Source organism: Pseudomonas sp. P7759 (assembly GCF_013386445.1).
GTDB classification, from domain to species: domain Bacteria; phylum Pseudomonadota; class Gammaproteobacteria; order Pseudomonadales; family Pseudomonadaceae; genus Aquipseudomonas; species Aquipseudomonas azotoformans_A.
The window spans coordinates 1-56862 of the sequence record NZ_JACART010000050.1; the positions used below are offsets into that span (position 1 = coordinate 1).

Here is a 56862-nt window from a genome sequence, read left to right on the forward strand (position 1 = left end):
TAAGGGCGGAACCAATATCAACCGTTACCGCAGCAACGGATATGTACCCCGAAACAATCTCACAAATTCTCATACCGATTCATATCCAACACCCCCTCCTCCACCGGCGTAGTCTCACGAATGTACGCCGACAAATCATGGAAATACTGCCAAAACAACGGATGACTACGCCGCACACCCCAACGATCCACAATCTTCTCAAACCGCTTGGCATCCTTGGCCCGCTCCATTTCAGCCACAAACTCCGGCACTTCCTGGGCCGGAATATTGAACATAAAGTTCGGATAGCTGCTCAACACACCCGGATAGATGGTCACCGTATCCAGGCCCGGCTGATAGCGATAAGCCTCACCCAACAGAAACGCCACATTACTGTGAGCACGATTGCGCAACATGCTATAGACCACACGCTTACCGCTGGCAGTCTCAACCCGCAGCATCGTCGCTTCAGGCAATTGATCGATAACCTTGAGCCCAGCGGCCGGGCGTGACGTCAGGCGGCTCAGCGCCTGCTCCGCATCCTGAATGGCGGGGTCGACACCATCACGGGAACAATAGGCGCCCATGCAACGGTTGATCGGATCCGGGCTCGCATTCAAATCACCGTAACGCGCCAGCAACTGGTTGGCAAAGTCGCGCTTCGGATCGTTTTCGCTCAGGTGCAGGCCGGTAGGCTTATCGTCATCAATCGCCTCATAGTCCAGCCACAGCTTGAGTTTGCCGCTGTTCTGATACCAATCATCCATGAAGTCTTCGCGAGAATCAGCCGGCATCAAGCGCAGGAAGTTTTGCTCGGCGCCATTGCGGATCAGGTCAAAGTACAACCGGGTCTGGGCCTGGTGCGACACATTGCCGAACACATCGAAGTTCACCGCCAACTGATAATAGGTGCGCTCCAGCAGCGGGTAGTCGAACAGCCACATGGTTTGTGGCACCTCGCCAATCAGGCCTTTGGTGACCGAGGCGCTGTCGAAGTGGCGGAAGATGCTCAGCAAGGCATTATCATTGCCCGCCCACAGGTTCGACCAGCTTGGCGGCGGCAAATCGGCGTAGCTGTCGCGGCGCAGCGCCTCGTATGCATTGCGCTTGTCACGATAGGCCAACCACAGGCTGAGCACGCTGCCGACATCATCGTTCTGCCCCGGCATGGCCAGCAACGGCGTGGCCTGGCCGCGATAGCGCGCATCGGTGATGTACAGGTCGTGGTCCGGGTCCTGGAACAACGTCCAGAAGTTGTCGCGGATCACATCCGTGGCGATCTGCCCACGGCACACCGGCCCACGGATAAAGGTGCGCACGAAGTACTCGGCGTTATCCAGCATGAACTGGTAACGCGCCTTGGCCGGAATGGCTTCAAAGGTCTCAAACGGGTTAGCGCGCCGGCCCGGACCATAGCCCGGCAAGGCGTTGACCTGCCAATTGCCGGCGTAGAACAACTCTTTAATACGTGCCATCTTCTCGGCACTGAACGGGTACGTGATGTGGGTTTTATGCACAATCACACCCTGCACCGACCACAGGCGATAGTACACACGGGTGCCTGGGTCATCATTGGGGCGACGGGTGGCGATCAGGTCGATTGGCTGACCGCTTGGCGTACGCGAGCGCACCCACTGGAAGAAATGCCCCGGTTCGCCATTTTCGAAGTAGATGTGCGCGAGAAACAGATGTTCGAACAACCACCGCGCCACCAGGCTTTCCCGGGCGCCCGGCTGGTTGAACAGGTTTTCCCACTGCTGGACCTGCAAGGCTTCCTTGGCGCTGGGCGCCAGGCCTTGTTCATCGATAGGTGCGCCGGACGCGAGCCAACGCTGCAAAGTCTGGTATTGCTGGTCCGTCAGGCCGGTAACCGCCAGCGGCATGCCCTCCTTGGGATGGGCACCGGCATAGGCATTGAACTCGCCAGGCATGGCACACATGTTTTCGCGGTTCAGGCCCAGTACGATGTCTTCGGGCAGCTTGGCATTGGGTTGCAACGGTGCGTTATGGCCCAGTTCCAGCATGCGTGCCATCAGCGCAGCCTGGCTGCCCTGGGCATCCAGCACCGAATAGAAGCCCTTTTGCTGCCAGGCCTGCTTGCCGAAAGCGTCATAGAACAACCGTGTGGTCGGTGTCGCCTGGCTGCGCTCACCATCGTAGACCGGCACTTTGCTGGCGCCACGGGCCGCACCCTCGCCGCTGCCCAGGTTCAGTTGACAGGCAGAGTCGTAGCAGGCGTGGCAGGCCACGCATTTCTCGGTGAAGATAGGTTGAATGTCGCGGGTGTACGAAATCGCCGGGGCGGGTCCGTCGGCCTGTGCAATGCAGGCGACCAGTGCCAGGACGGCGCTGGTGATGAGGCGAAGTGACATGTATCCGGTCCCGATTCAATACGTACGCTGAAAATTTGCTGGTGATTCTACCGGGCCACACCCGACAGCAACATGAACGATATTCATGCAAAACCTGCACATGCTCTAAATCGGCACAGGTTTGCTATGATTCACGCCCTCCGAAATGCCTGACCAGAGTAGTCCCATGTCCGATCGTAGCGTTCGTCTGCAAGCCCTTCATCAAGCCCTCAAGGAACGTATCCTGATCCTCGACGGCGGTATGGGCACGATGATCCAGAGCTACAAGCTTGAGGAAAATGACTACCGTGGCAAACGCTTCGCCGATTGGCCAAGCGACGTCAAGGGTAACAACGACCTGCTGGTGATCACCCGTCCGGACGTGATTGGAGGCATCGAAAAAGCCTACCTGGATGCCGGTGCCGACATCCTCGAAACCAACACCTTCAACGCCACGCGCATCTCCATGGCCGACTACGGCATGGAAGAACTGGCCTACGAGCTAAACGTAGAAGGCGCACGCCTGGCGCGCAAGATCGCCGACGCCAAGACCGCAGAAAACCCGGACAAGCCGCGTTTCGTCGCCGGCGTGCTCGGCCCGACCAGCCGCACCTGCTCGCTGTCGCCCGATGTGAACAACCCCGGCTACCGCAACGTAACCTTCGATGAGCTGGTGGAGAACTACACCGAAGCCACCAAAGGCCTGATCGAAGGCGGCGCCGACCTGATCCTGATCGAGACCATTTTCGACACCCTCAACGCCAAGGCCGCGATCTTTGCCGTGCAGGGCGTGTTCGAGGCATTGAACATCGAACTGCCGATCATGATCTCCGGCACCATCACCGACGCCTCCGGCCGTACCCTGTCGGGCCAGACCACCGAAGCGTTCTGGAACTCCGTGGCCCACGCCAAGCCGATTTCCGTGGGGCTGAACTGCGCCCTGGGTGCCAGCGAGTTGCGTCCGTACCTGGAAGAGTTGTCGAACAAGGCCAACACCCACGTTTCTGCGCACCCGAACGCCGGTCTACCCAACGAATTCGGCGAGTACGACGAGTTGCCGTCACAAACCGCCAAGGTCATCGAAGAATTCGCCCAGAGCGGCTTTCTCAACATTGTCGGCGGTTGCTGCGGCACCACGCCTGGCCACATCGAGGCCATCGCCAAGGCCGTGGCCGGTTACGCGCCGCGCCAGATCCCGGATATCCCGAAGGCTTGCCGCCTGTCGGGCCTGGAACCTTTCACCATCGACCGCAGCTCGTTGTTCGTCAACGTCGGTGAGCGCACCAACATCACCGGCTCGGCCAAGTTCGCCCGCCTGATCCGCGAGGACAACTACACCGAAGCCCTGGAAGTCGCCCTGCAGCAGGTGGAAGCCGGCGCCCAGGTGATCGACATCAACATGGACGAAGGCATGCTGGATTCGAAGAAGGCCATGGTGACCTTCCTCAATCTGATTGCCGGCGAGCCGGACATCTCCCGCGTGCCGATCATGATCGACTCCTCTAAGTGGGAAGTGATCGAGGCTGGCCTCAAGTGCATCCAGGGCAAGGGCATCGTCAACTCCATCAGCATGAAGGAAGGCGTGGAGCAGTTCATCCACCACGCCAAGCTGTGCAAGCGCTACGGCGCCGCCGTGGTGGTGATGGCGTTCGACGAAGCCGGCCAGGCCGACACCGAAGCGCGCAAGAAAGAAATCTGCAAACGCTCCTACGACATCCTGGTCAATGAAGTCGGCTTTCCGCCGGAAGACATCATCTTCGACCCGAACATCTTCGCGGTCGCCACCGGTATCGAAGAGCACAACAACTACGCTGTCGACTTCATCAACGCCTGTGCCTACATTCGTGACGAACTGCCGTACGCGCTGACCTCCGGCGGCGTGTCCAACGTGTCGTTCTCGTTCCGTGGCAACAACCCGGTGCGTGAGGCGATCCACTCGGTGTTCCTGCTGTATGCGATCCGCAACGGCCTGACCATGGGCATCGTCAACGCCGGCCAGCTGGAGATCTACGACCAGATCCCGGCCGAGCTGCGTGACGCCGTGGAAGACGTGGTGCTCAACCGCACGCCGGAAGGCACCGACGCCCTCCTCGCCATCGCTGACAAGTACAAGGGCGACGGCAGCGTCAAGGAAGCCGAGACCGAAGAATGGCGCGGCTGGCCGGTGAACAAGCGCCTGGAACACGCGCTGGTCAAGGGCATCACCACGCATATTGTCGAGGACACCGAAGAGTCGCGACTGTCGTTCGCACGCCCGATCGAAGTGATCGAAGGTCCGCTGATGTCCGGCATGAACATCGTCGGCGACCTGTTTGGCGCGGGCAAAATGTTCCTGCCCCAAGTGGTGAAATCCGCCCGCGTGATGAAGCAGGCCGTGGCGCACTTGATTCCGTTCATCGAGCTGGAAAAAGGCGACAAGCCGGAAGCCAAGGGCAAGATCCTGATGGCCACGGTGAAAGGCGACGTGCACGACATCGGCAAGAACATCGTCGGCGTGGTGCTGGGTTGCAACGGCTATGACATCGTCGACCTGGGCGTGATGGTGCCGGCGGAGAAGATCCTGCAGGTGGCCAAGGAGCAGAAGTGCGACATCATCGGGCTGTCCGGCCTGATCACGCCGTCCCTGGACGAGATGGTGCACGTGGCCCGTGAGATGCAGCGCCAAGACTTCCACTTGCCGCTGATGATCGGTGGCGCCACCACCTCCAAGGCCCACACGGCGGTGAAGATCGAGCCCAAGTACAGCAACGATGCCGTGGTGTATGTCACCGACGCCTCGCGTGCAGTCGGCGTGGCGACTCAGCTGCTGTCCAAGGAGCTGAAAGCCGGCTTCGTGGAGCGGACCCGCGAAGAATACGTGGAAGTGCGCGAGCGCACCGCAAACCGCAGCGCCCGCACCGAACGCCTGAGCTACGCGGCCGCCATCGCCAAGAAGCCGCAGTTCGACTGGAGCACCTACACGCCGGTAGTGCCGACCTTTACCGGCGCCAAGGTGCTGGACAATATCGACCTCAAGGTGCTGGCCGAGTACATCGACTGGACGCCGTTCTTCATTTCCTGGGACCTGGCGGGGAAATTCCCACGCATCCTGACTGATGAAGTTGTCGGTGAAGCGGCGACCGCGCTGTACGCCGATGCCCAGGAAATGCTCAAGAAACTGATCGACGAAAAACTCATCAGCGCCCGTGCCGTGTTCGGTTTCTGGCCGACCAACCAGGTGCAGGACGATGACCTGGAAGTCTACGGTGACGACGGCCAGCCGATTGCCAAGCTGCATCACCTGCGCCAGCAGATCATCAAGACCGACGGCAAGCCGAACTTCTCCCTGGCCGACTTTGTGGCGCCCAAGGACAGCGGCGTGACCGACTACATCGGTGGTTTCATCACCACCGCCGGCATCGGCGCCGAAGAAGTCGCCAAGGCCTACCAGGACGCGGGCGACGACTACAACTCGATCATGGTCAAGGCCCTGGCCGACCGCCTGGCCGAAGCCTGCGCCGAATGGCTGCACCAGCAAGTGCGTAAAGACTACTGGGGTTATGCCAAGGACGAGCAACTGGACAACGAGGCGCTGATCAAGGAGCAGTACAGCGGCATCCGCCCTGCCCCGGGCTACCCGGCGTGCCCGGATCACACCGAGAAAGGCACCTTGTTCCAACTGCTGGACCCGGAGGCACGCGAGATGGAAGCGGGCCGCAGTGGCGTGTTCCTCACCGAGCACTACGCGATGTTCCCGGCTGCTGCCGTCAGTGGCTGGTACTTCGCGCATCCACAGGCGCAGTACTTTGCCGTGGGCAAGATCGACAAGGACCAGGTGGCGAGCTACACCGCGCGTAAAGGCCAGGACCTGAGCGTGACCGAGCGTTGGCTGGCGCCAAACCTGGGTTACGACAACTAAGCCCGGCGGGATTGTCTATGCTGTCCCTCACACACCTTGTGTCGAGGGATGTATGGACGATCCAGTCAACAACAAGCCCCCTACCTTCTGGCAAATGCTGCACAGCGTGATGGCGGCCGCGTTTGGCGTGCAAAGCGGCAAGAACCGCGCCCGCGACTTCACCCACGGCAAGCCCAGCCACTTTGTAGTGCTGGGTATTCTGTTCACGGCGGTGTTTGCCTTGACGCTGTTCGGCATCGTCAAGCTGGTGCTGCTGTTGGCCGGTGTCTAGCGCAGCAGCAATTGCAGGCTGAACGGGTAACGGTAGGACGCCGGCTTGCCGACGGCAGACAGTGCCCGGAAATCAACAGGCGCCATGGGCCCCAGCAAGCGTTGTGCCTGGAGCGTGTCTATCAGCTGGAACAGCGCTTGCTGGCGGTCACGCCCACCATGGGCGCTGATATCCACGCCCTTGGCGTCATCATTGATCAACACCATCGCCCAGCCGCCCAGGGTGAAATGCCCGGCGACCAGCGTACTCAACCGCCCTTCCAGCCGCGCCTGCAAGATCTGCGGCGAGCTGTTCACTGCGCTGAACAACACCTCCTTGCCCGGCACGCGCCCGCTGTCCTGTAACGCCTGCATGGCACCCAGCGCCATCTCGTCGTTGGCCGACCACACCAGCGCGGTTTGCGGATAGCGCTTGAACAGCAGCGTGGCTTGCTCGTACGCACGTTGACGGCTCCATTCGCCGTAGACCAACTGGCGCAGGCGTACTTCTGGGTGCTCGGCCAGGGCGCGGCGCAAGCCCTGTTCGCGCAATTGCGCGGCCGGGGTGGTCTTGGTGCCGGAGAATGCCAATAGGTCGATGGTCTCACCGGCTGCGACCGGACCGTGCTGGCGCAGTAGATCGGTGAGCATCAGGTAGCCGGCCTGTTCGTCGTCGGCAACCATGCTGGCGATCCAGCCTGCACTGTTGCCGAGCAATTGTACCTGATCGGCGGTCAGCGCGTTGTTCACGATCAGCAGCTTCACCCCACTGCCCTGGGCCATGCGCAGGATCTGCGGGGCGACGTACTGCTCGTTCACCAACACCAGATAATCCGGCCGCTCGTTGCCTTGCAGTGCTTCGCGCGCCTGGTTCAGGGTGTTGTGGGCGTCACGCTCGGCATAGCGCACACGCAAATGCAGGCCGAGGTCCTTGGCACCGGCCTGCATGAATTGCGCGTAGCTGACCCAGAAGGTTTCCGTCGACATGCCAGGGTTGAGAAACACCACCGACGTGGCATGGGCCATCGCCCCGTACGCCGATCCCAGCAACCACACACACGCAATCAGCACCTTCGACATGGATGTTCAAGCCTTGAATATTGACCGCCATGATAGTGGCATTGCGACAGTCAATCGAGGCTGTTTACTGGTGGCTTACCCAGAACACGGCAGTTCCCACGACCAGAATGATCAGGAACAGGATGGCCCAGGCATCAACGGTACTGTCGAGTTTACGGGCTTTTGTCGAATTGCTCATCGCATCGCCTCTTGTCGGTTTTATAGGTGATAACGTTCAGACACGCTCACAGTAAAGTCGACGATTGCCCGCATGACAAATGTGGGTATCGCGATAACCGTTCTCATTAGTCATTTTGGTTATTTGCATATACTCAAACATCACTTTTGCGCATAAACGCAAACTGGTATCGTGCGCCGGCTCCGTTGGGAGTGCGCGGCCGTGCGCGCAGATTTGCCGAGAACAGGACCTATATGTACGTATACGACGAATACGATCAGCGCATCATCGAGGACCGCGTCAAGCAGTTCCGTGATCAGACCCGACGCTATCTGGCAGGTGAACTGAGCGAAGAAGAGTTCCGCCCTCTGCGCCTGCAAAATGGCCTTTATGTTCAGCGCTTTGCGCCGATGCTGCGGGTGGCCGTGCCCTATGGCCAACTGACGTCGCGCCAGACGCGCATGATGGCCAAGATTGCCCGCGACTTCGACAAAGGCTATGCCCACATCAGTACCCGCCAGAACGTACAGTTCAACTGGCCGGCGCTGGAAGATGTGCCGGATATCCTGGCTGAACTGGCCACCGTGCAGATGCACGCCATTCAGACCAGCGGTAACTGCCTGCGTAACGTGACCACCGATCAATTCGCCGGTGTTGCCGCCGACGAGCTGATCGACCCACGCCCCTGGTGCGAAATCGTCCGTCAATGGACCACCTTCCACCCCGAATTCGCCTACCTGCCGCGCAAGTTCAAGATCGCCATCAATGGCTCGACCTCGGACCGTGCGGCCATCGAAGTGCACGATATCGGCCTGGAGCCGGTGCACAACGCAGCCGGCGAGCTGGGCTTTCGCGTATTGGTCGGTGGCGGCCTGGGCCGTACCCCGGTGGTCGGTGCCTTCATCAACGAGTTCCTGCCGTGGCAGGACCTGTTGAGCTACCTCGATGCGATCCTGCGGGTCTACAACCGCTACGGCCGTCGTGACAACAAGTACAAGGCCCGGATCAAGATCCTGGTCAAGGCGCTGACCCCTGAGGTGTTCGCCCAGAAAGTCGACGCCGAGATGGAACACCTGCGCGGCGGCCAGACCACCCTGACCGAAGCCGAAGTGCACCGCGTCGCCAAGCACTTCGTCGACCCTGAATACAAGGCCCTGAGCAATCAGGACGCCGAGTTCGCAGCGCTGGACCAAGAACACCCAGGCTTCGCCCGCTGGCGTGGCCGCAACACCCTGGCGCACAAGAAACCAGGTTATGTCGCGGTGACCCTGTCGCTGAAACCGACCGGTGTTGCACCGGGCGATATCACCGACAAGCAGCTGGACGCCGTCGCCGACCTGGCCGAGCGCTACAGCTTCGGTCAACTGCGCACCTCCCACGAGCAGAACATCATCCTCGCGGACGTTGAACAGAGCCAACTGTTCACCCTGTGGGGCGAGCTGCGCGAAGGCGGTTTCGCCACGCCGAACATCGGCCTGCTGACCGACATCATCTGCTGCCCAGGCGGCGATTTCTGCTCCCTGGCCAACGCCAAGTCGATCCCGATTGCCGAATCGATCCAGCGCCGTTTCGACGACCTGGACTACCTGTTCGACATCGGCGAGCTGGACCTGAACATCTCCGGTTGCATGAACGCCTGTGGTCACCACCATGTCGGCCACATCGGCATCCTGGGCGTGGACAAGAAAGGCGAAGAATTCTACCAAGTGTCCCTGGGTGGCAGCGCCAGCCGCGATGCGAGCCTGGGCAAGATCCTCGGCCCATCCTTCGCCCAGGAAGCCATGCCCGAGGTGATCGGCAAACTGATCGATGTGTACATCGAACAGCGCACCGAAGATGAGCGTTTCATCGACACCTACCAGCGCATCGGCATCGACCTGTTCAAGGAGCGCGTCTATGCAGCGAATCATTAAGAACAACGAAGTCCTCGACGAAACCTGGCACCTGCTGCCCAAGGACGCGAGCTTCGACGGCATTTCCAACTGCGACGACCTGATCGTGCCGTTGGCCCTGTGGCGCGAACACGCGCACGCCCTCAAGGCCCGCGACGGCGGCCTGGGCGTATGGCTGGATGCGGAGGAAGAAGCCGAAGAAATCGGTGACGACGTGGAGCACTTCCAGGTCATCGCCCTTAACTTCCCGGCTTTCACCGACGGCCGCAACTACTCCAACGCGCGCCTGCTGCGTGACCGTTATGGTTACAAAGGCGAGTTGCGCGCGATTGGCGATGTGCTGCGCGACCAGCTGTTCTACCTGCGCCGCTGCGGGTTCGATGCCTTCGCCCTGCGCGCCGACAAAGACCCGTACGAAGCGCTGGAAAGCCTCAAGGACTTCTCGGTAACGTACCAGGCCGCCACGGACGAACCACTGCCGTTGTTCCGCCGTCGCTGAGTCTTGGCGCATGAAAAAGCCCTGGCATGCCAGGGCTTTTTTTATGCATTGAGTTTGATCGACGCCAGCACCTGCTTTTGCCCCATGCTGCACGGCACACCGTCGGGCTGCGCGCGCACCGCTTCGATCACCCCCAGCAATTGCGCCTTGCTATGAGCCAGTTGCGCTTGCATCGCTTCGATCTGCGCGACCTTGCGCTCCAGCGCTTCGATCAGCTCTTCACGCTTGTGCTCACCCGGCGCCGGCATCAGCGCCTTGAGTTCCTGCAAGGTAAAACCTGCCTGTTGCGCGCTCTGAATCAGCTGCAACGTCTGCAACGCTTCCGCCGAGTAGCGCCGATAACCATTGGCTTGGCGCCCCACCTGGCTGATCAGCCCCTCGGCTTCATAAAAGCGGATCCGCGACGCCGCCAGCCCACTCTGCTTTGCCAGCTCACCAATATTCATCGCTGCACCTGCTTGACATTAAAGTTAACTTTAAGCTTAGCCTGAGGCCTCCCCCGCTCAGGAGTCAACCCATGTCACCCTTTGAAGCCCTGCAACTGCCCAATGGCCAAGTCCTTTCCAACCGCATCGCCAAGGCCGCGATGGAAGAAAACATGGCCGATGGCAATCAGGCGCCGTCCCCTGAGCTGAAGCAGCTGTACAAGGCTTGGGCACAGGGCGAGCCTGGCTTGTTGATCACCGGCAACGTGATGGTCGACCGCCGCGCCATGACCGGCCCCGGTGGCGTGGCCCTCGAAGACGAGCAGCACCTGGCGAGCTTTCGCGAGTGGGCCGACGTGGCGCGCGGCAACGGCGTGCACTTCTGGGTACAACTCAGCCATCCAGGCCGCCAGACCCCGGCCAACCTGCGCCAGCGAGCCATTGCGCCTTCTGCCGTAGCGCTCGACCTGGGGGCTTTCTCGAAGATGTTTGCCACGCCCAAGGCCATGACCGAGGACGATATCCAGGATGTGATCCAGCGCTTTGCCACCAGCGCACGCCTGGCTGAAAAAGCCGGGTTTACCGGCGTGCAGATCCACGGCGCCCATGGCTACTTGCTCAGCCAGTTCCTGTCGCCTCTGAGCAACCAGCGCACCGACCGCTGGGGCGGTTCCCTGGAAAACCGCGCGCGGCTGTTGCTGGAAGTGATCCGTGCGGTGCGCGCCAGCGTCAGCCCGTCGTTTTGTGTCGCCGTCAAACTCAACTCCGCCGACTTCCAACGGGGCGGTTTTGCAGAAGCCGATGCACGCGCCGTGGTCGAAATGCTCAACCCGCTGCCCATCGACCTGCTGGAATTATCCGGCGGCAGTTACGAAGCACCGGCCATGCAAGGCGAAGCGCGTGACGGCCGCACCCTGGCGCGGGAGGCGTACTTCCTGGAGTTCGCCAGCCAACTGGCGACCATTGCCAAGATGCCGGTGATGGTCACCGGCGGCATCCGTCGCCTGCCCATCGTGCAACAGGTGCTGGACAGCGGCGTCGCCATGGCCGGGATCGCTACCGCCCTGACGCTGGAGCCGCAGCTGATCCAGCACTGGCGCGAAGGTCGCGACCCCAACCCGCAGCTCAAGCCCATCGACTGGAAACGCAAACCGCTGGCCTCCCTCGCCATTCTTGCCGTGGTGCGCTACCAGATGCGCCGCCTCAGCCGCGGCCATTTGCCCAAGGCCAACGTCGCACCGTGCATGGCGCTGGTGCGGGACCAATGGTTTCTGGCGCGGCGCACCCGGCAATACCGGGCGGCCATGACGCAATCTTCACATTAAAGGATGAACATCCGCCGTGATCGAACTGTCCCCTATTGATCAGCAGTTTTTAACCTCACTGACGATTGGAGTTCTTCATGGCGAAAATCAACCTGGCCCAGCAATTGGCGACCACCCTAGAGCAGGCAGGCATCAAGCGTATCTGGGGCCTGACCGGCGATAGCCTCAATGGCCTCACCGACGCCCTGCGTACCATGGACAGTATCGAGTGGATGCATGTGCGTCACGAGGAAGTGGCTGCGTTCGCGGCCGGCGCCGAAGCGGCGGCCACCGGAGAACTGACCGTGTGCGCCGGCAGCTGCGGGCCGGGCAACCTGCATTTGATCAATGGCCTGTTCGACTGCCATCGCAATCATGTGCCGGTGCTGGCAATTGCCGCGCAGATTCCGTCGTCGGAGATCGGCCTGAACTACTTCCAGGAAACCCATCCGCAGGAACTGTTCAAGGAGTGCAGCCACTTTATCGAGCTGGTCACCAACCCCGAACAGATGCCTCACGTGCTGCACCGCGCCATGCGTTCGGCGATCCTCAATCGCGGCGTGGCGGTGGTGGTGATTCCGGGCGATGTGTCGCTGCTGGAAGTCGAAGACAAGCTCAAGCCGTGGCCCGCCTTGCATGCGCCACGCACGCTGCCGGCGGAGCAGGACCTGCAACGCCTCACCGAGATCCTGGAAAGCAGCCAGAAAACCACCCTGCTGTGTGGCAGCGGCTGTGCCGGCGCCCATGACCAGGTGGTGGCCCTGGCCGACGCCCTCGGCGCCCCTGTGGTACACGCCCTGCGCGGTAAAGAACACGTGGAATGGGACAACCCGTTCGACGTGGGCATGACCGGCCTGATCGGCTTCAGCTCTGGCTACCATGCCATGCTCGACTGCGACACCTTGATCATGCTCGGCACCGACTTCCCCTACCGCCAGTTCTACCCAACCGACGCCAAGATCATTCAGGTCGACCGTAACCCGCAGGCCCTCGGCCGCCGCGCCACACTGGACCTGGGCATTGCCGCGGATGTCAGCGAAACCATCGGCGCCCTGCTGCCGCGCCTGACGCGCAAGACCGATCGCAGCTTTCTCGAAACGTCCCTGAAGCATTACGAGAAAGCCCGCCAGGGGCTGGACGACCTCGCTCAACCCTCGAAAGCCAATCGACCGATTCACCCGCAATACGTCGCACGTTTGCTCAGTGAATTGGCGGATGACGATGCAATCTTTACCGCCGATGTCGGATCGCCCACCGTGTGGGCTGCGCGCTATTTGAAGATGAATGGCAAGCGCCGCCTGATCGGTTCGTTCAACCACGGCTCGATGGCCAATGCCATGCCCCAGGCGATAGGTGCGCAAGCAGCCTTTCCGGATCGGCAGGTGATCTCGATGTCGGGTGACGGTGGTTTCGCCATGCTGATGGGGGATTTCATCTCGTTGGCGCAGCTAAAGCTGCCGGTGAAAGTCATCGTTTTCGATAACTCTTCCTTGGGGTTCGTAGCCATGGAAATGAAGGCTGCGGGCTATCTGGATGCCGGTACCGAGCTGAAAAACCCGGACTTCGCCGCCATGTCCAACGCCATGGGCATTCTCGGCATTCGCGTGGAGCAATCCGAAGACCTGGAACCGGCCCTGCGCCGCGCCCTCGCCCATGACGGCCCGGTGCTGGTGGACGTGGTCACCGCGACCCAGGAGTTGGTGATGCCGCCGACCATCAAGCTGGAACAGGCCAAGGGGTTCAGCCTGTATATGCTCAAGGCGGTGATGAGTGGCCGTGGCGATGAGGTGATCGAACTGGCACGGACCAACTGGTTGCGCTAGCGCAAGGAAGCACCGTAGCGGACCACTACTTCGGTGATCACCTCGACCATGCGTGGGTCCGCCTCCGGCGCGCTGAACAGACGGAACTCGGCATCGGGCAATTCGGGCAAACCGTGCTCCGCGCCGAGTATCGTCAAACCTGGCACCAGTTGGCTGCGCGCGATCGGCGCGATGGCGAATCCTGCCAGCGCAGCGGCATGCAGCGCCGCATAGCTGGAGCAAAGCATAGCGGTACGTTGGACGATGCCCACCTGGGCCAAGCGTGAAAGCGCCGCTTCGCGATAAGGGCAAGGCTCGGGAAACAGCGCCAAGGGCAAGGGCGTCGGCAGTGTCGTCAGCGGTTGCGCAGACCAGGCCCATACCAACGGCTCCTGCCACAGCGCCAGGCCAGGCTCGCTGGACTCGCACAATGAACCGACCACAACATCCAGCTCGCCCTGCTTCATCAATGCCAGCAACGAACCGGGAATCCCCACCTGCACAGTGATTTGCAGGCCGGGATATTGCGCGGCAACCTCCTGCAACTCGCGCAACAGACGCGCATCCGCGAACTCTTCCGACACACCAACGCGCAGGTTTCCTTCAAATGCCGAGCGCGTCAGCTCGGCCCAAGCATTGCGATTCAGCGCCAGGATGCCGCGTGCGTAAGCCATCAGGCGTTCGCCGTCCGGCGTCAGTTGCTGGGAGCGCGTGGTGCGGGTGAGCAAGGGCTTGCCCACCTGCTCCTCCAAACGCCGCAGATGCCCGCTGACCGCCGATTGTGTGAGGTGCAAACGGGCAGCGGCGCGGCTGAAGCCTTCTTCATCCACCACGGCGACAAAGGTTTTTAGCAGGACGATATCGAACATATTCTGATAACAGATTAATCAAGCGATAAAACACGATTTATATTTCACTTGGCGCTATGTTGCAATGCTTGGGCCATCTTTCTCCGAGACCCGCCATGACCACCCTCCTGCACATCGAATGCTCACCGCGCAAAAAGCGCTCCGCCTCTTTGGAAATCGCCCGCCAGTTTATCGCGCGGTATCAGCAGAACGCGCCCGACACCCAGGTCAATACCCTGGACCTCTGGGCGCTGGACCTGCCCGAATTCGACGGCCCGATCATGGACGCCAAATACGCCGGGCTCAGTGGAACGCCCATGAGCGAAGAACAAGCCCTCGCCTGGGAAACGCTGAAAAGGCTGGCGGCCCAACTGCATCAGGCTGACGTGCTGGTGTTCTCGGTTCCGCTGTGGAATTTCGCCGTGCCCTACAAGCTCAAGCACTTTATCGACGTGGTGTCGCAGAAGGACGTGTTGTTCGAATTCAGCCCGGAGCACGGGTTGCGCGGGCTGCTGCGCAACAAGAGGGCGGTGAACGTGTATGCGCGGGGTATGGATTTTTCGGCGCCGGACACCCAGGCGATGGATTTCCAGAAGCCTTACATGGAGGCCTGGCTAGGCTTTATCGGGGTGACGGATGTGCACTCGCTCTATGTGGAGAAGACCATCCTGGGGCCGGAGGTCGATCAGGCGTCGCGCCTGAAAAGCACGGAGTTGGCGTTGTTGCTTGCGGATCAGTTGGCCTGACAACACGCAAAAAACCCGGCCGCTTTGGCCGGGCCTACAGCGGTCAACCGTGCTGTTTTTCGACCCACTTGCCATAGGCGTCAATGAACGCCTGCAAGAACGGCTTGGTCTTTTCCGAGACCTTGCCCGCCTCGTCAAACACACTGCCCGCGCCGCCCAGATAGGCCTCCGGCTGCTGCATGCACGGTACATCAAGGAACACCAGGGACTGGCGCAGGTGATGGTTGGCGCCAAATCCACCAATCGCACCCGGCGATACACTGATGATCGCGCCCGGCTTGCCACTCCAGGCGCTCTGCCCGTAAGGCCGCGAACCGACGTCGATGGCGTTCTTCAACGGGGCGGGCACGGAGCGGTTGTATTCCGGGGTCACGAACAACACCGCGTCGGATGAACTCACGTGTTTGCGGAAAGTACTGTAGGCTGCCGGCGGTGTCGCACCGTCAATGTCTTCGTTGTAGAGCGGCAAATCGCCAATTTCCACAATGTTCAACTTCAGGTTGGCCGGGGCCAGTTCGGCCAGTGCCAGTGCGACCTTGCGGTTGATCGAGTCTTTTCTCAAGCTGCCGACCACGACGGCTACGGTGTAGACCTTGCTCATTGGGGTTTCCCGACGTCTGACTAAAGGAGCTTGTAGTTATAGAGTCTTCGCGGCGTGTTCACCAGAAGGTTTTGATATTCCTGCGGGCGTTTGCCTGGCACCGCGACACGTAGGAAGCATCTGAAAATATCAGCGAATAGTATTTTTATTCCGTAAGTAAACTACCCCGCTCCATGACGGTCTACAGAACCGCAAATCGAGTGTTTATCTCCAGAGGTTCTAAACAGATGGCAGCAGTATTAGTCGGACAGTTTCATGCCAGAGACGCAGAAGGACGCGTGTATTCGGTGCATGAGTTCCAGGAATCCAACCCGGCGCAAGGCGACCTGGCTGGCTCGGCACCTACCACCACCTACAAGCTGGCCATTGGCGACCGTGTAGAGAAACTGGAAGGCGACGAATTCAAGTTGATCCAATCGGGCACCATTCTTGTGCGCGAATCGCAAACCACCCTCGCGTCATAAGATTTCGCCCTATCGACCTGCTCAGTCCTGGCCATTGACGGCATTGACTGGGCTGGGGTGATCACGGACGACGGATCTCCGTGACCTCGATGCCCTGCTCTCCCTGCACCTTCTTCAGCGTCACCATCAACCGCCCCCGCTCGCCTTCAACGGCATACATCGAACGCTGGTAGCCCGCCGAGTTGTAGCCGGGATGCGCGACCACCTGCCTGACCAACTCCATACCCAGCACCGAGCCTACCTGCTCGACCACCTGTTCCTGGGAGCGGATAAAGGCTTCAAGTGCCAGATTTTCCGGCGCGGTATCGTTTTGAGTGTCGAGGAGATAAGCAGCCACGCAGCCGACGGTCACCAGGACCAGCAGTTGCTTGGCCGTTACCCCGAGGAAAATCGAGGGTAAAGGCATATGAGACCAGACCTGTTTTTGTTGTTAATGCCGGTAGCCGGCTGTGGTCGTTGATGATCAGCATCGCCATTCTATTGAATACCGGGCCCGCTGCACATAGACTCCGGCGATGCGTTTACGTCATATCGAAGTGATTCAGGCCATCTTGCAGACCGGACACCCAGGCTTGGCCGCCGAGTGGTTGCAACTCTCCGTGGGCGATGTGGACGCGGCGCTCAAGGACGCCGAGCAGCAGTTGGGTTTTATGCTGTTCGCCAGTGTGCGTGGACGTTTGCAGGCCACCCGGGAAACCCTGGAACTGCAAGCCGAAATCGCCCACGTCTATGAAGCGCTGGAGCCGGTGCAACGCTTGGCCAGCCGCTTGAAACATCATCATGCCCCCACCCTGCGCGCCCTGTGTACGCCGCCGCTGGCCAACCAACTGCTACCGCAAAGCATTGCAGTGTTGCGCCGACGTTTTCAGGACACACCGTGCAACCTGTCTAGCCAACCGACCCGAGAGATCGTCAGAAGTTTGCTGCTGCACGAAGCCGATGTGGGCTTGAGCCTGCATGACCCGGAACATCCGCAGATCCACTGCACGGTATTGGCTCAGGGCAAACTGCAATTGCTCGCCCCCCATGGCTGGCTCAAGCCCAAGCAAAAATACATCGCGCTACAGGACCTCGCGGGGCAATCGATAATCGGCCTGGAAGGGCAAGACCCGCTCAGCCGCCTGCTGGATGCCAAGCTGCAAGCCCTGCGCCCGCTGCCGGTGGTGCAGACACGCGTACAGACCTACCAAATGATGCGCAGCATGGTGGAAGCCGGAGAAGGCCTGGCAGTGGTCGACCCCTTCACCGCGTTCGGCGCGCGTGAGGCTGGGCTGGATGCCTGCCCGGTGTCGCCGCCGATCATCGCCAGCCTGTACGCGCTGACCCTCAAGGACGGCGTGACCTCACCCGCGCTTAATGCGCTGCTGGAAATCGTGACGCAAAAGGCCGAGGGCCTGTTGGCAGGTTAAGGCTTGTCGACTTCGCTCTTGAACAGCCGATACCAAAAAATCGCTACTTCACGGGTTTGCGGATCGATGCCGCGATAGCGTAGGTGATCGACCCCGCCCATCACATAACCGCAACGCTCGTACAATCGGCAGGCGCCCAGGTTGTTGTTCTGGGTTTCCAGCATCATGCCCGGCAGGTTCTTCTTGCGACTCCAGAACTGCGCCACATCCAGCAACGCCTTGGCCACCCCATGACGCCGCGCAGGCAAGGCCACCGCCAGTTCGTCGACGTGGGCAAAACCATTCCAGTTGGTGCTGACCACGATATGTCCCACCGGGCGATCATCCAGGTAGGCCATGAAGATCGCGCTGTCGGGCGCATCGCGGAAACTGGCGAACTCTTCAGGGTCTATGCCATAACACTTGCGGTACGGCAGGATGCGCTCCAAGGGCCATTGATCGACCCGCGTGCCCATCTGCGGCTCACCGTAGGCGCTGACTTCAAAGCTGAAGTCATTGCCCCACACGTAGGCATCAAAGCCTTCGTCGGCGACCCGTACACTGAGCCCCGGATACTTCGGGTTCATTACAGCTTGCATAACCATCCTTAACCCTTGATGCAATCGACGGTGTAACAACGACCACTGCCGTCATCTTCGTGTTGCAACCCATGAACATCGGCGACAAAACCGGGGAAACTGCTATCGAACGTCCGGGCAAACGCCAGGTAGTCGATGATCGAGCGCGTCGACTCGGTAAAGCGCTCGCCCGGCATGATCAATGGAATACCGGGCGGGTAAGGCACCAGCATCACTGCTGCGACGCGGCCTTGCAAGGCATCAATAGAGACTGCCTCCACTTCGCCCCTCACCAATTGGTCGTAGGCGTCGGCCGGTTTCATCGCGATTTCCGGCAAGACGGTGTACATGCGCTTGAGGTGTTTGGCCGTGGCATTGCTGCGGTAACAGCCGTGCAATTGGTTGCACAAATCGCTCAACCCCAGCCCTTGGTAACGCGCCGGCCCTTGGGCAAACACCGAAGGCAGGCAACTGGCCAGGCTGACATTCGCGTCGTAACTGCGCTTGAATTCCAGCAACTCGGTGAGCAAGGTACTCCATTTGCCCTTGGTGATGCCCATGGAGAACAACACAAGGAAGGAATACAGCCCGGTTTTTTCCACCACCAGTCCACGCTCCCAGAGGAATTTGCTGACGACCGCTGCGGGAATCCCGCAATCGCTGAGGGCGCCGCCGGCATTGAGGCCGGGCATCACCAGGGTCACTTTGATCGGGTCCAGCAGCACATAGTCTTCGGCCACGTCGCCGAAGCCATGCCAATCATCCTCAGGATGCAACAGCCAATCGGCGGTGACGACGCGGTCGATACCCGCGACCGAGGGCGGCTGCCAGATCGAAAACCACCAATCCTCTTCAGCAATGTGCTGGCGCAAGTTGGCCAGGGCGCGGCGGAAACTCAATGCCTCGTCGAACATTTCCTGTAACAGCGAACGCCCGGCCGGGCCTTCCATCATCGCCGACGCTACATCCAGCGAAGCAATGATGCTGTATTGCGGCGACGTGGAGATGTGCATCATGAAGGCTTCGTTGAACCGATCACGGTCCAGTTGGCGTGCGCCACCGTCCTGCACATGGATCATCGAGGCCTGGCTGAAGGCCGCTAGCAGCTTGTGGGTCGAGTGGGTGGTGAACACCAACGGGCTGTCTGGCGTGCGCGAAGTGCCCATGCCGTAGCGCCCGGCGAAAAACTCGTGAAACGCCGCGTAGGCATACCAGGCTTCGTCAAAATGCAGCACCTCGACACTGTTGCCCAGTTGCTGCTTGATCAGCTCGGCGTTGTAGCAGAGCCCGTCATAGGTGGAATTGGTCACCACCGCCATTTTCACTTTCGGCGGGCGGCCACGGGTCAGCGGGCTGGCGTCGATCTTGGCGCGGATCGATTCGGGGCTGAATTCACTCAGGGGAATCGGGCCGATAATCCCCAGTTCGTTGCGTTCGGGGCACAGGTACAACGGGATGGCGCCGGTCATGATGATCGAATGCAACACCGACTTATGGCAATTGCGGTCTACCAGCACCAGGTCATCGCGGCCGACCATGGAGTGCCAGACGATCTTGTTGGCGGTAGAGGTGCCGTTGATCACGAAGAAGGTGTGGTCGGCGCCAAAGTTGCGCGCGGCGCGGGCTTCGGCTTCGGCCAGTGGGCCGGTGTGGTCCAGCAACGAGCCGAGTTCAGGCACCGATACCGACAGGTCGGAGCGCAGCGTGTTTTCCCCGAAGAACTGATGAAACGCCTGCCCCACCGGGCTCTTGCGGTAGGCCACGCCACCGCCATGGCCGGGGGTGTGCCAGGAGTAATTGGAGTCGGCGGTATGTTGCACCAGCGCCTTGAAGAATGGCGGCAACAGGCCATCCAAATAGGTGCGTGCCGCACGGGCGACTTGCCGCGCAAGAAACGGCACGGTGTCTTCGAATAGATAGAGAATGCCGCGCAGCTGGTTGAGTTCGCTCATGGCGTCGGCGGGCGCATTTTCCAGGGTGACTTGCTCGCCCAGGGCAAAGATCGGCAGGTTCGGCGCCCGCAGCCGCGCCAGGCGGATCAGCTCGACCATGTTTTGCAGCAGGTGGGTATTTTCGCCGGCACCCTCGGCGGCGATCAGCATGCACGCCAAGCCATGATGGGTAGACGCCACCAATCGCCCTTCGGCGTAATCCACTGCGGAAAAAATACTGAAGCCCTCTTGTTCCAGCTCTCGGGCGATGCCTCGAACCCGGTCACCGGCAACGGTGTCGGCCTTGATGTCACGGTGCACGATAAGCACAGGAAACTTCAGGTCTTTGTACATGAGTGCGTTCAGTCCTGAGGGCTATGCACTCAAGGGTAGAAGCTGGGGGGCGATGACGCGAATGAAGATTTCAACGGTTGTACAAATCAAAGGTGGGAGCGGGCTTGCTCGCGAATGCAGTGTGTCAGTCGATAGATAAGTTAACTGAACCACCCTATTCGCGAGCAAGCCCGCTCCCACATGTTTACCACGCTTTTCCAGCCTATTGCTGGGTCAGGGTCGACCACAACGCCGGCGCACCCGCCGACTTGGCAATCGCTTCCAGCCGCGCCGCATGCTCGGCCAGGTCCTGCTCACTGGCGCGGATGATCGTGGTCGGCTTGCGGTCGCCTGGCAGGCGACGGATTTCCGAAGGACGGTTGCCCGAGCCTTCCGCCGAGCCGCTGCCATCGGAAGCGTTACCCGCCAGGGACAGGCTGGTCTGCCCGCCGGTCATGGTCAGGTAGACGTCAGCAAGAATCTCGGAGTCGAGCAAGGCGCCGTGAAGTTCACGGCCGGAGTTGTCGACGCCATAACGCTTGCACAAGGCATCGAGGCTGTTGCGCTGGCCGGGGTGGCGCTCACGGGCCATCATCAAGGTGTCGAGGATCGAGCAGTGCTGGGAGATGTCTGCGCGATCGGTCTGCCCCATCAGGGCAAATTCGTTGTTGATGAAGCCGACGTCGAACGCCGCGTTATGGATGATCAACTGGGCGCCGTTGATGAACTCAAAGAATTCATCGGCGACTTCAGCGAAACGCGGCTTGCCCTTGAGGAACTCGTCGGTGATGCCGTGGACGCCGATCGCGCCTTCGTCACTGTCGCGGTCCGGTTGCAGGTAGACGTGGAAGTGACGCCCGGTGAGGCGGCGACCCATCAGTTCGACACAGCCGATTTCAATGATCCGGTGGCCGTCGGTCACCGGCATGCCGGTGGTTTCGGTATCGAGTACAACAGATCGGATGGCCATCAGGGTTCAGCTCTCAACGGTGTGGTGTATTTCAAGGGGCGCGATATTAACACGTGAGTCGACATCAGCTCTGTTTGTAGCCGCGCACTTCGTCTACGCCACGGTTGGCCAACTGGTCGGCGCGCTCGTTGCCGGGGTGGCCGATGTGGCCGCGTACCCATTTCCAGGTGATGTCATGGCGATTGCATTGTTCATCGAGCAGTTGCCACAGGTCGGCATTCTTCACCGGCTCCTTGGCCGCCGTCTTCCAGCCGCGTTTCTTCCAGTTGACCATCCACTCGTTGATGCCCTTCATCACGTATTGCGAGTCGGTCACCAGCAACACGTTGCAACGGCGCTTGAGTTCTTCCAGGCCGCGAATCGCGCCCATCAGCTCCATGCGGTTGTTGGTGGTATTGGGCTCGCCGCCCCACAACTCTTTCTCTACGCCCTTGCACACCAGCAACGCGCCCCAGCCGCCAGGGCCGGGGTTGCCTTTGCAGGCGCCATCGGTGAAGAGTTCTACGCTATCGGTCATCGGTTGCTCGGTATTCATTCAAAAAGAGGGTCATGCGTCGCTTTGCTTGCGGTTGACCTTGGCCATCGGCATCGGCACCAACTTGCCCATCGGCTCGCGGCGTACCTGTTGCACCGGCCGCAACCCAACCACGATCTTGCGCGCCACCAGCAGATAGAAGCCGCCGCCCGACAACTGCCAGGCGCCTGCGCGGCGTTCCCAGCCGGCCAGGCGGGCTTGCCACTTGGTCGACGCAAGCGGCGGACGATAGCACCCGAAGCGGCGTTTCTCCAGCGCGAAGCCCAGCAGGTTCAGCCAGTCCCCTACCCGTTGCGGCGAGATGCAACGCGCCTGGCGCAAGGCGTCGTGGGCGAACACATGGCGCAAGCCCCAACTGCTCCAGGGGTTGATCCCGACAATCAGCAAATGACCACCCGGACGCACACTGCTCGCCGCTTCGCGCAGCAAGCCGTGGGGCGACAGGCAGAAATCCAGGCCATGCTGTAACACCACCACGTCGGCGGCGTGCTCGCTCAACGGCCAGGCCTGCTCTTCGCAGACAATCTCCACCCCCGGCAACGGTGCACCCAGGCGCACATTGCGCTGCACCTGGGGCGCGCACGGTGGCGTTTCGGCCGAAGGTCCGTAATGCACCAGGTAGCCGCCAAAGAACCGGCCCAACTCGTCTTCGAGCATGCGCCGTTCTTCGTCCAGCAGAAATTGCCCGATCGGACCGGACAGCCATTCACGGGCTGCACTGATCAGGGCCAGCCACTCAGGATCGGCCTGGGCGAACGCTTTATCAGTCATTGCATTCTCCAACTCGCCTAGACGTTCTAAGATGCACCAATGTGTTCCGCTTGGCGAATCGAAGAATGATACAGATCAGTGCCCTGCCCGCCTTCACCGATAACTACATCTGGTTGTTACAAGACCCGAGCACCCAGCGCTGCGCCGTGGTCGACCCCGGCGATGCCGCGCCGGTGCTGGCCTGGCTCAAGCAAAACCCTGAGTGGGTCCTGAGCGACATCCTGATCACCCACCATCACCACGACCATGTCGGCGGCGTCGAACAACTCAAACGGGTGACTGACGCCAAGGTCTACGGCCCGGCCAACGAGAAAATCCCGGCGCGGGACGTCGCCCTGAACGATAACGACCGCATCAGCGTGCTCGGCTGGGACTTCGACATTTATACCGTGCCCGGCCACACCCTGGGCCATATCGCGTTTTATCACCAGGGCGTGCTGTTCTGTGGCGACACCCTGTTCGCCGCCGGTTGCGGGCGCCTGTTCGAAGGCACGCCAGAACAGATGCACACCTCCCTTGAGCGTCTGGCCGCTCTGCCCGCCGATACCTTGGTGTACTGCACCCACGAATACACACAAAGCAACCTCAAGTTTGCCCAGGCCGTGGAACCGGACAATGCCGATATCGCCGAACGGGTGGAAAACGTCCGCCAATTGCGCGAACGTGGCGAGATCACGCTGCCTTCCAACCTGGCCCTGGAAAAGCGCACCAACCCCTTTCTGCGCACCTCTGAAACATCCGTTAAACAAAAAGCGGACGAACGGAATGGCCGCGACAACCGCTCTGGGGCCGAGGTGTTTGCTAGCTTGAGGGCGTGGAAAGATAAGTTCTAACGGGAAGCAATCTGATACGCAATTTCTGAATGGTTGACCGGAACCAAACGGGTTTCTAGAATCGCCCGACATTTTTGCCCGGAACTTACTTCCAGCCAATGTCGTCATCTATTCGTAAATCCAACCATTCAGACGCATTGACCCGCCTGGCTCAAGCTGTGGCGGTGGCTGTGTCCGCCACGCTGGCGGGCTGCCAATCAAGCAATTTCACCGCACAATCCACCGTGCAACCCAAGCCAAACCTCAGCGCCAAGATCAAACAGAAACCCGTCATCTGGCTTTCGCAGAAGCCCGCTCCCGAAGTGCCCCAGGATGTCTGGGAGCGCATGCGAAGGGGCTTTCAACTGCAGGACGGTGTAGGCGTCAACCCACGTATCGAGCAACAGCGACTGTGGTTCGCCAGCAACCCTTCCTTCCTTGAGAACGCCGGCGAACGCGGCAGCCTCTATATTCATTACATCGTCGAACGCCTTGAAGAACGCAACATGCCCCTGGAGCTGGCGCTGCTGCCAGTGATTGAAAGTGCCTACAACCCAATGGCCTATTCGCGCAGCGATGCGGTCGGCTTGTGGCAGTTCATCCCCTCCACCGGGCGCTACTTCAACCTGCGCCAGACCCGCGCCTATGATGGCCGCCGCGACATCACCGCCTCCACCACTGCCGCCCTCGACTACCTGACCCGTCTGCACGACATGTTCAACGGTGACTGGCTGTTGGCCCTGGCCGCCTACAACGCCGGCGAAGGCACGGTGAGCCGGGCAATCGAGCGCAACGAGAAGCTCGGCCTGCCGACCGACTACTGGAACCTGCCCCTGCCCCAGGAAACCAAGGACTACGTGCCCAAGTTCCTGGCGCTGTCCCAGGTGGTGCTGGCGCCCGAGGCCTATGGCGTCAACCTGAACCCGATTGCCAACACGCCGTACTTCGAAGTGGTTGAAGTCAAGCAAAGCATGGACCTGTCACGGGTCGCCGCGCTGGCCGAGATCGACGAAGACGAACTGTTCCAGCTCAACCCCGCGCTGAAACAACGCACCACCCTGGATGGCCCGCAGCATCTGTTGGTGCCAAGTTCCAAGGCACAACTGCTCACCAGCACCCTTTCGACGATGAAGCCTGAAGAATTGCTGGCGATGCGTCCGAAAAAGCAGGTGTTCGACGAAGTCGAGACCGCGCGCGTTGCCGGCCGTACCCGCAACTACAAGGTGCGCAGTGGCGACAACCTGACGCTGATCGCCAAGGCCAACAAGGTCGATGTGCATGACTTGCAGCGCTGGAACAAGCTCAACGGCCAGGCGCTCAAGGTCGGCCAGACCCTGGTGATGCAAGACACGCGCAAAGTCGTGGCCAGCAGCAAGAAGCCGGTGCAGTACAAGGTCAAGAAGGGTGATTCGCTCTACATCGTCGCCAAGCGCTTCAACGTTGAGATGCAACATCTCAAGCGTTGGAACCCGCGTACTGGCCAGGCGCTGAAGCCGGGGCAGATGCTGGTGGTTTCCGGACCACGCTGAGGCCTGAAGCACACCGGGGAGCTAATGTGGGAGCGGGCTTGCTCGCGAATGCGGTGTGTCAGTCACTAGATGCATTAACTGATCCTCCGCATTCGCGAGCAAGCCCGCTCCCACATTGGATCTACATCATCCCAATCGGCTTTTTCCAACCGGAACAAGCTGTTACTGTACCGACCATAAAGCACAAGCCGCCTGGATCGGATCCCTGACTTGAAGCGTCCCCTCCTTCTACTAATAAGTCTGGCCTTGAGCTTTGGTGCGAACGCGGCGATTACCGAGAGCCACGGTTATACGCAGTTCGGCAGGCTCAAGTACCCGGCCAAATTCACCCACTTCGATTGGGTAAACCCTGCAGCGCCAAAAGGCGGGACATTGCGGGTCATGGCCTTTGGCACCTTCGATACCCTCAATCCCTATACCTTCAAGGGCTCCAGCCCGGTTTCCACGCCCAATTTCCTGCAATACGGCGTCAACGAGCTGAACGAGCCGTTGATGGTCGGCACCGGCCTGTACGCGCCTTCCGGCGATGAGCCCACCTCCAGTTATGGGCTGATCGCCCAGTCGGTGGAGTACAGTGAAGACCGCAGCTGGGTGGTGTTCAACCTGCGCCCGGAAGCGCGCTTCCACGATGGCAAGCCGATCACGGCCTATGACGTGGCGTTTTCCTATCGCACCCTGCTGACCGAAGGCCATCCGCAATACCGCACCAACCTGCAGGAAGTGGCGCGGGTGGATATCCTCAACCGGCACCGCATCCGCTTTGTGTTCAAGCGCGCCGGCAACCCGTTGCTGATCCTGCGTCTGGGCGAATTGCCGGTATTGCCCCAGCACTATTGGAAAAACCGCGACTTCAAGGCCACCACCTTCGAACCGCCACTGGGCAGCGGGCCGTACCGTATCAGCAAGGTCACGCCTGGACGGCAACTGGTGTTCGAACGGGTCAAGGACTACTGGGGCAAGGACCTGCCGGTCAACCAGGGGTTCTATAACTACAACAAGGTCGAGGTGGAGTTCTACCGCGACAGCGACGTGGCCTTCGAAGCCTTCAAGGCTGGCGAGTTCGATATCTATATCGAGCATCAGGCCAAAAACTGGGCCAACGGCTACAACTTCCCAGCGGTGAACCGGGGCGACGTGATCAAGGCGCAGATTGCCCACCAGATCCCGACCCAGAGCCAGGGCCTGTTCATGAACAGCCGGCGACCGAACTTCAGCCAGACCAAGGTGCGCGAAGCCCTGGGGCTGATGTTCGACTTCGAATGGACCAACCGCACCCTGTTCAGCAGCGCCTACAAACGCACCTTGAGCTATTACCCCAACAGCGAATTCTCCGCCACCGGCGTGCCCACCGGCCATGAATGGCTGATGCTCTCGCCCTACCGCGAGCAATTGCCGGCCAACCTGTTTACCCAGCCGTTCAGCCTGCCCCAGACCGACGGGCGCGGCATCCCCCGCGAGACCATGCGCCGCGCCCTGGCCCTGCTCGGTGACGCCGGCTGGAAACTCTCCGGCCAACGTCTGCTGAACGAAGACGGCCAACCGCTGCGCTTCGAGATCCTGCTGGTCAACCCGAACCTGGAGCGCATCCTGCAGCCCTATGTCGAGAACCTGATCAGCATCGGCATCGACGCACGCCTGCGCACCGTCGACCGCGCCCAGTACAAGCAACGCCTGGATCAATTCGACTTCGACATGATCCTGATCACCCTCAACCAGACCTTGAGCCCGGGCCTTGAGCAGTGGCAGTACTTCCACTCCAGCCAGGCCGCGATCAAGGGCAGCAAGAACTACGCAGGCATTGCCAACCCGATTGTCGATCACCTGCTGGAACAACTGCTGGCCGCCAAGACCCGCGAAGAGCAACTGGCCGCCGGCCGTGCCCTGGACCGGGTGCTGCTGTGGCAGCACTACAGTATTCCCAACTGGTACCTCAACTATCATCGCTTGGCGTACCGCAACCGGTTCGCCTTTGTCACCACACCGCCCTATAGCCTGGGCCTGAGCGCGTGGTGGCTGAAAGCTTCGGAGAAAGCCCAATGATGTATTTGCGTACTGCACTGCTCGGCGGCCTGCTGCTGTGCACCGCGGCCCACGCCGCCCCGCAACATGCGTTGACGCTCTACAACGAACCGCCCAAATACCCCGCCGACTTCAAGCACTTCGACTACGTCAATCCGGACGCGCCCAAGGGCGGCACGTTCCGCGAGTCGGCCATGGGCGGCTTCGACAGCCTCAACCCCTACATCAGCAAGGGCGTTCCGGCGGATAACCTCGGTTTGATCTACGACACCCTGGCCATGCAAAGCCTGGACGAACCCATCACCGAATACGGCCTGGTCGCCGGCAAGATCGAAAAAGCCCCGGACAACAGCTGGGTGCGCTTCTATTTGCGCCCGGAAGCCCGCTTCCATGACGGTCACCCGATCCGCGCCGAAGACGTGGTGTTCACCTTCCAGGAACTGATCAAGGAAGGCTCGCCGATCTACCGCACCTACTACGCCGACGTCGACGAAGTGATCGCCGAAGACCCGCTGAAGGTGCTGTTCAAGTTCAAGCGCACCAACAACCGCGAATTGCCGCTGATCCTCGGGCAACTGCCGGTATTGCCCAAGCATTGGTGGGCCACCCGCGGTTTCGCCAAGGGCAACCTCGAAGTGCCGCTGGGCAGCGGGCCGTACAAGGTGGCCGAGGTCAAGGCCGGGCGCATGATCCGCTACGAGCGGGTCAAGGATTACTGGGCCAAGGACCTGCCGGTCGCCAAGGGTTTCTACAACTTCGATAACCGCATCACTGACTACTACCGCGACAGCACCGTGTCCCTGGAAGCCCTCAAGGCCGGGCAGTTCGACTATTGGCTGGAATTCAGCGCCAAGAACTGGGCCAACGCCTACAACATCCCGGCGGTGGCCCAGGGCCGCTTGATCAAGGAAGAAATCCCCAACGGCAACCCCACCGGCATGCAAGGCTTTGTGTTCAACATGCGCAAGCCGATGTTCCAGGACGTGCGCGTGCGCAAGGCCATCAGCCTGTTGCTGGATTTCGAGTGGAGCAACAAGCAGCTGTTCAACGGCGCCTATACCCGCACCCGCAGCTACTTTGAAAACTCGGAAATGGCCGCCACCGGCCTGCCCGGCCCGGATGAACTGGCGATCCTCGAACCGCTGCGCGACAAGATCCCGCCTGAAGTCTTCACCCAGGCCTTCGAACCGTCCAAGACCGACGGCAGCGGCATGATCCGCACCCAGCAGCGCGAGGCCTACCAACTGTTGCAGGAAGCCGGCTGGCGTATCGTCGATGACAAGATGGTCGACACCACCGGCAAACCGGTGACCATCGAGTTCCTGCTGGCCCAGACCGAGTTCGAACGCATCCTGCTGCCGTTCAAGCGCAACCTGGCCGACCTGGGCATCGACCTGGTGATCCGTCGGGTTGACGTCTCGCAGTTCATCAACCGCATTCGCTCGCGGGACTTCGACATGCTGGTGGGCAGCTTCCCGCAGTCCACCTCGCCGGGGAACGAACAGCGCGAGTTCTGGAAGTCCTCCAGCGCCGACAAGCCCGGCAGCCGCAACTACATGGGCCTCAAGGACCCGGCCATCGACCAGTTGGTGGAAGAGCTGATCGACGCCGATTCGCGCAAAAGCCTGGTGGCGCATGCCAAGGCCCTGGACCGCGTGTTGCAGTTCGGCTACTACGTGATCCCGAACTGGCACATCAAGACCTTCCGCGTGGCGTATTGGGATCACTTGGGCCACCCCAAAGTCCCGCCGCGCTACGACGTCGGCACCGCCACCTGGTGGGCCAAGCCTGACGTAAAACCCGCCGTCACCTCAGACCCAGACACCAGCGCCGATCCGGCGAGCGGAGGCGATTAAATGCTGGCCTATATCTTTCGCCGCCTGTTACTGATCATCCCCACCCTGTTCGGGATCCTGCTGATCAACTTCGTCATCATCCAGGCCGCCCCCGGTGGCCCGGTGGAGCAGATGATCGCCAAGCTTGAAGGTTTTGAAGGCGCCACCAGCCGCATTGCCGGTGGCGGTGCCGAAGTGTCGGTGGCCGGCTCCAGCAGCTACCGTGGCGCCCAGGGCCTGGACCCGGCGCTGATCAAGGAAATCGAGAAGATGTACGGCTTCGACAAATCGGCGCCGGAACGCTTGTGGATCATGGTCAAGAACTACGCCCAGCTGGACTTTGGCGACAGCTTCTTCCGTGACGCCAAGGTCATCGACTTGATCAAGGAGAAGATGCCGGTGTCCATTTCCCTCGGGTTATGGAGCACGCTGATCATGTACCTGGTGTCGATCCCCCTGGGGATCGCCAAGGCCACGCGGCACGGCAGCCATTTTGATGTGTGGACCAGCTCGGCGATCATCGTCGGCTATGCGATCCCGGCGTTCCTGTTCGCCATCTTGCTGATCGTGGTGTTTGCCGGCGGCAGTTACCTCGACTGGTTCCCCTTGCGCGGGCTCACGTCGAACAACTTCGACGAACTGAGCTGGGGCGGCAAGATCCTCGATTACTTCTGGCACCTGGCGCTACCCATCACGGCCCTGGTGATCGGCAACTTCGCCACCATGACCCTGCTGACCAAAAACAGCTTTCTCGATGAGATCAACAAGCAGTACGTCGTCACCGCTAAGGCCAAGGGCTTGACCAACCACCGCGTGCTGTACGGCCATGTATTTCGCAACGCGATGTTGCTGGTGATCGCCGGTTTCCCTTCGGCGTTCATCGGGATCTTCTTCACCGGCTCCTTGTTGGTGGAGGTAATCTTCTCCCTCGACGGCCTGGGCCTGATGAGCTTTGAAGCGGCGATCAACCGCGACTACCCGGTAGTGTTCGGCACGCTGTTTATCTTCACCCTGCTGGGGCTGATCGTGAAACTGATCGGCGACCTTACCTACACCCTGGTCGATCCACGTATCGACTTTGCCAGCCGGGAGCATTGAGATGAATCTATCCCCCCTCAATCGCCGCCGGTTCGAGCGGTTCAAGGCCAACAAGCGTGGCTGGTGGTCGCTGTGGCTGTTCCTGATCCTGTTCGTGCTGAGCCTGGGCGCAGAGCTGATCGCCAACGACAAGCCGCTGGCCGTGCATTACGACGGTGGCTGGTACTTCCCGGCGCTCAAGCGTTACCCGGAGACTACCTTTGGCGGTGAGTTCCCGCTGGAGGCCAACTACAAGAGCCCGTATATTCAGGAGCTGCTCAAGGCCAAGGACGCATGGACCTTGTGGGCGCCGATTCCGTTCAGCTACCAGAGCATCAACTACGACCTGAAAGTGCCGGCGCCCGCGCCGCCTTCCAGCGTCAACCTGTTGGGCACTGATGACCAAGGCCGCGATGTGCTGGCGCGGGTCATTTATGGCTTCCGTGTGTCGGTGCTGTTTGCCCTGACGCTGACAGTGCTCAGCTCGATCATCGGCGTGATCGCCGGGGCCTTGCAGGGTTTCTACGGCGGTTGGGTGGACTTGGCCGGGCAGCGCTTCCTGGAAATCTGGTCCGGGCTGCCGGTGTTGTACCTGCTGATCATCCTCGCGAGTTTCGTGCAGCCCAACTTCTGGTGGCTGCTGGGGATCATGCTGCTGTTTTCGTGGATGAGCCTGGTGGACGTGGTGCGCGCCGAGTTCCTGCGCGGACGCAACCTGGAATACGTGCGCGCCGCCAGGGCGCTGGGCATGCAGAATGGCGCGATCATGTTCCGGCATATCCTGCCCAATGCGATGGTGTCGACCATGACCTTCATGCCGTTCATTCTCACCGGCGCCATCGGCACCCTCACCGCCCTCGACTTTCTCGGTTTTGGCTTGCCGGCCGGTTCACCCTCCCTGGGTGAACTGGTGGCCCAGGGCAAATCCAACCTGCAAGCGCCGTGGCTGGGCATGAGTGCCTTTGCCGTGCTGGCGATCATGTTGAGTTTGCTGGTGTTTATCGGCGAGTCCGCTCGCGATGCCTTCGACCCGAGGAAATGAGATGAATCAGGACAATCTGATCGAAATCCGCGACCTCTCCGTCGAGTTCGTCACGGGCGACCATCACCACCGCGTGGTGAACAACGTCAGCTTCGACATCAAGCGTGGCGAGACCATTGCCCTGGTGGGCGAAAGTGGCTCGGGCAAATCGGTGACCGCCCACTCGATCCTGCGCCTGCTGCCCTACCCGCTGGCGCGGCACCCATCGGGCACCATCGACTATGCCGGGCAGGACCTGCTCACGCTGAAAGAAAAAACCATCCGCCATATTCGTGGCAACCGCATTGCGATGATCTTCCAGGAGCCGATGACCTCGTTGAACCCGCTGCACTCCATCGAGAAGCAGATCAACGAAGTGCTCGGCCTACACAAGGGGCTGCAAGGCAAAGTCGCCACCCAGCGCACCCTGGAGCTGCTGGACCTGGTGGGCATTCCCGAGCCGCACAAACGCCTCAAGGCCCTGCCCCATGAGCTGTCCGGCGGCCAGCGCCAGCGGGTGATGATCGCCATGGCCCTGGCCAATGAGCCGGAGCTGCTGATCGCCGATGAGCCGACCACGGCGCTGGATGTGACGGTGCAATTGAAGATCCTCGAATTGCTCAAGGAACTGCAGGCGCGGCTGGGCATGGCGCTGCTGCTGATCAGCCATGACTTGAACCTGGTGCGGCGCATCGCCCATCGTGTGTGCGTGATGCAAAAGGGTTGCATCGTCGAGCAGGCCGACTGTGAAACGCTGTTCCAGTCGCCCCAGCATCCGTACACCCAGGAACTGCTCGCGGCGGAGCCCAGCGGTGGACCGGCCAGCAACGACGTCGGGCCCCCTTTGCTGGAAGTCGATGACCTGAAAGTCTGGTTCCCGATCAAGAAGGGCTTCCTGCGCAACACCGTCGATTACGTCAAGGCGGTGGACGGCATCAACTTCAGCCTGCCCCAGGGCCAGACCCTGGGCATCGTCGGCGAAAGCGGCTCGGGCAAATCCACCTTGGGCCTGGCGATTCTACGGTTGATCGCCAGCAAGGGCGGCATCCGCTTTGAAGGCCAGCAACTGGACAAGCTCACCCAGCAGCAGGTACGCCCGCTGCGCCGGGAAATGCAGGTGGTGTTCCAGGACCCGTTCGGCAGCCTGAGCCCGCGCATGTGCGTCAGCGAGATCGTCGGCGAAGGCCTGCGCATCCACAAGATGGGCACGCCGGCCGAGCAGGAAGCCGCGATCATCGCGGCGCTCAAGGAAGTGGGCCTCGACCCCGAATCCCGCCACCGCTACCCCCACGAGTTCTCCGGCGGCCAGCGCCAACGCATCGCCATCGCCCGCGCCTTGGTGCTCAAGCCGCGCCTGATCCTGCTCGACGAACCCACCTCAGCCTTGGACCGCACGGTGCAACGCCAAGTGGTGGAACTGCTGCGTAGCCTACAGGCCAAGTACAACCTGACTTACCTGTTCATCAGCCATGACCTGGCGGTGGTGAAGGCGCTGAGTCACCAGTTGATGGTGGTCAAGCATGGGCAGGTGGTGGAACAAGGCGATGCCAAGGCGATTTTTGCCGACCCGCAGCATGCCTACACCCGGCAACTGCTGGAGGCAGCGTTCCTCGTACCCGCCTGATATACGTAGATCAGAAATGTGGGAGGGGGCTTGCTCGCGAATGCAGTGTGTCAGTCGATGCATCTATGACTGACAAAACGCATTCGCGAGCAAGCCCCCTCCCACATTTGATCGAGTGCACACCTCCCCTTCAATAGCCATTCAATATCATTTGCGCACACGCGCCCCCTTTGCTTTAATCGCGACCAATTCTTATTTACGCCAATCCTTTTGCGTTGGATGGAAATCGTGTCGACCTCTTTCACCCACCTCTACGGCACTCACCACGGCTGGCTGCTCGGCCTGCTGCGCCGTCGGCTGAATGACCGCTGGGATGCCGCCGACCTGGCCCACGACACCTTTATTCGCCTCCTCAACCGCCCGCCGACCGAAACCGACCACGTGCGCCAGCGCTCGTACCTGGCAACCATCGCCCGTGGCTTGTGCATCGACCTCTGGCGGCGGCGCCAACTAGAGAAGGCCTGGCTGGACAGCCTGGCCCTGTGCCCGGAAGCCACCCAGCCGTCACCGGAACAACGCGCAATCATCGTCGAGACCCTCTACGAAGTGGACGCCATGCTTGCGCGTCTGCCAAAGAACGTCCGCGAAGCCTTCCTGCTCGCCCAACTGCACGGCCTGGCCTACAAGCAGATCGCCGAGCAGTTGGGCGTGGGCGAGCGCATGGTCAAGAAGTACATGGCTCAGGCCCTGCTGCACTGCGCGATCCTGGAAGCGGAACTCGACGGCATGCTGGTGCAATGAACACGCCCGGCAAACTCAGCCACGCCAGCCTGGAGCAGGCGGCGCAATGGTACGTGCGCCTGCAGGATCAAGGGGGCGCCCTGGAGCAACTGCACTGGCAGGCCTGGGTCGCGCAGAACCCCGAGCACTTGGCGGCCTGGCAGTATGTGCAGCGAGTGAGCCAGCGGTTTACGCCATTGCAGGAACACGCCCACGGCGCCAGTCGGGCGTTGCGCACCTCGCGCCGTCAAACCCTCAAGACACTGCTGGTGCTGGGCGTCGGTTCGACAGTGGCCTGGGGCACCTGGCGCGAGACCATCTTGCCACGACTGGTCGGCGGCTGGAGCGCGGACTATGCCACCCGCAGCGGTGAAACCCGCGATGCGCTGCTGGCCGATGGCAGTCATGTGTGGCTGAACGCCTTGACGGCTCTGGATGTGCGCTTTGATGGGGTTCAACGTCTGCTGGCGCTGCGTTTTGGCGAAGTGCTGATCGACACGGCCAAGGATGCCAGCCGGCCGTTCCTGGTGGATACCGCACACGGCCGTATGCAGGCGCTGGGTACTCGTTTCAGCGTGGTGCAAAGCGACGACCACACCCAACTCAACGTCTTCGAAGGCCGGGTACAAGTCACCGCTGCCGACCACCCCGTGCGCATCATCGAAGCCGGCCAGCAAGTCTCATTCAGCCGCAACGGCTTCCAGCCAACCGAACCGGCCTCACCGTCGCGCGAGGCCTGGAGCCGCGGCGTATTACTGGCGGACAACCTGCCGCTTGGCCAACTGATCGCCGAGCTCAACCGTTATCGCCCCGGCCACCTGGGCTGCGACCCGGCCGTGGCGCACTTGCCGGTGATGGGTTCATTCCCATTGATGGACAGCGACCACGCGCTGCATCTGCTGCAAGCCGCATTGCCGATACGTGTCGATAAACCAATGACATGGTGGGTCACCGTCGGTCCTCGGTAAACAATCGTCAACCGCCAGTTCCCTTTTTGAAAACTCGTTCGGTTAACCCTGCAGACGCTTCATTTCGCCGATCGATTTGATCCAAAGGGAAACATCCATGTCGCAACCTGCTCGCTTCGCGCTGCGCCCATTGGCGCTGGCTACCTCGCTGTTTTGCCTTGGCGCATCGACGCTGCAAGCCGCCGAATCGCCCTCGACCCAGGAAGCCAGCCGCAGCTATCGCATCGCCGCCGGCTCCCTGGTCAGTGTGCTGAACAGCTTTGCCGAGCAGTCCGGTATCTACATCGCCGGCCACAACCACCTCGCCGCCGGCAAGACCAGCCCCGGACTGAATGGCAGCTACACCCCGGCAGCCGGCTTGCAGCGCCTGTTGCAGGGCAGCGGTTTGCAGGCCCTGCCCCAAGGCAACAACGGCTATGTGCTGGAACAGATCCCGGCCAATACCGGTGCCCTGGAACTGGGCGCCACGACCATTTCTGGCCAGGACCTTGGCGCCACCACTGAAGACACCCATTCCTACACCACAGGCTCCATGGCCTCGGCCACCGGCCTGCCGCTGTCGATGCGCGAGACCCCGCAATCGGTCACCGTGATCACCCGCCAGCAGATGGATGACCAAGGCTCCAACAGCATCGCCGACACCCTGCGCCGCGCCCCCGGCGTGAGCGTGCAGAACTACGACAGTGAGCGCTGGGAGTTCTCCAGCCGTGGCCTGCCGATCATCAATTTCCAGTACGACGGCGTCAACTCCACCTACGACGGCGTGTATGACTACGGCACCACCAGCACCGACATGGCGGTGTATGACCACCTGGAAATCATCAAGGGTTCGGCCGGCCTGTTGAGCGGTTCCGGTGACCCGTCCGCCACAGTCAACCTGATCCGCAAGAAACCTACGGCGGCGTTCAAGGCCTCCGTGACCCAGACCTTCGGCTCCTGGGACAACTACCGCACCGAAGGCGATATCTCCGGCCCGCTGACCGAATCGGGCAATGTGCGTGGACGGTTTGTCGGTGTCTATCAGGACCGCCAGTCGTACCTGGACCATTACCAGAACACCAAGGACATCGCCTACGGCATCCTTGAGGCGGACCTTACGCCCGACACGCTGTTGACCTTCGGCATCGACCAGCAGAACACCCGCTCACGCGGCGCCAGCTGGACCGGTTTCCCGATGTACTTCAGCGACGGCTCGCGCACGAACTTCTCGCGCTCGTTCAACCCGGCGGCCGACTGGAGCCGTCGTGATTTCCAGAACCAGACGCTCTTCGCTTCGGTGCAGCAAAAGCTGGCAAACGACTGGTCGCTCAAGGTCAGCCTCGATCGCAAGCGCAGCCAGCACGACACCCTGCTCGCCTCCGCCAGTGGCGGCAACCCGGACCCGGTCAGCGGCGAGAACATGTACATGTTCATGGGCAAGTACAAGGGCGATCAGGTGCAGAACACCCTGGACGTCAACCTCAGCGGGCCGTTCAGTCTGTTTGGTCGCGAGCACGAGCTGATCATGGGCTTCATGGCCACCCGCTCAAAGCAGGACGTGCCGGTGTATGGCTCGATCTACCCCGCGGTGGGCGGCAGCATCTTCGATTGGCGCGGCGAATATGCCAAGCCCGATATCCCACGCAGCGGCCAGAACGACATCGTGCAACGCCAGACCGGTGCCTACCTGGCCACACGCCTGAAACCCACCGATGACCTGTCGGTGATCCTCGGCACCCGCGTCAGCAATTTCAGTGGCACCGACACCACCGACTTCTACGACCCGACCAAGACCGATAACCGCACCACGTATCATCAGAGCGGCGTGGTCACGCCGTACGCGGGGATTGTCTACGACCTCAACGACACCTGGTCGGTCTACACCAGCTACACGCAAATCTACCGTCCGCAAACCAGCAAGGACGCGGACCGCAAACTGCTCGACCCGATCGAAGGCGAAACCTACGAAGCCGGGATCAAGGCCGCGTTCTACGAGGGCCGCCTGAACGCCAGTTTTGCCGCGTTCCGCATCGAACAGGACAATGTCGCCGAGTATGTCTCGGGCTTCGAGACCGACTCGGTGTACCGCCCTATTGCCGGCGCCACCACCAAGGGCTTCGAAGCAGAGCTGTCGGGTGAAGTGCTGGACGGCTGGAACCTTTCCGCCGGCTACACCTACCAGCACACCCGCGATGCCAATGATGGCTACGTCTACAGTTCGGTGCTGCAAACCACCACGCCACAGCAAGTGGTACGCCTGTTCAGCACCTATCGCCTGCCTGGCGCGCTGGAGAAGGTCACCGTGGGCGGCGGCGTGAATTGGCAGAGCGAGTTCTTCGGCAATGTGTTCCAGCCCGACCCGGCCGATACCGTCAACTTCGGCCACAACTCACGTATCACCCAGGACAGCTACTACCTGGTGGACTTGATGGCGCGCTACCGCTTCAACGAGCACCTGAGCACCACGCTCAACGTGAAGAACCTGTTCGACAAAAAGTACTACACCGGCCTGGGTAACTTCGGTACGGGCTTCTATGGCGAGCCGCGCAGCTTACAACTGGCCACGCGCTGGGATTTCTGACGCCTACAGCCATGGCTGAGACCCGCCACGGCATTCAGCGAGCGGCCTGCTGTCGACGAGCGCCCGAGTGAGCCAATCATACGGGTCACCCTCACAGTAGAAGGCCGCCGCTATGGATGGTTTGTTTGTTCTAGCCTTGTCCCCCGAAGACTTTTCTCCCAATGCTTTGCCGTTGACGCGAGCACACTTCACAACCGCCGAACTCAGTGATCGAGAGGACCTGCGACGCTTGGGTGACCGAGAGCTGATCACCCAACTGCTGAGCCTACTTGACGCACCTGAACTGCCTCCGACAAGCACGCAGGTGAACGTTTCCGAGCTGTCCTTGCTGGGCCAATGGGAAGAGGTTTTACACAAAGCCATCAACCACAGCAACTTCCTCGACTGGGCCGACCGTCGGCAGCTAGACTTCGCCACATTGTAGGTGCGCAATGGTGTATTGACGGGCCAGACACAACCGCGCACCACCCTGCAACACTTTAACCTGGCAGATGACTCCGGCTGGTGGAGAGTCGCCAACCCGATTATCTACATCGCCCAACTGCTGGACCCGGCCGAGCTGGGCGTGCCCTATATCGGCGATCGCGTCGACAACCCGGCGCGTACGTTATCCCTGGATCGTGTCCTGGCGTTCCACGGGTATCCCATGCCCACCAACCGCTTGCAAGCCTGGGTGATCAGTGAAGAGCTGCGCGCCGCCGACGCCTTTCCCTCCATTGATGCCGGGGGCCTGAACCGTTCGTTGCTGCATGGCGAACGCCTCGACCAGCAGTTGGATTTCCAGCAAATGGCCAATGCCTTGCAGGCCCTTGCGCCGTTCGACAGCACAGCGTTGCACAGTACCCGCCTGCACCTCACGTCGGCCTCATGGCTGGCACGCTCGCTCAAAGGCGCGGCGCAGTACCTTAACGGCGTCCTCCAGGACAATGGCAAAGAAGGCGAGGCGGCAGCGGTGGCCGAGCACTATTACGATCGCGCTGCACAGGCCATCCATGTGCAGCCCCGTCCCACTACCGCAAGCGCCAAAGCCTACGCATTACGCCCCGAGTCCCCGGGCTTGCGCTGGCATGCATTGACACGCCTGGCGGATAAAATCGGCCTCGACATTTACCCCGACCACAGCCTGAGCCTGGCCGGCTGCCTGCAGGTCTACGGCATCAAACAGCCCGCTGGCGCAACGGAATGCACGGCGCTGGTGGCACGCCTGCGCCAGCGGCCAATGCCAGCGCCGACGCTTTACGCGGCGGCTCGCAGCCTCGACGAGCGCTACATCTACAGCCGCTTTATCGGCATGCTCAATGATCGCCACAGCCTGCGCGACGCGCTGCATCGCGCGGCCGACAGCGGCACACTCAAAGGCTCCACGGGGCTCGATGCAATTATTGGCATCGACGCCGACGTCCTGCCGCCCAAGTTAATGCCCGCACGCCTGCAACTGCGCCAGCTGGTCGACCAACCTGAGTTTGCGGCGATATTCGCCAAACATAAAATCGACCGCAAAAGCCATGTGCTATTCAGTGTCGAAACGGGCATGGGCGCCTTTGCCACGGACGGCAGTTGGAAATCGTTTGAGACAGAGGTGATGGCCAAGGCTCGACTGGCACCCCTGGTGCAAGCGCTCTTGACCGTGGCCAAACAACTGGGCGGCGAATTGCGTACCAATGAGGCCATCAGCCTGCGCCAGGCCTTACGGCTCTATAACATCCCGCTGCCCAGCACACTGGAGGAAGCGCGACGCACAGCCGATCGCCTAGTGATCACCGTGGTCCACCCGAATTATGAGAGCAACTACTGGCGCGCGCTCATACCCACCAAAGCTGCGCATCCAGCCGGGTGGACGTTGTCTCAGGCGGATCGCCAGCGGCTACTCAGCGTCAGTCGCGCCTTCCTGCCTGACCCGGATCAATCGCTGTTCGGCTATCTCAGTGAACCGCTGCTGACGGATAAGACGCAAATGGACGTCAGGGCTGAAGCCGACTTGCTGATGGGCCGCCTGATCGCGTCGCCCCGCGCGCAGCAACTCGCCAGGCGATTGGACGAGGCCGTGCAATGGCAAGGCAGCGAGGCCAGCGTACCCGGCGGGCGCGCCGGCCGTAGCGCGTTGGTGTGGGCGGCATTGATCCTCAGCGTCGACTCCCATGCCGACGAGCACCCTACCCGTATCAATGGCCTGGACTGGGCGGCCCCTTACTATTGGGGCGAGTCTGTGGCGTTCGTACGTCTGCAAATCGAAAACAGCTTCAGAGGCTTTGACCCCGCTACCGCCGCCCTGGCAGCGCATTTGATGCTGTGCGGCCAGGCGCCCCACCTGCTGGTGCGGGATATTCCTGACTCGCTGTCTTTTCTAAGCACTCAGTCCTGGGTGCTGTTCGAGCAATACGCCACCTATCTGGAGCAACGCATACGTGGCAGCGCCCGCCAGATGAGCCATGACGAAATTCTTTACGTGGCCTACCAGCCGTTGCGCGGTAGCTGGAGCCTGTTCCTGGATTCGCCCGAGGCGACTCCGCCCATCCTCACCTGGGCAGCTACCAACGGCATCGTGCCGCGCCAGGCGCGATACACCATTGAGCAGACAAATCACGCAACCGCGGAACTGAACAGCCTGCGCTCACGCTTGCAGTCAGCCGAGGACACCTTCAACAAACCGGTCCCGACCCGCCGCCAGGTTGCGTTTGAGGCGTTGAAAAAGGTCTACCCGCAGTCATTATTGCTGGAAGACCTGGTATGGGAATGGCAACCGAACGGCCAGTCGCAGAACAACCCTCACACCGGCAAAAAGTACGCCTTGATCGACCTGTACATCGCCAATGAACTGATCGCCTCGTCACGCCGTTGGGCCTCCTCGGACCCAGGTATTCACTTCGCGGAAATGGCGCGGCGCTTTGATCAGCTACCGCCTTTCAACCCAGTGTTCGCCCAGGCCTTTGCCGAGCACCTGAAATGGATGCAAGCCGCCTGCAGTAACTACCTGCTGAGCACTTTGCCTGCACTGTCACTGCCCCGCCGCGAGGCGCTGGAGTTCGGTAAGGTAGAATTTTTTTCCCTGCGCCGCGGCACCGGGCCGGTCGGGACGTTCGGTTTGATTATCTGTGCCAGTTTTTACAGCGACCAACACGTGTACGAATGCTTCCCCAAATACCTGCTGATGCGCCCACGGCGAGACCTGAACTACACCACCCTGCGCAATGCCGCCGCGACGGGGCAAGCCTTGTCAACCCTGGCGTTCGAGTGGCCAGCCTACGCCACAGGCGCCGAACCCTCGAAAGACGTGCCGGTGAAAGTCCTGCCCGGGGTGCATATCAACCAGCTGGACAGCGTTCTGGCCGAAGTCGATCACTTGCCGGAGCCCGACGCCGATGGGCACCGCATCCCGCGCAGCCTCGACTCAACCCGGTCGCAGGCATTGGCCAACATCATTATCGAGCGCCACTACCTGCAACAAGGCGCACAGCTGCACGCCCAAGCCTTGCTGGTGCCCAGCCTGGCGCAACTCAGCCGTGGCGATGATCCGTGGGCCGATTATTTGCTGAGCATGGCACTGGCCGCCAAATGAAGCCTTGAACGTGCGGCGGGAATAGATAAACCTACACAGCGAATGTTTTCGGAGTGCCCTGCCATGTCCTCTTGCGCCAGCGCGACAGCCCCCAGCTTCTGGCGCGACGCCGCCTTGCCGTTCATCGAAGCGCGCACCATTGCCGACGGCCGCAAGGTGACCTACACCCGCCACGCACACGAGCATTTCTCCATCGGCGCGGTGACTACCGGGCGCAGCTATTACCACTACGGCACCGAAACCTTCGAAATCAGCGCAGGCACCGTGGTACTGATGAACCCCGGCGATGTGCATGCCTGCAATCCGATCGCTGATGAGCCCTGGTCCTATCAGATGCTGTACATCGACACGCCCTGGTTAACCGACTTGCAATACCAGTTGGGTTTCAGCACCGACCAGGGTTATCGAGCGTTCACCACCCCGCATACCCGCGACCCACAGCTGTACAGCGGCTTGCTGGAGTTGCACGCCCTATTGGTGGATGAACAGGCCGAACACCTGCAAAAGCAAAGCGCGCTGGTGAGTTACTTCACGCAGGTGCAACAGCGCCTTAACCCTTGCGATGCGCCACTGCGCGAGGTGAACCACAAGCTGGAGCGTGCCGCCGACTACATCCGCGAGCACTGCACGCAGACGCTGAAACTGGAAGATATCTGCGGTGCGGCCGAGCTGTCGCCCTCCTACCTGATCCGTGCGTTCAAGCAGTATTACGGGCTCACGCCCCATGCGTTCCTGGTCAACCAGCGCATCCAGTTTGCCCGTACGCAATTGCGCCAGGGCGAGTTGATCGCCGATGTAGCCCTGGCCGCAGGCTTCGCCGACCAGGCGCATTTCCAGCGCACCTTCAAACAGCACTTCGCTGCCACACCAGGGCAGTACCGCGACCGGCTCACGCCATCAGCAAATAACCCACACTGGCCACCAGCAACGCGGCCATTGAACGGTTGAACACCCGCACGCCCTGGGGATTGCCCAGGTAGCGGCGCAGGAAGGTTCCCGCATAGGCCCAGCAGGCCACCGACAGGTAGCAGATCACCAGGTAAAGCGCCGCAAACAGCCAGACTTGCGCGGCGTCGCCGTCCGCGACGAACAGCCCCATCCCCGCCACACAGGCCAGCCACGCCTTGGGGTTGAGCCATTGCATGATCGCGCCATACAGCATCGACGGTGCGGTGGCAGTGCCCTCGGCATCCAGTCGACCATCGTCCACCGCTAGCTTCCAAGCCATGTACAGCAGGAAGGCCACTCCACCCCACTGGATCAATTGGGTCAGGATCGGCCAGCGCACCAGTACCTCATGCAGGCCCAGGCCGATCAGCACCAGCAACAAGGTGAACCCCACAGCAGCGCCAACCACATGTTTCTGGCTGGCGACAAACCCGAAACGCGCCCCCGAACTCAGCGCCACCACATTCACCGGTCCCGGCGTGATGGAAGTGGCCAACGCGAAGGCGGCCATGGAAATGATCAAGCTCATTGCAGTTCCTTTTTATTCGAACGAGTGACGAAGGCTCTACGGTAGAGAGCAACTGGATCGGGGTATTGAACAAAATGCCCCTCCTTGGGGAATTTTGTATACAGCTGTAGACTTATAGCGATTTCAGCCCTAGAGTCAGCCTGAATTCATTCACACAGGCGGGAGAAAGGTCATGGCGGAAACGGTTCTGGTCACCGGAGGCACGGGCTACATCGCCGGTTGGTGCCTGGCAGGCCTGTTGCAACAGGGTTATGACGTGCGCACCAGCTTGCGCAGCCTGGCCAAGGAACCGGCCCTGCGCGCCGCCTTGAGCAGCCAGGGTATCGACCACACCCGGCTCACCTGTTTTGCCGCCGACCTGACTCGCGATGAGGGGTGGAGCGCGGCCATGGCCGGTTGCGATTACGTGCTGCACGTCGCCTCGCCCCTGGGCCTGGATGCGCCACAACACCTGGAGGACATGGTTGCCCCGGCGCGGGACGGGACCTTGCGTGTCCTGCGTGCAGCAACCCACGCGGGGGTTCGCCGGGTGGTCATGACCAGCGCCGCCACCGTCGCCACCCCACCCTTGCAGAGTCCCGACAGCCTCAGCGACGAGTCCGTGTGGTTCGACCCCAATGAAACCCACGTGACCCCGTATCGCCACGCCAAGCGCCAGGCCGAGCGTGCCGCGTGGGACTTCATGCACAAACAGACCGGCCCGACCACACTGACCACCGTGCTCCCCGGTGCGGTGTTCGGCCCGATCATGAGCGCTGACACCCTCGGGTCCGTGCAAGTCATCGCCCGCCTGTTGCAAGGTCGCGCCAAAGGCAACCCGCGCCTGGGCTTCGAAGTGGTGGATGTACGCGATCTCGCCGCCCTGCATATCCGCGCCATGACCGCATCGGCCGCCGCCGGACAGCGGCTGTTGGGGGTTGGGCAGTTCCTGTGGATGGCAGAAATTTCCCAGATACTGCGCGACCACTTGGGCGACGCCGCCAACAAGGTGCCCAGCCGTAACATCCCGGACTGGCTGCTGCGCCTGCTGGCACGCTTCGATCCGCTGCTGCGCGGCCTCACCCCCAACCTCGGCCGCCGACACCGCCACACCTCAGAAAAAGCCCGCGTGATGCTGGGCTGGCAGCCGCGCCCCAGCAGCGAGACGCTGATCGATTGTGCCAATAGCCTGATCACCCACAAGGTCGTTTAGACGCTTTTATTCCATTGATATAACTGCATTTTTTTCTTTCAAACGGCCGGTTTTGATAGGCAAAAATGCGTATTTCCGCTGCTGGCGCCGGTGCTAGAGTTCAGCCCCTACTCATCGCAAACAAGGAACCGCTATGTCACGTCGCCTGCTGGCAGCTGCCTGCCTGATGCTGTCTTTTTCCGCCGCCCAAGCCGCTGAACGCTGGGAAACCCTGCCGCCAACACCCGCCGCCGTGGCCGGCGCCAAGACCGGCTACGCTGCCGTCAACGGCATCAAGGTCTACTACACCCGCACCGGCCACGGCTCGCCGGTGGTGCTGCTGCACGGCGGCCTGTCCAACTCCGACTATTGGGGCAACCAGGTCAAGGCGCTGTCGGCCAAACACACGGTGATCAGCATCGACAGCCGTGGCCACGGGCGCAGTTCGCGGGATGAAAAACCCTACGGTTACGACCTGATGGCCGACGACGTGGTGGCCGTACTCGACCACCTGAAAATTCCCCGCGCCGACATCGTCGGCTGGAGCGACGGCGCGATCATCGGCATCGACCTGGCCCTGCGTCATCCGGACCGTATCGGCAAAGTGTTCGCCTTCGCCGCCAACACCCAGACCGCTGGCGTAAAAGACGGTGTTGAGAAAAATCCGACCTTCGCCGCCTTTATCGAACGCGCGGGCAAGGAGTACGCCAAGCTATCACCGACGCCAAAAGAGTACGACGCGTTCGTCGAGCAAATCAGCCATATGTGGGCCAGCCAACCGAACTGGACTGACGCGCAACTGCAAAGCATCAAGACGCCGATCCTGATTGCCGACGGCGACCATGACGAAGCGATCAAGCGCGAACACACCGAGTACATGGCCGCAACCATCCCCGGTGCTGGCCTGCTGATCCTGCCGAACACCAGTCATTTTGCCTTCCTGCAAGACCCGGCGTTGTTCAATGCCGCACTGCTGGGCTTCCTCGACAGCAAATAGACCCTGTACCCTGTGGGCGCGCACCGTGTGCGCGCCCACAGTTTCCAGCCACGTCAGGATGCCAATGCCCAACCCCATTCCACGCCGGCGCAATGCCGCCGTCACCCGCGAAGCCATTTTGTTGTCCGCACGCAAGGCGTTTGCCCAGTCGGGCTATGACGGTGCCGGGGTGCGTGAAATCGCCGCCGGCGCGGGCGTGACGGCAATGCTGGTCAACCGCTACTTCGGCTCCAAGGAGCAGCTGTTTGCCGAAGTGATCGCCGACACCATGGCCAGCCCGATCATCCTCACCGAGAACAATCTCAGTTCGGAAAACCTCGGCCGCACGATGGCTACCGCACTGGTCAGCATCACCGAAGCCGGCAGCACGCCGCTGGAAGGTTTCCTGATCATGCTGCATTCGGCGTCCAGCAAACGCGCGGCGATCATCGGCCGCGAGCAAGTGGAAAAGGGCCATCAGGCGACCATGGCCGCCGCGCTCAAGGGCGCCCATCACGAAGAACGCGCGGCGTTGGTGATGGCGCTGGTGTCGGGCTTTCAGGTGATGCGCCAGATGCTGGAATTGTCGGCATTGGCCAAGGCCGATCCGCAGGTGCTGATCGACCTGCTGACGCCGTTGTTCCAACAGTTGGTGGACGGCCAGCCGGGGCCTATTTGACGAACAGTTCGCGGTCCCGCGCCTTCACATGACCGGGGCGATAGTAGGCGTCAAACCAGGCTTTCTCACCCGCAGCCGGAGGTTTGGCCAGACGCAGGGTTTGCAGCGCGCCAGGCTGGCTGGCATTGACGCGAAAGTGGAAATGGTCGAACAGGCGCAACGCCTCGATGGCATACACCACGGCGATCTTGCGGTCTTCGATGCGGATCAGGTGGTCGCCGTTGTTCTTCTCTCCACCGCCGGCCAGGTTGGATGAACCGGTGTACACCGTGGGGTTGGCGCCATTGAAGTCCGTGACCACAAACTTGTTGTGCACCATGTTCCCCGCATTGCCCGACCACTCCGACTTGAACGGCGCCGGGGCGTTGCTCGCCAGGTAGGCGAACGGCAACAGCCCCACCGAACCGTCCGGCTTGCGCACGGCCAGCTTGCCGGTGCGCTGGGCCACGCCGTAGGAGAACAGCGCGCGCTGCATCAGTTCATCCAGTGCTGTGCGTACTTTGCCGTTGATCAGGCTCAGGAACACGATGGAATACAGCACCGAACTGGTGGCTTTTTCGATGCTGGTGGCGATGGGATCGAGGGACAACGCGCTGTCGGCATGCGGCGCAAAACACAGCGACACCTTGGAGCCCGGCTCGTCGCGCACCACCCACCACTGTTGCGAGAGCGGGTGCTTGCGGAACGTCGTGGGTGAGGTCCAATAGGCGTCGAAGACTTCGGCGAACTTGCCCGCGACTGTTTCGTCGTCAAACAACAGCACGTTATTGGCCTGGATATACAAGCCGCGCAAGGCAAAGTTAGTGGAACCACCGAGCACCCGGATCGCCTTGCCGGCGCGGCGCATAATCAACACTTTGTTGTGCTGCTGGCTGGAGAAATGCAGACGCTTGACCTGCGCTCCGGCCGCGCTCAAGCGGGCGGCGCTGATGCTTTCGCAGCTGTCGGCGGCGCCCTGGTCGCCATGATCGTCGATGATTGCACGCAGGCGCGGGCCAAGCTGTTCCAGCCGGCGCAGGATGTCCGGTTCCTTGCTTTCGTAGATCAACGCGTCGAGGGTCAACTCGGGGTCGTTCGCCACTTGGTCGAGCACCTGCAGAATCAACTGCCGTGCCTCAAAACCCAGCCATTGGTAGTTGCGCTCGAAAGGCGCCATGTCCAGTTCCAGGTAGGCATTGGGGGCGGAACGGGCCGGTGGCAGGATACGTGTTTCATTGTCGAAACGGTCGCCGTACGCCTGGGAGGACGCAAAGCCTCGAGTAAAGCCGATATTGACGAAATGGCTGATGGTCTGCGCTTCGAGGCTCACCTGCCCTTCTACCCCGACACCTTTGCTCAATGTGCCATCGGCGCCCATGTAGCAAGCGGTGACGCGGTAGCGGAAAAAGCCTGGCAGGATCTCGCTGGGCACATGGATCCAGCGGAATTTCTGGAATGGCGCCTCGGTGGACGGAAAAGTCCGCGGCCGCTCGGGCGTGGGTGGATAGTCGAAGTGCAGGCGGTTGTGCAGCACACCCCAATGGGTGGCGCCGGGGTAGCGCACTTCGATGCTGAAACCGACAAAGTCAGGGGTGGCCAGGTCCGGCGCCAGGTCGAACGCCAGCAGTGCGGCGCCCTCTCCTCGGTACAGCTTGAAGGTCAACCCCTGGAACGTGGTCTTGCTCTCGAAATCGGCGCTCAAGCGATGTCCCTTCCAATGGGAGACGGTGCTTGGAGTCTAGCGCCTGCGCCGGATCAAGCCAGTGGCGCTTGAGTGACAATATCGTCAATACCCAACACCCGACCGTCCTCGGCGAGGATCTCGACGTTGCGCAGCGGCTTGAGCGAGCGTGCATCCAGTACCTGGGTGCCGACATGTTCCGGCTCGGTGAAGGCTTGGCCCCACTGCGCCAGTGTCACCAGCACCGGCATCAATGCGCGGCCCTTGTCGGTGAGCTGGTATTCGCTGCGCGCGCCGACTTCGCTGGTTTGCAGCAAGCCTTGCTCGACCATGTCCTTGAGGCGGGTGGCAAGAATGTTTTTCGCCACGCCAAGGTGCTTCTGGAAATCACCGAAGCGCGTCACCCCGGCGAATGCATCGCGGATGATCAACAGCGTCCACCAGTCACCCACCACGTCCAGGGCGCGTGCCACTGGGCAGCAATCGCCTTCCAGGCATTTGCGTTTCATCGTCGGCCCTCCAGGCAGCTGTAAAATTAGGTTGCATTATAGGACCAACAGGCACAGGATAAAAACAGTTTCATCATTAAACCTAATTTGTAGCCTGGAGCTGATCATGGATATTCGTGGAAAAGTGGTAGTGGTTACCGGTGCCAATCGCGGCCTGGGCAAAGCGTTCGTCAATGCCTTGCTCGAAGGCGGCGCAGCCAAGGTCTACGCCGGTGCGCGCGACCCCAGCAGCGTGAACATCCCCGGCAGCACGCCGATTGCCCTGGACATCACCGATCAGGCCAGCGTGCAACGCGCCGCCGAGCAGTGCACGGACGTGGATATCGTGATCAACAACGCGGGGTTCCTGAAGTACGGCTCATTGTTGGCGGAGGACAGCGTCGAGAACCTCCAACAGCACTTCGACGTCAACACCTTCGGCACCCTGCGCGTCAGCCGTGCCTTTGCGCCGATCCTGGCCAAGCAAGGCGGCGGTGCGTTGATCAATGTGCTGTCGGTTCTGAGCTGGCTGAGCCCTCCGGGCGCCGGTGGCTACAGCGCCTCCAAGTCCGCCCAGTGGGGCCTCACCAACGGCCTGCGCGGCGAGTTGCGTGAGCAGAACACCCTGGTGATCGGCGTGCACCCGGCCTACATCGACACCGACATGGTGGCCGATGTGCAAGCCCCGAAAAGTACGCCCCAGGAAGTGGTCGCCCTCACCTTGCAGGCCTTGAGCGACGAGCGTGAAGAAGTGCTGATCACCGACATGACCCACGGGGTCAAAGCCTCGTTGTCCACCGACAGTCCGGTCTACCTCAACCATTGATCAACGAAAAGTGCGCGCCCACCCCGGCGCGCACGCCTTCGGCCACGGCCAGCGCGACGGAACCGGCGGCCAGCGACGTATCACCACAGGCAAACACGCCAGGCACGGAGGTCTGGCGCATGTCGTTGGTGTGCAGGTAAGGGCCGGTGGGTCCGTCGGCCAGTTCGCAACCCAGTTGCTCGGCCAGGGGGCTGATGCGGGTGCGGGACATGGTGAAGATGCCGTCGAGGTTGAAGACTCGGCCATCGTCCAGTTCCAGGTTGGCGCGCTCACCGCTGATGCGCCGTACCGCCGCGTTTTCCACGCTGACCCCACGTCGATCCAACTGCGCTTGTTGCTCGGCATCCGGGGTAAACACGCCATTGGTGAACAAGGTGGTGGTGCCCCAATCCGGCAGCATCAGTGCGTGGTGCATGGCCAATGGTGAGGTGGCGAGTACGCCGATACGGCCTTGATCCAGCTCATAGCCGTGGCAGTACGGGCAGTGGAATACATGCTTGCCCCAACGTACTTGCAGGCCTTCGATATTGGGCAACTCGTCGACAACGCCGGTGGCGAGGATCAGGCGCTTGGCCTGGAACGTACCGTTGTATTCGGTACGTACGCTGCAACCTTCGGCCTGAAGCACGCGGTCCTGCACCCACGTGACCGTCGGGTACTCCATCAATTGGCTGCGCCCTTCGGCAGCGATCATCTCCGGCGCCTGGCCGTCCTGACCGAGAAAACCGTGGGAGGTGGCCGCAAAGCGATTGCGCCTCTGCCCCGAGTCGATCACCAGTACCTGGCGCCGCGCCCGCGCCAGTTGCAGGCCGGCAGACAGGCCCGCGTAGCTGCCACCCACGATAATCACGTCGTACATCATGAAAATGACCCCATGTTGTGTGCCCTCGGTTATCCGAGGGCTTTCACGACACACCATAAGTTACGTAAAAATAGTCCGTCAAGCGTCTCGCAACTTTTAGGGTTACGAACGATACTTTCGGCTTGAATGAACCGAGGCCACTTGATGAGAAATGACACCCGCCTTTCGCGCATGCTTCACGTGCTGATCCATATGGGTCGCCATGAAGAGCGCGCCACGTCGGAAACCATCGCGCAGATGCTCGGCACCAACCCGGTGGTAGTGCGGCGCACGCTCGGGCTGCTCAAGGAAAAGGGCTATGTCCGTTCGGAAAAGGGCCATCAAGGTGGCTGGAGCCTGGGCAAGCCGTTGAGTGAAATCACCCTGCTGGAGATTCACAACGCCCTGGGCACGCCGTCGATATTCGCTATCGGTTTGTCCACCGACCACCCGCAATGCCTGGTGGAACAAGCGGTGAACGCCGCGCTGACACAGGCCTTCGAGCAAGCCCAGGCGCTGCTGCTGGAGCGCCTGGGCCAGGTCACCTTGGCGCAATTGGCCGAGGATTTTGATGAGCGCTATCGCCTGGCGATGCAGCCTTAGCGCTGGCTCGGGATACGGATATCACCGTCGCGGCACTGGGTTTTCACACTGCGCGGGCAGCCGGTAAACGCCAGGTCCTTGGTCAGGCACACCCGCACTTCCGAGAACACCTTGCCTTTGCAGATCACCGCCAGCCCATGGTTGCCCATGCGCGGGTTGCTCTCGCGGAACAGCGCCTCGATCTCACGGGCTTGCAGCGATGGCGGCGTGTTGAAGGGTTGCAGTTGCTGCGGAATGCTCACCACGCCCAGCGCCTCATCGGTTTTTTGCAGGTAGGCCAACGGCTCCAGGCCACTGCAAGTGCCATGCTTGGTCCATTCGTGCCTGAGCAGTGAACGGGTCGGGAACAATGCTGCGCCTTTTTCGATTTCTTCGCGGCTCAACTGCGATTGCGGCGAGCACGACGCCGGCCACCCTCCCCGCGCGTACTGCGGCCACAAGCCGTGCAACACAAACCCGTAGCCCTTGCCTGAACACTGTTCGTTGTCCGGGTGCGTCAGGCAAAAGGTCGGCGACCACGACAACGACAACACATAAAAATCAAACTCCCCCGGCGTGCCTTGGCTACGCGGAGCCGCCATTGCACTGGTGGCCAGTAACAACCCGATCGCTAACCAGTATTTCATCCGTCTATTCCTTGGAAAAAAGAAAAACTCTATCGAGCCTAGCCAGGATGATGGGGGTTACGTTGTAGCACCTTGTCCAGGATCCGATCGGTCTTCAGCGCCTCGATGGCCAACGACGGATGTTCGGCTTTGCCGCGAATATGCGCGTTCATCGCCACTACGTGATGCCACTGGATATGCGCGTGGCACGGTACTTCCAGCACCTCCTGCGTCTCGCCTGCAAGACGCAGGGGCTGGTCTTCGAACACCGAGAACTGGATTCGACCACGGCTGCCGATCAGTTCCACCCGGTCCTCACGACGGTCCGCGACAAAGTTCCAGCAGCCCATGCCCAGCGCGCCGGACGCAAAGCGCCAGCTGGCCGTCACGGCATCTTCCGCCGCGTAACGGCCTTCCTGGCGCGAGGTGTAACCGGACACTTCGATGATATCGCCGGCCAGGTACTGGAACAGGTCAAAGCCATGGCTGGCCAGGTCGGCAAAATAACCGCCACCGGCAACGCTTGGGTCTGTGCGCCAGTTGGCGGCATTGGCGTCATGGGCAGCCGGTGGTTTGCACAGGGTCCAGGTCAGGTGGCGCAGCTCACCGATGCGCCCATCCCGTAGCCAGTCGCGCACTTGCTGGAAGCGCGGCAGCGAACGGCGGTAATAGGAAACAAACAGATGCAACCCGGCACGTTCGAACGTGCGCTGCATCAATGCGCTCTGCTCGGCATTCAGCGACATGGGTTTCTCGACGCAGCAATGCTTGCCGGCCGCCGCCACCATCAGGCTGTACTCAAGGTGGCTGTCGGGCGGCGTGGCGATGTAGACGGCGTCCACTTCAGGGTCGTTGATCAGTGCCTGGGCGTCGGTGTAGAAGCGTGCAATACCGTGGCGTGCCGCATAATCACGCACGGCGTCTTCGCGGCGCCCCATCACGGCCACCAACGCAGAACCTGGCGCTTTGTAGAAAGCCGGCCCACTCTTCACTTCAGTGACACTGCCACAGCCGATCATGCCCCAACGTATGGTGCTCATCTGCTCTCCTCGTGCTTTTTGATCAATCGGGCAGTATCCACATCCCTCTGCTTATGCGCCATCCCTCATGATCAACCTGCGGCGAGTCCAGCCCCACGGCCTGCGCCTTACGCCGGCAACGGAATCACCCTCAACGCCCGGACCGATTTATAAGAAAAACTTGAATAAATCTCCTTGACGCAAGGCAACGTCTGCAACACCTCCCGCGCAAACTCCCCAAACGACTCCAGGTCCTTCGCCACCACTTCCAACAAAAAGTCATAACGTCCGGACACGTTATGACACGCCACAATCTCCGGAATCTCCAACAACCGTTGCTCAAACGCCCGAGCAATTTCCTGGGTGTGACTCTCCATCATGATGCTGACAAACGCCGTCACGCCATACCCCAATGCCTTGGGCGAAAGAATCGCCTGATACCCACTGATCACCCCACTCTCTTCCAGGTTGCGCACCCGCCGCCAGCACGGCGAGGTCGTCAAGGAAACGCGGTCGGCCAATTCAGCCACCGTGAGACGGGCATTGCCCTGCAACGCGTTTAAAAGTGCTTTATCGGTACGGTCGAGACTGACAGGCATAACGTGCCTCTATTCTTTATTTTTATGAGGTTTTCATCCCATGACGCGGGAATTAGCAGCAAATATTGCAAAGTTCATCTCTGGTTATGAGCATAGCATTGTAGGAAATAAGGAGCGTCCGACATGAACAATAAACACAATGCATTCGGCTTTTCCACCCGCGCCATCCACCACGGCTATGACCCAAAAGACCACCACGGCGCACTCGTCCCGCCGATTTATTTGTCAGCCACCTTTGCTTTCCCAACCGCTGAATACGGCGCCGCCTGTTTTGCCGGCGAAGCGAGCGGCCACTTCTATACACGTATTTCCAACCCGACCCTGGCGCTGCTGGAATCACGCATGGCCACCTTGGAAAATGGTGAAGCTGCCGTGGCGTTCAGCTCAGGCATGGGCGCGATTGCCGCGACGTTCTGGACCCTGCTGCGCCCCGGTGATGAGGTGATCGTCAGCCAGACCCTGTACGGCTGCACCTTTGCACTGCTGCACCATGGCATCGGTGAATTCGGTATCAAAGTGCGGCATGTCGACCTCACCGACCTCGAAGCGCTGCAAGCCGCTCTCAGCCCCGCAACCCGCATGATCTATTGTGAAACCCCGGCCAATCCCAACCTGCGACTGGTGGACATCGCCGCCGTAGCTGCCCTCGCCCACCAGCAGCCAAATGTCACCCTGGTCGTCGACAACACCTACTGCACACCCTACCTGCAACGCCCCCTCGACCTGGGCGCCGATGTGGTGGTGCACTCGGCCACCAAGTACCTCAGCGGCCATGGCGATATCACCGCGGGCATCGCCGTGAGCAGCCAGGCCCTGGCCCAGCGCATTCGCCTGCAAGGCCTCAAGGACCTGACCGGGGCAGTGATGTCGCCGCAGGACGCCTCACTGTTGATGCGCGGCCTCAAGACCCTGGCCCTGCGCATGGACCGTCATTGCAGCAACGCCCAGGCCGTGGCCGAAGCCTTGCAGGCGCACCCGGCCGTGCAGTGGGTGACATACCCAGGGTTGCGTTCTTTCCCGCAATACGAATTGGCGACACAGCAGATGAAACTGCCCGGCGGCATGATTGCCTTCGAACTCAAGGGCGGCATAGAAACCGGTAGACGCTTCATGAATGCACTCAAGCTGTTTACCCGTGCGGTCAGCCTGGGTGATGCGGAGTCACTCGCCCAGCACCCGGCGAGCATGACCCATTCCACCTACACCCCGCAGGAGCGTGCGGCGCACGGGATCAGCGAAGGGTTGGTGCGCTTGTCGGTGGGGCTTGAAGACGTTGCCGACCTGTTGGCGGATGTGCAACAGGCACTGGCCAAGTGCAACCGTGCTATTACGCGTCCTTCTAAGCTTGTGAGTTTTTAATCCGATTTTTTAAGATTGGATCCCCTTCCCGTCGCCAGGCTGTACTAGCATAGGTTCCGGCGGGAAGGACTATCACGGTAGGTTATTCGCATTGGCTTGTATCTTAATCCCCGTCGCTATAAGGCCGAATACCTGCACGCCTCATGGACGAAATGATGAACTCACAGCTGTTCCCTCATATTGGCAAAGTCATCGCCAGCACCGGCAGCCGCCATTTCCCACGCATGCTGCATGACCTGATCCTCACCCAACTGGCAGTGGACGCCACCCATATCACGCAATTGCAGGTCAGCGCCGACGGGCAAACCCGCCGCAAGATCAGCCCGGTCTACACCGATTCGGTGGAGGCGTTGGGCGAGGAACAACCCGCCGCACAATTGCACCTCACCCGCCGCAAGGATGACGTGCGCTACGTGTTGTCGGTGTATCGCTCGCACCAGTCCGAAAGCTTTTCGCCCCAGGAACGCAGCATGTTGCAGGACTTTTCTACCTTGCTGCTGCCCATGGTGGAAAAACACATCGCCGCGATCCAACCGTGCCGCCAGGACAGCGACGCGGTAGTGCCGGAAAACCAAGGTATCGAAACCCTGCGCAGGCGCATTCAAGAACGACTGGTGCAGTCAGGGTTGACCTTGTCCAACCGTGAACTTGAGGTGTGCGTGGGCCTGCTCGCCGGGCGCACGGCGCCGGAGTTGGCGGAGCAGTTGGCGTTGAAGGTCAACACCATCGAAAGCTACCTGAAACGCGCGTCGATCAAGCTGGGGATCAGCGGGCGGCATTCGTTGTTGCGGTGGATGTATGCCACTGAGGACACGCTCTCGTAAAAAACACTGCAGAAGCCGGCTTGCCGGCTCCTGCAGCGGGTTCCTCAATCTCTGGCAAGCGCCTCGATCGGATCCAGCCGCGCCGCATTCCTGGCCGGCACAAAGCCGAACACAATGCCGATCAACGTCGAACAGGCAAACGCCGTGATGATCGAACCCAGGGAAAACACCATCTCCCATTCCTTTACAAACAACGAAAACAGAAAGCCCAGGGCGTAGGACAGCGAGATCCCGATCAGCCCGCCGATCAAACACACCATCACCGCTTCCACCAGGAACTGCTGGCGGATATCCGACTGCCGCGCCCCCACCGCCATGCGAATGCCGATCTCACGGGTACGCTCGGTGACGGACACCAGCATGATATTCATCACGCCAATGCCCCCCACCAGCAACGAAATCACCGCGATCAACGACAGCAGCAACGCCAGGGAGCGGCTGGTCTTCTGCACCGTCTGCATGATGCTGTCGAGGTTGTTGGTGAAAAAATCCTTGGTGCCGTGGCGTTGCAGCATGAGCTTGTTGACGTTGTCTTCGACCACCTTGCTCGGCTGGCCGTCCTTGATGCGCACGGTGATGCTGTCCAGATGGCGCTGCCCCAGCAAACGCCCCGCCGCTGTTTCGTAGGGCACCCACACGTTCAACGCCTTGCTGGCGGCGAACATGTTCTTATTGTCAGCGGTGACCCCGATCACGGTACACGGCAGGTTGCCCACCAGGATCACCTGCCCGAGCGGATCGACGTTCGGGCCGAACAATCGGTGACGGGTGTTGTGGTCGATCACTACCACCTGGGCCTGGCGCCGTGCATCGCTTTCGCTGAAGGCGATACCGGCTTCGAGCTTGAGTCCCTTCACCTTGAAGTAGCGGTCACTCACCCCATTCACCTGCGCATCCAGGTCGATATTGCCAAAGCGCAGCAACAGGTTGCGGCCCACCACCGGCGTGGCGCTGTCGACGTAATACAGCTGGTTCAACGCGTCCACGTCCGAAGGCATCAAGGTCTCGATGGCCGAGGCGCGACTGTCGCCAAAACTGGTGCCGGAAAAGATGTCGATGGTGTTGCTGCCAATCGCCTGGATGTCCTTGAGCACATAACGCTTGGCGCCTTCGCCGATGGCCGAGATCGACACCACCGAAGTGATACCGATAACGATACCGAGCATGGTCAACAAGGTGCGCATGCGGTGAGACACCAGCGCGACCCAGGCCATGTTGAAGGCCTCCTTGAACAACCCCAGGCTCGCCACCAAGCGCCGGGCGCCGCTGCGTTTTGGTTCTATCGGTGTTTCGCAGGGCAGCTCCAGGCCAGCACGCTCATTGGCCTTGTCGCTGACAATCTCGCCATCGCTCACCTCGACGATGCGCTGCGCATTCGCCGCGACCTTGGGGTCATGGGTGACGATAATCACCGTGTGCCCCGCCGCGTGCAGCTCGGCGAGGATACGCATCACCTCTTTGCCACTGTGGGTGTCGAGGGCGCCGGTGGGTTCGTCGGCGAGGATCACTTCGCCGCCGTTCATCAAGGCACGGGCGATACTCACCCGTTGCTGTTGGCCACCGGAGAGCTGGCTGGGGCGATGGGTGGTGTGACCGGACAGGCCCAGCCGCGCGAGCAACTCCCGTGCGCGGCTGTGACGTTGGGTTTCCGGTGTGCCGGCGTAGATCGCTGGCATTTCCACGTTGTGCAAGGCACTCAGGTGCGCCAGCAAGTGGTAGCGCTGGAAGATAAAGCCGAAGTAATCGCGGCGCAGTTCGGCCAACTGCTCATCCCCCAGGGAACGGGTTTCGATGCCGTTGATCTTGTAGCTGCCGGCCGTGGCGTAATCCAGGCCGCCGAGGATGTTCATCAGGGTCGATTTCCCTGAGCCTGAGGCGCCGATAATCGCGACCATTTCCCCGGCATGGATCGTCAGGTCGATGCCCTTGAGCGCGATGAATTCACGCTCGCCGGCCATGAAGCTGCGGGTGATGCCCTTGAGTTCCAGCAGTGGCTGAGTCATCCGTCAGTTCCCCGCCACAGCCGGCGTGGCGTCGCCGATCACCACGTTGTCGCCTTCGGCCAGGCCTTCGAGGATCTGCACCTTCACATTGTTATTGATCCCGGTCTTCACGTCCCGCGACACCGCCTTGCCCTTGGCGTCCAGCACCCGCACCGAGTAACTGCCGTCGTTGTTGCGCGCCCCCAGCGCCGCCACCGGCACCATCAGCGCGGCCTCGGCAGTGTCGAGCACGATACGTACCTGGGCGGTCATGGCGATGCGCAGGCGGTGGTCGGGGTTGGGTACGTCGAACAGTGCGTTGTAGAACACCGCCGTGTTCTGCTTCGGCGTGCCGGCGGTCTGGGTTTCCAGGAAGTTCTGCGGTGCCGGTTCCGTGCCGCGCAGCTTGGCGTAGTAACGCTTGTCGGCCTCACCGAGGATGGTGAAGTAGACCTGCTGGCCGGGGCTGATGTGAATCACATCCGCCTCGGAGACCTGGGCCTTGACGGTCATGGTGTCCAGGTCCGCCAGCTTGAGTAGTACCGGCGCCAGTTGGTTGGCGATTACGGTCTGGCCTTCCTGGGTGACGATGCCCACCACATCGCCGTCGATGGGCGCGACGATGCGGGTGTAGGCCAGGTTGACCTTGGCGGTGTCGATCTGGATGTGGGCGCTTTTTATCTGCGCGTCCAGGGACAGCAGGTTGGCCTGCTGCACCTGGAAGGTGGATTCGGCGTCTTCGAAGTCCTGGCGGGAGACTGACTCGTCAATCTGCAGGCCTTTGTAGCGTTCGTATACGGACTTGGCCTGCTTGAGCTGCGCCGCTGTGGCGCGGCGTTGGGCCTGGAGGTTTTCTTCGTCGACCTGGGCTTTGCGCAGGGTGTTTTGCAGGATCAATGGGTCGATTTCGGCCAGCCACTGGCCCTTTTTGACCTTGTCGCCGACTTTGACTTTGAGGGATTTCAGTTGGCCGGAGACTTGGGCGCCGACGTCGACCTGTTTGATGCCTTCGAGCAGGCCGGTGGCGAGGACGGCGTTTTCGATGTCGCCGCGTGAGGCGGTGGCGGTGAGGTATTGCGGTGTGTCGGCGGGGGCTTGGACCGTGTAGATGATTAGGCCTATGGCGACTGTGATTACCGTGAGCATTCCTAGTTTGCGTAGCTTTGACTTTTCCATGGGTGGCCTTTGGTCGTGTACATATCCGTTATTTAGGTAACGGCTGATATGGGTT

The 56862-nt window shown here is 61.0% G+C and carries 49 protein-coding genes; 29 read left to right on the plus strand and 20 right to left on the minus strand.

Features of this window, described 5'->3' with window-relative positions; all coding sequences use genetic code 11:
• Positions 1 to 59 precede the first annotated feature (59 nt).
• Positions 60 to 2351, minus strand: a complete 2292-nt coding sequence (locus tag HX823_RS26985; protein ID WP_177077570.1) for a fatty acid cis/trans isomerase — start codon at positions 2349 to 2351, stop codon at positions 60 to 62.
• 166 nt (positions 2352 to 2517) lie between these two features.
• Here HX823_RS26985 and metH point away from each other — a divergent pair, with 166 nt between their 5' ends.
• On the plus strand, positions 2518 to 6228 hold the full coding sequence (gene metH / locus HX823_RS26990; RefSeq protein ID WP_177077572.1) for a methionine synthase: 3711 nt from the start codon (positions 2518 to 2520) through the stop codon (positions 6226 to 6228).
• Between the two features lie 52 nt (positions 6229 to 6280).
• Positions 6281 to 6499 carry a DUF2970 domain-containing protein gene (locus HX823_RS26995; protein WP_033902258.1) on the plus strand — a complete coding sequence of 73 codons (219 nt, stop codon included), beginning with the start codon at positions 6281 to 6283 and terminating at the stop codon, positions 6497 to 6499.
• Here HX823_RS26995 and HX823_RS27000 read toward each other — a convergent pair.
• Positions 6496 to 7557, minus strand: coding sequence for an ABC transporter substrate-binding protein (locus tag HX823_RS27000; RefSeq protein ID WP_177077574.1), 1062 nt, complete (start codon positions 7555 to 7557; stop codon positions 6496 to 6498). The genes HX823_RS26995 and HX823_RS27000 overlap by 4 nt on opposite strands.
• A 411-nt stretch (positions 7558 to 7968) precedes the next feature.
• Between HX823_RS27000 and HX823_RS27005 the strand changes: the two genes are divergently transcribed.
• Complete coding sequence (locus HX823_RS27005) at positions 7969 to 9627, plus strand: nitrite/sulfite reductase (RefSeq protein WP_033902260.1); 1659 nt, start codon at positions 7969 to 7971, stop codon at positions 9625 to 9627.
• Positions 9611 to 10105: a DUF934 domain-containing protein gene (locus tag HX823_RS27010; protein ID WP_033902261.1), complete on the plus strand. Its 495-nt coding sequence runs from the start codon at positions 9611 to 9613 to the stop codon at positions 10103 to 10105. The genes HX823_RS27005 and HX823_RS27010 overlap by 17 nt, the downstream gene beginning before the upstream one ends.
• A gap of 41 nt (positions 10106 to 10146) precedes the next feature.
• Here the strand turns inward: HX823_RS27010 and HX823_RS27015 are convergent, their stop codons facing one another.
• Positions 10147 to 10551, minus strand: coding sequence for a MerR family transcriptional regulator (locus HX823_RS27015; RefSeq protein ID WP_177077576.1), 405 nt, complete (start codon positions 10549 to 10551; stop codon positions 10147 to 10149).
• A 71-nt stretch (positions 10552 to 10622) separates the two neighbouring features.
• On the opposite strand from HX823_RS27015, the gene HX823_RS27020 reads away from it, so the two are divergent.
• Positions 10623 to 11855, plus strand: coding sequence for an NADH:flavin oxidoreductase/NADH oxidase family protein (locus HX823_RS27020; RefSeq protein WP_177077578.1), 1233 nt, complete (start codon positions 10623 to 10625; stop codon positions 11853 to 11855).
• A gap of 77 nt (positions 11856 to 11932) precedes the next feature.
• The gene (gene poxB, locus HX823_RS27025; protein ID WP_033902264.1) at positions 11933 to 13657 is read left to right on the plus strand and encodes a ubiquinone-dependent pyruvate dehydrogenase; all 1725 of its coding nucleotides are present in this window, start codon (positions 11933 to 11935) and stop codon (positions 13655 to 13657) included.
• Here the strand turns inward: poxB and HX823_RS27030 are convergent.
• On the minus strand, positions 13654 to 14505 hold the full coding sequence (locus tag HX823_RS27030; protein WP_177077580.1) for a LysR family transcriptional regulator: 852 nt from the start codon (positions 14503 to 14505) through the stop codon (positions 13654 to 13656). The genes poxB and HX823_RS27030 overlap by 4 nt on opposite strands.
• A gap of 95 nt (positions 14506 to 14600) precedes the next feature.
• Between HX823_RS27030 and HX823_RS27035 the strand changes: the two genes are divergently transcribed.
• On the plus strand, positions 14601 to 15230 hold the full coding sequence (locus tag HX823_RS27035; protein ID WP_177077582.1) for an FMN-dependent NADH-azoreductase: 630 nt from the start codon (positions 14601 to 14603) through the stop codon (positions 15228 to 15230).
• 43 nt (positions 15231 to 15273) lie between these two features.
• Here the strand turns inward: HX823_RS27035 and HX823_RS27040 are convergent, their stop codons facing one another.
• Complete coding sequence (locus HX823_RS27040) at positions 15274 to 15831, minus strand: NADPH-dependent FMN reductase (RefSeq protein ID WP_016979713.1); 558 nt, start codon at positions 15829 to 15831, stop codon at positions 15274 to 15276.
• 227 nt (positions 15832 to 16058) lie between these two features.
• Between HX823_RS27040 and HX823_RS27045 the strand changes: the two genes are divergently transcribed.
• Positions 16059 to 16295, plus strand: a complete 237-nt coding sequence (locus tag HX823_RS27045) for a hypothetical protein (protein ID WP_016979714.1) — start codon at positions 16059 to 16061, stop codon at positions 16293 to 16295.
• A gap of 61 nt (positions 16296 to 16356) precedes the next feature.
• On the opposite strand, the gene HX823_RS27050 is transcribed toward HX823_RS27045, so the two are convergent.
• Positions 16357 to 16701, minus strand: a complete 345-nt coding sequence (locus HX823_RS27050; RefSeq protein ID WP_177077584.1) for a hypothetical protein — start codon at positions 16699 to 16701, stop codon at positions 16357 to 16359.
• A 109-nt stretch (positions 16702 to 16810) separates the two neighbouring features.
• Here HX823_RS27050 and HX823_RS27055 point away from each other — a divergent pair, with 109 nt between their 5' ends.
• Positions 16811 to 17704, plus strand: a complete 894-nt coding sequence (locus tag HX823_RS27055) for a LysR substrate-binding domain-containing protein (protein ID WP_177077586.1) — start codon at positions 16811 to 16813, stop codon at positions 17702 to 17704.
• On the opposite strand, the gene HX823_RS27060 is transcribed toward HX823_RS27055, so the two are convergent.
• The 5 genes from HX823_RS27060 to HX823_RS27080 form a co-directional block, all read right to left on the minus strand.
• Positions 17701 to 18282 carry a GNAT family N-acetyltransferase gene (locus HX823_RS27060; protein WP_177077588.1) on the minus strand — a complete coding sequence of 194 codons (582 nt, stop codon included), beginning with the start codon at positions 18280 to 18282 and terminating at the stop codon, positions 17701 to 17703. The genes HX823_RS27055 and HX823_RS27060 overlap by 4 nt on opposite strands.
• 8 nt (positions 18283 to 18290) lie before the next feature.
• Positions 18291 to 20546 (minus strand): Orn/Lys/Arg decarboxylase N-terminal domain-containing protein, encoded by a 2256-nt coding sequence (locus HX823_RS27065; RefSeq protein WP_038843984.1) that lies wholly within the window; start codon positions 20544 to 20546, stop codon positions 18291 to 18293.
• A 202-nt stretch (positions 20547 to 20748) separates the two neighbouring features.
• Complete coding sequence (gene dnaQ / locus HX823_RS27070; protein ID WP_177053027.1) at positions 20749 to 21489, minus strand: DNA polymerase III subunit epsilon; 741 nt, start codon at positions 21487 to 21489, stop codon at positions 20749 to 20751.
• A 70-nt stretch (positions 21490 to 21559) separates the two neighbouring features.
• Positions 21560 to 22012 carry a ribonuclease HI gene (rnhA, locus tag HX823_RS27075; protein ID WP_010210917.1) on the minus strand — a complete coding sequence of 151 codons (453 nt, stop codon included), beginning with the start codon at positions 22010 to 22012 and terminating at the stop codon, positions 21560 to 21562.
• Between the two features lie 30 nt (positions 22013 to 22042).
• Positions 22043 to 22801, minus strand: a complete 759-nt coding sequence (locus tag HX823_RS27080) for a methyltransferase domain-containing protein (RefSeq protein WP_016979721.1) — start codon at positions 22799 to 22801, stop codon at positions 22043 to 22045.
• Positions 22802 to 22866: 65 nt separating this feature from the next.
• Between HX823_RS27080 and gloB the strand changes: the two genes are divergently transcribed.
• From gloB to HX823_RS27145, 13 genes are all read left to right on the plus strand, one after another.
• Positions 22867 to 23634 (plus strand): hydroxyacylglutathione hydrolase, encoded by a 768-nt coding sequence (gene gloB, locus HX823_RS27085; RefSeq protein ID WP_038849322.1) that lies wholly within the window; start codon positions 22867 to 22869, stop codon positions 23632 to 23634.
• A gap of 98 nt (positions 23635 to 23732) precedes the next feature.
• Complete coding sequence (locus HX823_RS27090; protein ID WP_177077590.1) at positions 23733 to 25142, plus strand: lytic transglycosylase domain-containing protein; 1410 nt, start codon at positions 23733 to 23735, stop codon at positions 25140 to 25142.
• 210 nt (positions 25143 to 25352) lie between these two features.
• Complete coding sequence (locus HX823_RS27095; protein WP_177077592.1) at positions 25353 to 27182, plus strand: extracellular solute-binding protein; 1830 nt, start codon at positions 25353 to 25355, stop codon at positions 27180 to 27182.
• The gene (locus HX823_RS27100) at positions 27179 to 29017 is read left to right on the plus strand and encodes an extracellular solute-binding protein (RefSeq protein ID WP_177077594.1); all 1839 of its coding nucleotides are present in this window, start codon (positions 27179 to 27181) and stop codon (positions 29015 to 29017) included. Before HX823_RS27095 ends, HX823_RS27100 begins: the two co-directional genes overlap by 4 nt.
• Entirely contained in the window at positions 29018 to 30094 is a 1077-nt protein-coding gene (locus HX823_RS27105) for a microcin C ABC transporter permease YejB (RefSeq protein ID WP_033902277.1), read from the plus strand.
• Position 30095: 1 nt separating this feature from the next.
• Entirely contained in the window at positions 30096 to 31115 is a 1020-nt protein-coding gene (locus HX823_RS27110) for an ABC transporter permease (protein ID WP_012723835.1), read from the plus strand.
• Position 31116: 1 nt separating this feature from the next.
• A complete protein-coding gene (locus tag HX823_RS27115) occupies positions 31117 to 32718 on the plus strand; it encodes an ABC transporter ATP-binding protein (RefSeq protein WP_177077596.1) in 1602 nt (533 codons plus the stop codon).
• A 219-nt stretch (positions 32719 to 32937) separates the two neighbouring features.
• On the plus strand, positions 32938 to 33459 hold the full coding sequence (locus tag HX823_RS27120; RefSeq protein WP_038846557.1) for a sigma-70 family RNA polymerase sigma factor: 522 nt from the start codon (positions 32938 to 32940) through the stop codon (positions 33457 to 33459).
• Positions 33456 to 34406 carry a FecR domain-containing protein gene (locus HX823_RS27125; RefSeq protein WP_177077598.1) on the plus strand — a complete coding sequence of 317 codons (951 nt, stop codon included), beginning with the start codon at positions 33456 to 33458 and terminating at the stop codon, positions 34404 to 34406. The genes HX823_RS27120 and HX823_RS27125 overlap by 4 nt, the downstream gene beginning before the upstream one ends.
• Before the next feature lie 97 nt (positions 34407 to 34503).
• On the plus strand, positions 34504 to 36966 hold the full coding sequence (locus HX823_RS27130) for a TonB-dependent receptor (protein ID WP_177077600.1): 2463 nt from the start codon (positions 34504 to 34506) through the stop codon (positions 36964 to 36966).
• Between the two features lie 112 nt (positions 36967 to 37078).
• Positions 37079 to 37390 carry a hypothetical protein gene (locus HX823_RS27135; protein WP_177077602.1) on the plus strand — a complete coding sequence of 104 codons (312 nt, stop codon included), beginning with the start codon at positions 37079 to 37081 and terminating at the stop codon, positions 37388 to 37390.
• Positions 37391 to 37405: 15 nt separating this feature from the next.
• Positions 37406 to 40522 (plus strand): hypothetical protein, encoded by a 3117-nt coding sequence (locus HX823_RS27140; RefSeq protein ID WP_177077604.1) that lies wholly within the window; start codon positions 37406 to 37408, stop codon positions 40520 to 40522.
• A gap of 63 nt (positions 40523 to 40585) precedes the next feature.
• A complete protein-coding gene (locus HX823_RS27145) occupies positions 40586 to 41470 on the plus strand; it encodes an AraC family transcriptional regulator (RefSeq protein ID WP_177077605.1) in 885 nt (294 codons plus the stop codon).
• On the opposite strand, the gene HX823_RS27150 is transcribed toward HX823_RS27145, so the two are convergent.
• The gene (locus tag HX823_RS27150) at positions 41412 to 41999 is read right to left on the minus strand and encodes a LysE family translocator (protein WP_033902283.1); all 588 of its coding nucleotides are present in this window, start codon (positions 41997 to 41999) and stop codon (positions 41412 to 41414) included. The genes HX823_RS27145 and HX823_RS27150 overlap by 59 nt on opposite strands.
• A gap of 172 nt (positions 42000 to 42171) precedes the next feature.
• Between HX823_RS27150 and HX823_RS27155 the strand changes: the two genes are divergently transcribed.
• From HX823_RS27155 to HX823_RS27165, 3 genes are all read left to right on the plus strand, one after another.
• Positions 42172 to 43191, plus strand: coding sequence for an NAD-dependent epimerase/dehydratase family protein (locus HX823_RS27155; protein WP_177077607.1), 1020 nt, complete (start codon positions 42172 to 42174; stop codon positions 43189 to 43191).
• 133 nt (positions 43192 to 43324) lie between these two features.
• Positions 43325 to 44167, plus strand: a complete 843-nt coding sequence (locus HX823_RS27160) for an alpha/beta fold hydrolase (RefSeq protein ID WP_038846569.1) — start codon at positions 43325 to 43327, stop codon at positions 44165 to 44167.
• Between the two features lie 64 nt (positions 44168 to 44231).
• Entirely contained in the window at positions 44232 to 44825 is a 594-nt protein-coding gene (locus tag HX823_RS27165; RefSeq protein WP_033902286.1) for a TetR/AcrR family transcriptional regulator, read from the plus strand.
• On the opposite strand, the gene HX823_RS27170 is transcribed toward HX823_RS27165, so the two are convergent.
• Both HX823_RS27170 and HX823_RS27175 read right to left on the minus strand, forming a co-directional pair.
• The gene (locus HX823_RS27170; protein ID WP_177077609.1) at positions 44818 to 46506 is read right to left on the minus strand and encodes a phospholipase D-like domain-containing protein; all 1689 of its coding nucleotides are present in this window, start codon (positions 46504 to 46506) and stop codon (positions 44818 to 44820) included. The two genes, HX823_RS27165 and HX823_RS27170, sit on opposite strands and share 8 nt — an antisense overlap.
• A gap of 53 nt (positions 46507 to 46559) precedes the next feature.
• Positions 46560 to 46994, minus strand: a complete 435-nt coding sequence (locus HX823_RS27175; protein ID WP_033902288.1) for a helix-turn-helix domain-containing protein — start codon at positions 46992 to 46994, stop codon at positions 46560 to 46562.
• 106 nt (positions 46995 to 47100) lie between these two features.
• Between HX823_RS27175 and HX823_RS27180 the strand changes: the two genes are divergently transcribed.
• Entirely contained in the window at positions 47101 to 47799 is a 699-nt protein-coding gene (locus HX823_RS27180; RefSeq protein ID WP_177077611.1) for an SDR family oxidoreductase, read from the plus strand.
• On the opposite strand, the gene HX823_RS27185 is transcribed toward HX823_RS27180, so the two are convergent.
• Positions 47789 to 48661, minus strand: coding sequence for an NAD(P)/FAD-dependent oxidoreductase (locus HX823_RS27185; RefSeq protein WP_177077614.1), 873 nt, complete (start codon positions 48659 to 48661; stop codon positions 47789 to 47791). The two genes, HX823_RS27180 and HX823_RS27185, sit on opposite strands and share 11 nt — an antisense overlap.
• A gap of 144 nt (positions 48662 to 48805) precedes the next feature.
• Between HX823_RS27185 and HX823_RS27190 the strand changes: the two genes are divergently transcribed.
• A complete protein-coding gene (locus HX823_RS27190) occupies positions 48806 to 49243 on the plus strand; it encodes an Rrf2 family transcriptional regulator (RefSeq protein ID WP_038846582.1) in 438 nt (145 codons plus the stop codon).
• Here HX823_RS27190 and HX823_RS27195 read toward each other — a convergent pair.
• From HX823_RS27195 to HX823_RS27205, 3 genes are all read right to left on the minus strand, one after another.
• A complete protein-coding gene (locus HX823_RS27195) occupies positions 49240 to 49869 on the minus strand; it encodes a ribonuclease T2 (protein WP_177077616.1) in 630 nt (209 codons plus the stop codon). The genes HX823_RS27190 and HX823_RS27195 overlap by 4 nt on opposite strands.
• Before the next feature lie 38 nt (positions 49870 to 49907).
• Positions 49908 to 50888 carry a Gfo/Idh/MocA family protein gene (locus tag HX823_RS27200; RefSeq protein ID WP_177077618.1) on the minus strand — a complete coding sequence of 327 codons (981 nt, stop codon included), beginning with the start codon at positions 50886 to 50888 and terminating at the stop codon, positions 49908 to 49910.
• A gap of 107 nt (positions 50889 to 50995) precedes the next feature.
• Positions 50996 to 51466: an Lrp/AsnC family transcriptional regulator gene (locus tag HX823_RS27205; RefSeq protein ID WP_038846593.1), complete on the minus strand. Its 471-nt coding sequence runs from the start codon at positions 51464 to 51466 to the stop codon at positions 50996 to 50998.
• A gap of 123 nt (positions 51467 to 51589) precedes the next feature.
• Here HX823_RS27205 and HX823_RS27210 point away from each other — a divergent pair, with 123 nt between their 5' ends.
• Both HX823_RS27210 and HX823_RS27215 read left to right on the plus strand, forming a co-directional pair.
• Positions 51590 to 52825 carry a methionine gamma-lyase gene (locus HX823_RS27210; RefSeq protein WP_038846595.1) on the plus strand — a complete coding sequence of 412 codons (1236 nt, stop codon included), beginning with the start codon at positions 51590 to 51592 and terminating at the stop codon, positions 52823 to 52825.
• Positions 52826 to 52980: 155 nt separating this feature from the next.
• Positions 52981 to 53649, plus strand: a complete 669-nt coding sequence (locus HX823_RS27215) for a response regulator transcription factor (protein WP_177077621.1) — start codon at positions 52981 to 52983, stop codon at positions 53647 to 53649.
• Between the two features lie 44 nt (positions 53650 to 53693).
• On the opposite strand, the gene HX823_RS27220 is transcribed toward HX823_RS27215, so the two are convergent.
• Together HX823_RS27220 and macA are read right to left on the minus strand one after the other, a co-directional pair.
• On the minus strand, positions 53694 to 55652 hold the full coding sequence (locus HX823_RS27220; protein WP_177077623.1) for a MacB family efflux pump subunit: 1959 nt from the start codon (positions 55650 to 55652) through the stop codon (positions 53694 to 53696).
• Between the two features lie 3 nt (positions 55653 to 55655).
• Entirely contained in the window at positions 55656 to 56807 is a 1152-nt protein-coding gene (macA, locus tag HX823_RS27225; protein ID WP_177077625.1) for a macrolide transporter subunit MacA, read from the minus strand.
• Between the last annotated feature and the right edge of the window lie 55 nt (positions 56808 to 56862).

Bases quoted from the DNA above. Each gene is read 5' to 3' on its own strand.
- HX823_RS26985 (WP_177077570.1), bottom strand. From the start codon at position 2,351: ATGTCACTTCGCCTCATCACCAGCGCCGTCCTGGCACTGGTCGCCTGC.
- metH (WP_177077572.1), top strand. From the start codon at position 2,518: ATGTCCGATCGTAGCGTTCGTCTGCAAGCCCTTCATCAAGCCCTCAAG.
- HX823_RS26995 (WP_033902258.1), top strand. From the start codon at position 6,281: ATGGACGATCCAGTCAACAACAAGCCCCCTACCTTCTGGCAAATGCTG.
- HX823_RS27000 (WP_177077574.1), bottom strand. From the start codon at position 7,557: ATGTCGAAGGTGCTGATTGCGTGTGTGTGGTTGCTGGGATCGGCGTAC.
- HX823_RS27005 (WP_033902260.1), top strand. From the start codon at position 7,969: ATGTACGTATACGACGAATACGATCAGCGCATCATCGAGGACCGCGTC.
- HX823_RS27010 (WP_033902261.1), top strand. From the start codon at position 9,611: ATGCAGCGAATCATTAAGAACAACGAAGTCCTCGACGAAACCTGGCAC.
- HX823_RS27015 (WP_177077576.1), bottom strand. From the start codon at position 10,551: ATGAATATTGGTGAGCTGGCAAAGCAGAGTGGGCTGGCGGCGTCGCGG.
- HX823_RS27020 (WP_177077578.1), top strand. From the start codon at position 10,623: ATGTCACCCTTTGAAGCCCTGCAACTGCCCAATGGCCAAGTCCTTTCC.
- poxB (WP_033902264.1), top strand. From the start codon at position 11,933: ATGGCGAAAATCAACCTGGCCCAGCAATTGGCGACCACCCTAGAGCAG.
- HX823_RS27030 (WP_177077580.1), bottom strand. From the start codon at position 14,505: ATGTTCGATATCGTCCTGCTAAAAACCTTTGTCGCCGTGGTGGATGAA.
- HX823_RS27035 (WP_177077582.1), top strand. From the start codon at position 14,601: ATGACCACCCTCCTGCACATCGAATGCTCACCGCGCAAAAAGCGCTCC.
- HX823_RS27040 (WP_016979713.1), bottom strand. From the start codon at position 15,831: ATGAGCAAGGTCTACACCGTAGCCGTCGTGGTCGGCAGCTTGAGAAAA.
- HX823_RS27045 (WP_016979714.1), top strand. From the start codon at position 16,059: ATGGCAGCAGTATTAGTCGGACAGTTTCATGCCAGAGACGCAGAAGGA.
- HX823_RS27050 (WP_177077584.1), bottom strand. From the start codon at position 16,701: ATGCCTTTACCCTCGATTTTCCTCGGGGTAACGGCCAAGCAACTGCTG.
- HX823_RS27055 (WP_177077586.1), top strand. From the start codon at position 16,811: ATGCGTTTACGTCATATCGAAGTGATTCAGGCCATCTTGCAGACCGGA.
- HX823_RS27060 (WP_177077588.1), bottom strand. From the start codon at position 18,282: ATGCAAGCTGTAATGAACCCGAAGTATCCGGGGCTCAGTGTACGGGTC.
- HX823_RS27065 (WP_038843984.1), bottom strand. From the start codon at position 20,546: ATGTACAAAGACCTGAAGTTTCCTGTGCTTATCGTGCACCGTGACATC.
- rnhA (WP_010210917.1), bottom strand. From the start codon at position 22,012: ATGACCGATAGCGTAGAACTCTTCACCGATGGCGCCTGCAAAGGCAAC.
- HX823_RS27080 (WP_016979721.1), bottom strand. From the start codon at position 22,801: ATGACTGATAAAGCGTTCGCCCAGGCCGATCCTGAGTGGCTGGCCCTG.
- gloB (WP_038849322.1), top strand. From the start codon at position 22,867: ATGATACAGATCAGTGCCCTGCCCGCCTTCACCGATAACTACATCTGG.
- HX823_RS27090 (WP_177077590.1), top strand. From the start codon at position 23,733: ATGTCGTCATCTATTCGTAAATCCAACCATTCAGACGCATTGACCCGC.
- HX823_RS27100 (WP_177077594.1), top strand. From the start codon at position 27,179: ATGATGTATTTGCGTACTGCACTGCTCGGCGGCCTGCTGCTGTGCACC.
- HX823_RS27105 (WP_033902277.1), top strand. From the start codon at position 29,018: ATGCTGGCCTATATCTTTCGCCGCCTGTTACTGATCATCCCCACCCTG.
- HX823_RS27110 (WP_012723835.1), top strand. From the start codon at position 30,096: ATGAATCTATCCCCCCTCAATCGCCGCCGGTTCGAGCGGTTCAAGGCC.
- HX823_RS27115 (WP_177077596.1), top strand. From the start codon at position 31,117: ATGAATCAGGACAATCTGATCGAAATCCGCGACCTCTCCGTCGAGTTC.
- HX823_RS27120 (WP_038846557.1), top strand. From the start codon at position 32,938: ATGGAAATCGTGTCGACCTCTTTCACCCACCTCTACGGCACTCACCAC.
- HX823_RS27125 (WP_177077598.1), top strand. From the start codon at position 33,456: ATGAACACGCCCGGCAAACTCAGCCACGCCAGCCTGGAGCAGGCGGCG.
- HX823_RS27130 (WP_177077600.1), top strand. From the start codon at position 34,504: ATGTCGCAACCTGCTCGCTTCGCGCTGCGCCCATTGGCGCTGGCTACC.
- HX823_RS27135 (WP_177077602.1), top strand. From the start codon at position 37,079: ATGGATGGTTTGTTTGTTCTAGCCTTGTCCCCCGAAGACTTTTCTCCC.
- HX823_RS27145 (WP_177077605.1), top strand. From the start codon at position 40,586: ATGTCCTCTTGCGCCAGCGCGACAGCCCCCAGCTTCTGGCGCGACGCC.
- HX823_RS27150 (WP_033902283.1), bottom strand. From the start codon at position 41,999: ATGAGCTTGATCATTTCCATGGCCGCCTTCGCGTTGGCCACTTCCATC.
- HX823_RS27155 (WP_177077607.1), top strand. From the start codon at position 42,172: ATGGCGGAAACGGTTCTGGTCACCGGAGGCACGGGCTACATCGCCGGT.
- HX823_RS27160 (WP_038846569.1), top strand. From the start codon at position 43,325: ATGTCACGTCGCCTGCTGGCAGCTGCCTGCCTGATGCTGTCTTTTTCC.
- HX823_RS27165 (WP_033902286.1), top strand. From the start codon at position 44,232: ATGCCCAACCCCATTCCACGCCGGCGCAATGCCGCCGTCACCCGCGAA.
- HX823_RS27175 (WP_033902288.1), bottom strand. From the start codon at position 46,994: ATGAAACGCAAATGCCTGGAAGGCGATTGCTGCCCAGTGGCACGCGCC.
- HX823_RS27180 (WP_177077611.1), top strand. From the start codon at position 47,101: ATGGATATTCGTGGAAAAGTGGTAGTGGTTACCGGTGCCAATCGCGGC.
- HX823_RS27185 (WP_177077614.1), bottom strand. From the start codon at position 48,661: ATGATGTACGACGTGATTATCGTGGGTGGCAGCTACGCGGGCCTGTCT.
- HX823_RS27190 (WP_038846582.1), top strand. From the start codon at position 48,806: ATGAGAAATGACACCCGCCTTTCGCGCATGCTTCACGTGCTGATCCAT.
- HX823_RS27195 (WP_177077616.1), bottom strand. From the start codon at position 49,869: ATGAAATACTGGTTAGCGATCGGGTTGTTACTGGCCACCAGTGCAATG.
- HX823_RS27200 (WP_177077618.1), bottom strand. From the start codon at position 50,888: ATGAGCACCATACGTTGGGGCATGATCGGCTGTGGCAGTGTCACTGAA.
- HX823_RS27205 (WP_038846593.1), bottom strand. From the start codon at position 51,466: ATGCCTGTCAGTCTCGACCGTACCGATAAAGCACTTTTAAACGCGTTG.
- HX823_RS27210 (WP_038846595.1), top strand. From the start codon at position 51,590: ATGAACAATAAACACAATGCATTCGGCTTTTCCACCCGCGCCATCCAC.
- HX823_RS27215 (WP_177077621.1), top strand. From the start codon at position 52,981: ATGAACTCACAGCTGTTCCCTCATATTGGCAAAGTCATCGCCAGCACC.
- HX823_RS27220 (WP_177077623.1), bottom strand. From the start codon at position 55,652: ATGACTCAGCCACTGCTGGAACTCAAGGGCATCACCCGCAGCTTCATG.
- macA (WP_177077625.1), bottom strand. From the start codon at position 56,807: ATGGAAAAGTCAAAGCTACGCAAACTAGGAATGCTCACGGTAATCACA.